This window comes from Bacillota bacterium (assembly GCA_013178125.1).
Taxonomy (GTDB): domain Bacteria; phylum Bacillota; class SHA-98; order Ch115; family JABLXJ01; genus JABLXL01.
The window spans coordinates 230,685-288,355 of sequence record JABLXJ010000001.1 but is presented as its reverse complement, the minus strand read 5'-3'; the positions used below and the strand labels follow the sequence as shown (position 1 = coordinate 288,355).

55 protein-coding genes and 1 other annotated feature (2 of these 56 cut by a window edge) are annotated in these 57,671 nt (G+C 56.9%); of the genes, 14 read left to right on the top strand and 41 right to left on the bottom strand.

The annotated features are described in order from the left end of the window. The 6 genes in view from HPY71_01435 to HPY71_01410 are tightly spaced (at most 49 nt apart) and all read left to right on the top strand, a layout consistent with a single transcriptional unit that may run on beyond the window. A protein-coding gene (locus tag HPY71_01435) for a site-specific DNA-methyltransferase (protein NPV52167.1) crosses the window boundary here: on the top strand, positions 1–732 show its 3' end. It extends 2,340 nt beyond the left edge of the window; the window shows 732 of its 3,072 coding nt (coding positions 2,341–3,072); its start codon lies off the left edge, out of view; the stop codon is at positions 730–732. A 2-nt stretch (positions 733–734) separates the two neighbouring features. Beyond that, positions 735–3,857 carry a DEAD/DEAH box helicase family protein gene (locus HPY71_01430; protein NPV52166.1) on the top strand — a complete coding sequence of 1,041 codons (3,123 nt, stop codon included), beginning with the start codon at positions 735–737 and terminating at the stop codon, positions 3,855–3,857. Continuing rightward, the gene (locus HPY71_01425) at positions 3,854–4,042 is read left to right on the top strand and encodes a M48 family metallopeptidase (GenBank protein NPV52165.1); all 189 of its coding nucleotides are present in this window, start codon (positions 3,854–3,856) and stop codon (positions 4,040–4,042) included. Before HPY71_01430 ends, HPY71_01425 begins: the two co-directional genes overlap by 4 nt. A gap of 49 nt (positions 4,043–4,091) precedes the next feature. Then, positions 4,092–4,940 (top strand): hypothetical protein, encoded by an 849-nt coding sequence (locus HPY71_01420; protein NPV52164.1) that lies wholly within the window; start codon positions 4,092–4,094, stop codon positions 4,938–4,940. Between the two features lie 25 nt (positions 4,941–4,965). Continuing rightward, positions 4,966–6,633, top strand: coding sequence for a recombinase family protein (locus HPY71_01415; protein NPV52163.1), 1,668 nt, complete (start codon positions 4,966–4,968; stop codon positions 6,631–6,633). Next, a complete protein-coding gene (locus HPY71_01410) occupies positions 6,630–7,055 on the top strand; it encodes an ATP-binding protein (protein ID NPV52162.1) in 426 nt (141 codons plus the stop codon). The genes HPY71_01415 and HPY71_01410 overlap by 4 nt, the downstream gene beginning before the upstream one ends. Here HPY71_01410 and HPY71_01405 read toward each other — a convergent pair. The 25 genes from HPY71_01405 to HPY71_01285 all read right to left on the bottom strand — a co-directional run bounded on the left by HPY71_01405 (position 7,015) and on the right by HPY71_01285 (position 29,586). Next, complete coding sequence (locus HPY71_01405) at positions 7,015–7,707, bottom strand: ribonuclease HII (protein ID NPV52161.1); 693 nt, start codon at positions 7,705–7,707, stop codon at positions 7,015–7,017. The genes HPY71_01410 and HPY71_01405 overlap by 41 nt on opposite strands. After that, positions 7,697–8,569: a ribosome biogenesis GTPase YlqF gene (ylqF, locus tag HPY71_01400; protein ID NPV52160.1), complete on the bottom strand. Its 873-nt coding sequence runs from the start codon at positions 8,567–8,569 to the stop codon at positions 7,697–7,699. The genes HPY71_01405 and ylqF overlap by 11 nt, the downstream gene beginning before the upstream one ends. A 1-nt stretch (position 8,570) precedes the next feature. Continuing rightward, complete coding sequence (gene lepB / locus HPY71_01395; GenBank protein NPV52159.1) at positions 8,571–9,245, bottom strand: signal peptidase I; 675 nt, start codon at positions 9,243–9,245, stop codon at positions 8,571–8,573. A gap of 93 nt (positions 9,246–9,338) precedes the next feature. Beyond that, on the bottom strand, positions 9,339–9,686 hold the full coding sequence (rplS, locus tag HPY71_01390) for a 50S ribosomal protein L19 (protein ID NPV52158.1): 348 nt from the start codon (positions 9,684–9,686) through the stop codon (positions 9,339–9,341). A gap of 27 nt (positions 9,687–9,713) precedes the next feature. Continuing rightward, on the bottom strand, positions 9,714–10,484 hold the full coding sequence (gene trmD, locus HPY71_01385) for a tRNA (guanosine(37)-N1)-methyltransferase TrmD (protein ID NPV52157.1): 771 nt from the start codon (positions 10,482–10,484) through the stop codon (positions 9,714–9,716). 94 nt (positions 10,485–10,578) lie between these two features. After that, entirely contained in the window at positions 10,579–11,103 is a 525-nt protein-coding gene (gene rimM / locus HPY71_01380) for a 16S rRNA processing protein RimM (protein ID NPV52156.1), read from the bottom strand. Positions 11,104–11,130: 27 nt separating this feature from the next. Beyond that, entirely contained in the window at positions 11,131–11,358 is a 228-nt protein-coding gene (locus HPY71_01375; protein ID NPV52155.1) for a KH domain-containing protein, read from the bottom strand. A gap of 38 nt (positions 11,359–11,396) precedes the next feature. Beyond that, positions 11,397–11,666, bottom strand: a complete 270-nt coding sequence (gene rpsP, locus HPY71_01370) for a 30S ribosomal protein S16 (GenBank protein NPV52154.1) — start codon at positions 11,664–11,666, stop codon at positions 11,397–11,399. Positions 11,667–11,756: 90 nt separating this feature from the next. After that, positions 11,757–13,097 carry a signal recognition particle protein gene (ffh, locus tag HPY71_01365; protein ID NPV52153.1) on the bottom strand — a complete coding sequence of 447 codons (1,341 nt, stop codon included), beginning with the start codon at positions 13,095–13,097 and terminating at the stop codon, positions 11,757–11,759. A 212-nt stretch (positions 13,098–13,309) separates the two neighbouring features. Beyond that, positions 13,310–14,245, bottom strand: coding sequence for a signal recognition particle-docking protein FtsY (ftsY, locus tag HPY71_01360; protein ID NPV52152.1), 936 nt, complete (start codon positions 14,243–14,245; stop codon positions 13,310–13,312). Between the two features lie 17 nt (positions 14,246–14,262). Beyond that, complete coding sequence (smc, locus tag HPY71_01355; protein NPV52151.1) at positions 14,263–17,829, bottom strand: chromosome segregation protein SMC; 3,567 nt, start codon at positions 17,827–17,829, stop codon at positions 14,263–14,265. A gap of 115 nt (positions 17,830–17,944) precedes the next feature. Then, complete coding sequence (locus HPY71_01350) at positions 17,945–18,634, bottom strand: sigma-70 family RNA polymerase sigma factor (GenBank protein ID NPV52150.1); 690 nt, start codon at positions 18,632–18,634, stop codon at positions 17,945–17,947. 281 nt (positions 18,635–18,915) lie between these two features. Continuing rightward, on the bottom strand, positions 18,916–19,176 hold the full coding sequence (locus HPY71_01345) for a stage V sporulation protein S (GenBank protein NPV52149.1): 261 nt from the start codon (positions 19,174–19,176) through the stop codon (positions 18,916–18,918). A gap of 193 nt (positions 19,177–19,369) precedes the next feature. Then, positions 19,370–20,059 carry a hypothetical protein gene (locus tag HPY71_01340; GenBank protein ID NPV52148.1) on the bottom strand — a complete coding sequence of 230 codons (690 nt, stop codon included), beginning with the start codon at positions 20,057–20,059 and terminating at the stop codon, positions 19,370–19,372. A 136-nt stretch (positions 20,060–20,195) separates the two neighbouring features. Next, positions 20,196–21,437 (bottom strand): beta-ketoacyl-ACP synthase II, encoded by a 1,242-nt coding sequence (gene fabF, locus HPY71_01335; GenBank protein ID NPV52147.1) that lies wholly within the window; start codon positions 21,435–21,437, stop codon positions 20,196–20,198. A 136-nt stretch (positions 21,438–21,573) separates the two neighbouring features. After that, entirely contained in the window at positions 21,574–21,822 is a 249-nt protein-coding gene (locus tag HPY71_01330; GenBank protein ID NPV52146.1) for an acyl carrier protein, read from the bottom strand. A 118-nt stretch (positions 21,823–21,940) separates the two neighbouring features. Further along, positions 21,941–22,693 carry a 3-oxoacyl-[acyl-carrier-protein] reductase gene (fabG, locus tag HPY71_01325; protein ID NPV52145.1) on the bottom strand — a complete coding sequence of 251 codons (753 nt, stop codon included), beginning with the start codon at positions 22,691–22,693 and terminating at the stop codon, positions 21,941–21,943. A gap of 1 nt (position 22,694) precedes the next feature. Beyond that, positions 22,695–23,684 carry an ACP S-malonyltransferase gene (fabD, locus tag HPY71_01320; GenBank protein ID NPV52144.1) on the bottom strand — a complete coding sequence of 330 codons (990 nt, stop codon included), beginning with the start codon at positions 23,682–23,684 and terminating at the stop codon, positions 22,695–22,697. Positions 23,685–23,701: 17 nt separating this feature from the next. Then, the gene (locus HPY71_01315) at positions 23,702–24,787 is read right to left on the bottom strand and encodes a ketoacyl-ACP synthase III (protein ID NPV52143.1); all 1,086 of its coding nucleotides are present in this window, start codon (positions 24,785–24,787) and stop codon (positions 23,702–23,704) included. A gap of 32 nt (positions 24,788–24,819) precedes the next feature. Next, positions 24,820–25,845: a phosphate acyltransferase PlsX gene (gene plsX / locus HPY71_01310; GenBank protein NPV52142.1), complete on the bottom strand. Its 1,026-nt coding sequence runs from the start codon at positions 25,843–25,845 to the stop codon at positions 24,820–24,822. Further along, complete coding sequence (fapR, locus tag HPY71_01305) at positions 25,842–26,405, bottom strand: transcription factor FapR (protein NPV52141.1); 564 nt, start codon at positions 26,403–26,405, stop codon at positions 25,842–25,844. Before fapR ends, plsX begins: the two co-directional genes overlap by 4 nt. Positions 26,406–26,777: 372 nt before the next feature. Next, on the bottom strand, positions 26,778–26,963 hold the full coding sequence (rpmF, locus tag HPY71_01300) for a 50S ribosomal protein L32 (protein NPV52140.1): 186 nt from the start codon (positions 26,961–26,963) through the stop codon (positions 26,778–26,780). Between the two features lie 2 nt (positions 26,964–26,965). Beyond that, positions 26,966–27,514, bottom strand: coding sequence for a DUF177 domain-containing protein (locus tag HPY71_01295; GenBank protein ID NPV52139.1), 549 nt, complete (start codon positions 27,512–27,514; stop codon positions 26,966–26,968). Positions 27,515–27,591: 77 nt separating this feature from the next. Beyond that, entirely contained in the window at positions 27,592–28,503 is a 912-nt protein-coding gene (locus HPY71_01290; GenBank protein ID NPV52138.1) for a LysM peptidoglycan-binding domain-containing protein, read from the bottom strand. A 60-nt stretch (positions 28,504–28,563) separates the two neighbouring features. Continuing rightward, a complete protein-coding gene (locus HPY71_01285; protein NPV52137.1) occupies positions 28,564–29,586 on the bottom strand; it encodes a PDZ domain-containing protein in 1,023 nt (340 codons plus the stop codon). 422 nt (positions 29,587–30,008) lie between these two features. Here HPY71_01285 and HPY71_01280 point away from each other — a divergent pair, with 422 nt between their 5' ends. Beyond that, positions 30,009–30,584 (top strand): flavin reductase family protein, encoded by a 576-nt coding sequence (locus HPY71_01280; protein ID NPV52136.1) that lies wholly within the window; start codon positions 30,009–30,011, stop codon positions 30,582–30,584. A 1-nt stretch (position 30,585) separates the two neighbouring features. Here the strand turns inward: HPY71_01280 and murJ are convergent, their stop codons facing one another. Next, on the bottom strand, positions 30,586–32,277 hold the full coding sequence (gene murJ, locus HPY71_01275; protein ID NPV52135.1) for a murein biosynthesis integral membrane protein MurJ: 1,692 nt from the start codon (positions 32,275–32,277) through the stop codon (positions 30,586–30,588). A gap of 460 nt (positions 32,278–32,737) precedes the next feature. Between murJ and HPY71_01270 the strand changes: the two genes are divergently transcribed. The 5 genes from HPY71_01270 (at position 32,738) to ylbJ (ending at position 38,228) form a co-directional block, all read left to right on the top strand. Further along, entirely contained in the window at positions 32,738–33,529 is a 792-nt protein-coding gene (locus tag HPY71_01270) for an NAD+ synthase (protein NPV52134.1), read from the top strand. Positions 33,530–33,589: 60 nt separating this feature from the next. Further along, positions 33,590–34,597, top strand: coding sequence for an ATP-grasp domain-containing protein (locus HPY71_01265; GenBank protein NPV52133.1), 1,008 nt, complete (start codon positions 33,590–33,592; stop codon positions 34,595–34,597). Positions 34,598–34,710: 113 nt separating this feature from the next. Beyond that, the gene (locus HPY71_01260; protein ID NPV52132.1) at positions 34,711–36,231 is read left to right on the top strand and encodes a threonine synthase; all 1,521 of its coding nucleotides are present in this window, start codon (positions 34,711–34,713) and stop codon (positions 36,229–36,231) included. 341 nt (positions 36,232–36,572) lie between these two features. Then, on the top strand, positions 36,573–36,776 hold the full coding sequence (locus tag HPY71_01255) for an aspartyl-phosphate phosphatase Spo0E family protein (protein ID NPV52131.1): 204 nt from the start codon (positions 36,573–36,575) through the stop codon (positions 36,774–36,776). Between the two features lie 186 nt (positions 36,777–36,962). After that, positions 36,963–38,228, top strand: coding sequence for a sporulation integral membrane protein YlbJ (ylbJ, locus tag HPY71_01250; protein ID NPV52130.1), 1,266 nt, complete (start codon positions 36,963–36,965; stop codon positions 38,226–38,228). A gap of 4 nt (positions 38,229–38,232) precedes the next feature. Here ylbJ and HPY71_01245 read toward each other — a convergent pair whose 3' ends face one another. The 5 genes from HPY71_01245 to HPY71_01225 all read right to left on the bottom strand — a co-directional run bounded on the left by HPY71_01245 (position 38,233) and on the right by HPY71_01225 (position 42,133). After that, entirely contained in the window at positions 38,233–38,685 is a 453-nt protein-coding gene (locus tag HPY71_01245; protein NPV52129.1) for an ATPase, read from the bottom strand. Beyond that, positions 38,663–39,178: a pantetheine-phosphate adenylyltransferase gene (coaD, locus tag HPY71_01240; protein ID NPV52128.1), complete on the bottom strand. Its 516-nt coding sequence runs from the start codon at positions 39,176–39,178 to the stop codon at positions 38,663–38,665. The genes HPY71_01245 and coaD overlap by 23 nt, the downstream gene beginning before the upstream one ends. Next, positions 39,147–39,737 (bottom strand): 16S rRNA (guanine(966)-N(2))-methyltransferase RsmD, encoded by a 591-nt coding sequence (gene rsmD, locus HPY71_01235; protein ID NPV52127.1) that lies wholly within the window; start codon positions 39,735–39,737, stop codon positions 39,147–39,149. Before rsmD ends, coaD begins: the two co-directional genes overlap by 32 nt. A 293-nt stretch (positions 39,738–40,030) precedes the next feature. Further along, complete coding sequence (locus HPY71_01230) at positions 40,031–41,737, bottom strand: DAK2 domain-containing protein (protein NPV52126.1); 1,707 nt, start codon at positions 41,735–41,737, stop codon at positions 40,031–40,033. Between the two features lie 15 nt (positions 41,738–41,752). Next, positions 41,753–42,133: an Asp23/Gls24 family envelope stress response protein gene (locus tag HPY71_01225; protein NPV52125.1), complete on the bottom strand. Its 381-nt coding sequence runs from the start codon at positions 42,131–42,133 to the stop codon at positions 41,753–41,755. A 279-nt stretch (positions 42,134–42,412) separates the two neighbouring features. Between HPY71_01225 and HPY71_01220 the strand changes: the two genes are divergently transcribed. Next, the gene (locus HPY71_01220; protein NPV52124.1) at positions 42,413–42,604 is read left to right on the top strand and encodes a 50S ribosomal protein L28; all 192 of its coding nucleotides are present in this window, start codon (positions 42,413–42,415) and stop codon (positions 42,602–42,604) included. Positions 42,605–42,696: 92 nt separating this feature from the next. Here HPY71_01220 and HPY71_01215 read toward each other — a convergent pair whose 3' ends face one another. From HPY71_01215 to HPY71_01195, 5 genes are all read right to left on the bottom strand, one after another. Further along, entirely contained in the window at positions 42,697–43,023 is a 327-nt protein-coding gene (locus HPY71_01215) for a hypothetical protein (GenBank protein ID NPV52123.1), read from the bottom strand. Continuing rightward, positions 43,020–44,354: an MFS transporter gene (locus tag HPY71_01210; GenBank protein NPV52122.1), complete on the bottom strand. Its 1,335-nt coding sequence runs from the start codon at positions 44,352–44,354 to the stop codon at positions 43,020–43,022. Before HPY71_01210 ends, HPY71_01215 begins: the two co-directional genes overlap by 4 nt. Before the next feature lie 66 nt (positions 44,355–44,420). Further along, positions 44,421–45,428 carry an Ig-like domain-containing protein gene (locus HPY71_01205; protein ID NPV52121.1) on the bottom strand — a complete coding sequence of 336 codons (1,008 nt, stop codon included), beginning with the start codon at positions 45,426–45,428 and terminating at the stop codon, positions 44,421–44,423. Between the two features lie 168 nt (positions 45,429–45,596). Beyond that, complete coding sequence (locus HPY71_01200; GenBank protein ID NPV52120.1) at positions 45,597–46,058, bottom strand: NUDIX hydrolase; 462 nt, start codon at positions 46,056–46,058, stop codon at positions 45,597–45,599. A 59-nt stretch (positions 46,059–46,117) separates the two neighbouring features. Further along, positions 46,118–49,405, bottom strand: coding sequence for an isoleucine--tRNA ligase (locus HPY71_01195; protein ID NPV52119.1), 3,288 nt, complete (start codon positions 49,403–49,405; stop codon positions 46,118–46,120). A 201-nt stretch (positions 49,406–49,606) separates the two neighbouring features. After that, positions 49,607–49,870 (bottom strand) — a binding site (T-box leader). A 695-nt stretch (positions 49,871–50,565) separates the two neighbouring features. On the opposite strand from HPY71_01195, the gene HPY71_01190 reads away from it, so the two are divergent. Continuing rightward, positions 50,566–50,775 carry a hypothetical protein gene (locus tag HPY71_01190; GenBank protein ID NPV52118.1) on the top strand — a complete coding sequence of 70 codons (210 nt, stop codon included), beginning with the start codon at positions 50,566–50,568 and terminating at the stop codon, positions 50,773–50,775. On the opposite strand, the gene HPY71_01185 is transcribed toward HPY71_01190, so the two are convergent. The 5 genes from HPY71_01185 to nuoE form a co-directional block, all read right to left on the bottom strand. After that, positions 50,772–51,632 carry a hypothetical protein gene (locus HPY71_01185; protein NPV52117.1) on the bottom strand — a complete coding sequence of 287 codons (861 nt, stop codon included), beginning with the start codon at positions 51,630–51,632 and terminating at the stop codon, positions 50,772–50,774. The two genes, HPY71_01190 and HPY71_01185, sit on opposite strands and share 4 nt — an antisense overlap. Before the next feature lie 224 nt (positions 51,633–51,856). After that, a complete protein-coding gene (locus HPY71_01180) occupies positions 51,857–53,587 on the bottom strand; it encodes a 2Fe-2S iron-sulfur cluster binding domain-containing protein (GenBank protein ID NPV52116.1) in 1,731 nt (576 codons plus the stop codon). Positions 53,588–53,619: 32 nt separating this feature from the next. Next, positions 53,620–56,667, bottom strand: coding sequence for an NADH-quinone oxidoreductase subunit NuoF (gene nuoF / locus HPY71_01175; GenBank protein ID NPV52115.1), 3,048 nt, complete (start codon positions 56,665–56,667; stop codon positions 53,620–53,622). A 42-nt stretch (positions 56,668–56,709) separates the two neighbouring features. Then, entirely contained in the window at positions 56,710–57,192 is a 483-nt protein-coding gene (locus tag HPY71_01170) for a (2Fe-2S) ferredoxin domain-containing protein (protein NPV52114.1), read from the bottom strand. Positions 57,193–57,364: 172 nt separating this feature from the next. Next, a protein-coding gene (gene nuoE / locus HPY71_01165) for an NADH-quinone oxidoreductase subunit NuoE (protein NPV52113.1) crosses the window boundary here: on the bottom strand, positions 57,365–57,671 show its 3' portion. Its footprint extends 188 nt past the window's final position; the window shows 307 of its 495 coding nt (coding positions 189–495); its start codon lies off the right edge, out of view — the gene reads right to left on this strand; it ends in the stop codon at positions 57,365–57,367.

Genomic DNA, 57,671 nt, shown 5'->3' with positions numbered 1-57,671 from the left:
GAAGACGGTGGACGGCGCAGGTTCATCCTGGTGGAGATGGCCGACTACTTCGACACTGTGCTCTTACCGCGCATCGTAAAAGTGATGTACACGCCGGAGTGGAAAGAAGGTAAGCCTAAGCGGGAGGCCACACACGAAGAAGCCAAGCGTACTCCACGGCTGATCAAAATCCTGCGTCTGGAGTCCTACGAAGACGCACTACACAACCTAGCCGCACCGTCCATTCTGGAACGATCCGAAAAGCGTGAAAAGGCGGTCAAGCCTTTGGCCGGCGAGGACGCTTACCGCCTGCGCTACTGGATAGAGATTCCCCTGCAAGAGGCTGAAACCTGCCTGCGCACACTAGACCTTTGCCACCCCTTCCACTACAGCCTGGAAGTGCTCACAGACGAGGGCCCTGTGCGCAAGCCGGTCGACGTGGTAGAGACATTCAACTACCTCTATGGCCTACGGGTGCGCCGATACGAGACCTGGGAGCACAATGGCCGCGCTTATCGCGTAGTCAAAGCTAGGGACCGGGAGGGCAAGCGCCACATCTTGGTTATCTGGCGCGATATGGACAGCCTAAACATAGAGGCCGAACGCGCTTTCCTTGAAGGCAAGATAGCCAAAATGGCGGCAGACGGCGAAATATGGGATGAAATTTTAATCAACGGTGACACACCTGTGCCAGGTGTACGGTCCTTGGATCCACTTTTCAAGAGCCTAATGATGCAAGGGGAGGAAGGCTGACCATGCCCCGCTTGGAATCTCATCTTGTCCTCAACCGTTATATACACCACTTACTGGGTGCGGAAGACTTCGAAACACTCAAGAATCTGCTTCGCCCACTTCCGGAAGGTCCGGACGGCAGCGGCCAGAGCTATTTCTTTAGCCGTTTGGTCACCCAGCCGGGGCTAAAACTCAAACGCGAGGAACTGGAAGCCTATGACTGTCGGGTAATGGGCTACGAGGCCCGCCTGCGCAAGGCCCGGCACGATTTTCAGGGCTTCCCCTACTTTCAGTACCTGGCCTTGCTCTATACCGAGATCTTTTTAGACAAGTTGACCAAGGATCCTAGTAGCTGCCTGGACGAGCTGAGCCAATTTGTCGCCGACTTACGCCAGAGGGAGACCGAATTAAAGGATTTCCCAGACTTCACTCCAAACGGTCTACGCCGCCTAGCTTTCTTCATGGCCACCGGTAGCGGCAAAACGCTCATCATGCATGTAAACATATGGCAAGTATTGTACTATCTAAAGCATGGCCGCCATCCCGAGACACTAGTAACCCGCCCGGATGGCCGTGTAGAGTTTAATAACATTCTACTCATAACAACAGGAGAGTGGCATTCTGCCCAGCATCTGAACGATCTGCGGCAAAGTGGCTTTGATGCAACCTTATTCATCAAAGATCTACACGGCAACAGTAGCCTTTTTGGCCCCAGAGTCAAGGTCATTGAAATTCACAAACTGGCTGAAGAACACCCCCGGGACGGTGTAAGCGTGGTGCTAGACGAAATTGGTCCTTACAACCTAGTAATCGTAGACGAGGGGCACAAGGGCACCAGTAGTGACGAGCAGACCTGGAAAAACCGCCAGAAACGCCTGAGCGAATTCGGATTCCTACTGGAATACAGCGCCACCTTCGCTCAGGCCATCGGTGCGGCATCCTCCAGCGTCCAGAAAGACCTACTCCGGGAATATGGACAGGCAATACTGTTCGACTACTCTTACGCCCACTTCTACAGCGACGGCTACGGTAAGGACTTCCACGTACTGAACCTGACCGAGGCCAGCCCCGAACAGGCTCACGAACTTCTGGTCGGTGGTCTCCTGGCCTACTACCACCAGCTCTGGCTCTTCCGGCAGCATGTCGATGAGTACCGGCCCTACAACATGGAAAAGCCCCTCTGGGTGCTCCTGGGGAGCAGCGTCAACGCCATGTACATCCGCAACAGAGAGCGGCGCAGTGATGTAGCCGAAGTAGTGGCCTTTTTACGACGGTTTCTGGAAGAACCGGAGTGGGCTATCAGCGTGATGAAGAATATCCTGAATGACAACAGCGGCTTTCAGGACGCAGAAAGTGGCCTTGACCTCTTTACGCCGCATATCAAATACCTATGCGGTCAGGACCCTCGCGAGGTATACGAGCACATCCGCGCCGAGGTATTTCATGGTAGCGGCGGACTGGAAGTTTGGGAACTCAAACAAGCCAGCGAGGAACTGGGATTACGCCTATCCACAACCGAAAGCGATAAACCCTATTTCGGTATCATCAATATCGGGGATGTGTCTTCTTTCAAAAACTACCTCCGTGACCACCTAAATCTTACTGTGCAGGAAGACAATCTCACTCCATCTCTCTTCGCGCGAGTCAATGACCCCGAATCACCCATCCATCTGCTCATCGGGGCCAAGAAATTCATCGAAGGCTGGTCATCCTGGCGCGTTTCTTCTATGGGGTTGCTCAACATTGGTAGGGGGGAAGGTTCACAGGTAATCCAGCTTTTTGGGCGCGGCGTACGGCTCAAAGGGAAGGGTATGAGCTTGAAGCGCAGCGCGGCGCTGGGAGAGGATTCCCATCCGGAAGGCATTCGTTTCCTGGAGACCCTAGCCATCTTCGGGTGGAACGCCGACTACATCCAGACTTTCCGACAAATTCTAACGAACGAAGGTATCGGCAAGGAATTTATTCTAACAGTGACACGCCTGAAGCCCTGGCCGGAACAAAGATTGCCTGTACCCCAGAAGAGGCCTGATTTTGATTCCTCCAAGCTTACCTGGATGCTAGACGACAGCGGCCCAGATATAAAACTTGAGCTGACCCCAAAACTGGTAATGCTGACCTCTCACAGAGCAGGCCAAACGATTGCTGGTCAAATAGCAGACAGTATGACCATTGATTTTGGAGATGCACCTTACCTGCAGGCATTGAACCTGGAGCATCTTTATCTGGATTTGATAGAACACAAAGCGGCGCGCGGCTATATCAACTTGAGTATTAACCCGCAGGTCATTCCTGGCATTTTACGTCGACGCTGTAGCATCAGGCTGCCCGCCACGGAAGCCCGTAATCCGGAACACTTGCAGACGGCGGCGTCCCAGGTCCTCAAGACCTACATGGACCGCTTCATCCGCATGAAAGAGCGCGAAGCAGAGAGCCAAAACGTGGAAGTGGCATACTTACCCGCCTATGACAAGCGAATCTTGAGCGAATACCGCATCCGCGTGCGTCCGGGGGAGTTCCTGGAGCAAATTGAGGACCTGCTCAAAAACGGCTTGCCTGCTCATGATGATGGCGAGCCGCTCCCACGCCTATACATAGATCGTAGCCTGTTCAATCCCATCTTGACCGAAGGCGGGCGTGCCTGGAAGCAGGCCGTCTCGATAACGCCGCCCGCACTCAACAAAGACGAAGCCCACTTTGTGCACGACCTGCGCGAGTACTGGACGCTGCACCATAACGACCCCGAACTACAAGAGTGCGAGCTCTATCTACTGCGTAACCTGGCAAATAGTGGGATTGGGCTATTTCATCGCAGCGGATTCTATCCGGACTTTATTCTGTGGCTACACGACAAACGGAATGGAAGAACTCATGTCTGCTTTGTCGACCCACATGGATTACACCATGACGGTCTGAGCGGCAGCGCCGATAAATTTGCCGCTCTGAAGTCCTTGGGTGTCTTGACCCAGCGTCCAGAATTTCAAGCCAAACAGATTCGCCTGAGCGGATTTATTCTTACCACTACACCACTTAACCAGATCAGGGATGCCATAGGTAAGTCAAAAGACGATTTAGAGAAAGAGTACCCGCTGGTTTTTCAAGAAGGTGACTATGTGAGAAAAATAATGTCAACTCTATGTATCACATGAAACACAAGTGGGCTAGCTGCTCCTCGTCAGGGCGCCTCAGTTTTAGTACCGATCTCCTTCACGAGCCTGCCGACTTCCGGGCAGAGGTCATCGTCCATGAGCTACTCCACCTCAAGGTGCCTAACCACGGACCGCTCTTCCGATCATTGGTATGCGCATATTTGGCCCAAAGAAAGGTGAACTAGAGCTTCGCCAACGAATAGGCCGATACGCAGGCGGGAGAGGTGATACCAGATGAAGAATGATTCGTACCTGGCCGGCAACCTCTTAAAGTTCGATTCTTTCTTTCAGCGTATTTGTACCGAAGGCTGTGATATGATCAAGGGATTTCTGAATCATGAGTGGTACCTCCAAGCCCGTGCGGCTGCTGAAAGAGTCTGGAGCTGCAAACAAACGCGGTTTGACATCATATGCTTTCCATACCTATGGCTTTGCGAAGATGATATGTGGGACTTAGTCAACAGTGGCTTGGCACGCGTCGTGAAAGTAACACATAAACCAGAGGTCCTGAGAGATAAATTAAAGTCTTTAGTATACGGAAAAACATGGAATGAGGCTCAGAACTCTGCTTTTGAATTGGAGGTTATATGCACCTTCGCACGTGCCAGCGTACTGAGTGACATTGCCTGTAAAATAAAGGCTAAATCAGGCAGCAATGTGGATGCACTAATTCGACTAAACCAACGTGATATATATGTTGAGGCTACACGTATAAACCGTAATCTGGTCGATCCTGATGTCCGCAGCGGTTCCATGTCCGTAGATGATATGATATGGCAGGTAACAAGAAAATTATTGGGCAAGACAAAAAATGGCTTTCAACTTGGTTTGGTCGAGGGCCCCTCATTGCTTGCCATAGCGCTTCCTGAACGAGGGGCAACTCAGACCACGGCCCGTTGGTGCATGGAGGAAAATCTAGAATCCTTTTCAAACGTAAGCGCAGTATCTATTTCTACCAAAGGTAGGTTCATTGGTTCAAAATGGTACGTGAACCCTGCTAGTAGGTGGCCACTCACCCTGACTGAAATGGAAGTCCTAGCAAGAATACTAGGATCATGTCCCCAGACTATAGATATAGACTAAGGTTCATCACAGGTGAGGGATTATTGTGGAACACGTTGCTGTCTACGCCCGCGTTTCCTCAGAAGACCAACAGGAGCGCGGGACGATTGAGAACCAAGTAGAATTCGCGACCAAATACTGTGACCTTCACCAGTTAAACATAGTGGCTTGGTATAAGGATGATGGAGTCACTGGCACCATTCCGCTTGAGCAGCGGCCTGAAGGTGCCCGGCTCCTGGAGGACGCGAAGGCCGGGAAGTTTGACCTGCTACTCATCTACCGGCTAGACCGCCTGGGCCGTTCGGCCCGTATCATCCTAAACGCCGTCTACGAATTGGAGCAACACGGCGTCAAAATCCGCTCCATGACCGAGCCATTTGATACGGGTGATCCCAACGGGCGATTCCTCCTCACCATCCTTGCTGGCGTCGCCGACCTGGAACGAGAAACTATCCTCGAACGTATGTGGTACGGAGCCAACCGCGCCGCCAGGGCCGGAAAATGGCTGGGAGGGATCGTTCCATACGGATACCGGGTCAACGATGAAGGCTATCTCGAGATATGCGAAGACCCTCTTCCAGGGCTGGATATGAGTGAGGCTGATGTCATACGCCTCATCTATCGCCTTACTGCCGACCAGGGCTACTCAACCATAAAGGTAGCCGACTATCTAAACGCCCTTGGCGTCCCTCCCGCTTACATCAAAGACAGGCGACAAGTAAGGCGCGGCAAGAGAAAAGAGAATACCGCCGGTGTGTGGAGACCATCCCGAATACGAGGCATTATGACCAACACCACTTATAAGGGCATCCATTACTACGGCAAACGGACACGAAAGAAGAGAGACATCATCCCTCGAGAAGTGCCCGCCATTGTAAGTGAAGAGCTCTGGGAGAAGGCTCAGCATGTCCTGCATAATAATCAGCTCGAGGCTCCGAGGAATTCAAGGCGCGAATACCTCCTCCGAGGCTTGATCAAGTGCGGTGTATGCGGCCTGACTTACTGCGGGACAGCTTATCTCGGACCCAAGGGTGAACTCAAAGGTTACTATGTGTGCGGAGGGAAGGTGGCCTATCGGGGCCCATTCATTGGAAGATGTCCCTCCAAAAACGTGCCTCAAAAGTGGATCGAAGACCTGGTCTGGAATGACTGTGTCACCTTCATCCAACACCCTGGTGAGGCCCTGCAGGAACTTGCCGCCAGCATGAAGGTCAGAGAGTCACAGGAAGAATCGCTGCGGGCAGAACAGGAGGCCATAAGCGGAAAAATCCGAGACAAGGAAAACGAAAAGCAGCGCATCCTCGAATTGTACCGGAAGAGGCTCATTACCGCTCTTGACGTGGAACAGCAACTACAGAACATCCAGCAGGAGAAGAAGTCCCTCGAACATCGCCTTAAAGACCTTGATAGGCAAATATCTGAGGAACATGATCTGTTCTCCCAGTTTAAGACAGCAGAAGATCTGCTGGACGATTTGAGGGAAAAGCTCAAGGGAAACCCATCCTTCAAAGTGAGACGGGAAATCGTCAGGACCTTAGTCCACCATATAACGGTGAATTCTGTCTCCCAAGGCAATAATAGACGGCCTAAGGTCTCAGTCACAATACACTACACCTTTTCCAATGGTGTTGTCTGCACGGATGCCCGTGCGGGTTCTTCGGGGACTCATCAAGACCCTGTAGTTGCAGCCCCCAGGCGGTCAGGCGCTATATGAGCAGGATATCCGGCCCCCTCCTGGATAGGATAGACATGCACATCGAGGTGCCGCGCCTTCCCCATGAGGAGCTTGTCAGGGCCAGCGGGTGCGAGCCATCATCCTCCATACGCGAGCGAGTGGGACGGGCCCGGTCCATCCAGGCCGGGAGATTCAGAGGAACCGGAGACAGGGCCAGGTCCTTCATGTGTAACGCTGAAATGAGGACCCAGGATATAAAGGAATTCTGCACAATTACAGGGGATGGGCAGCTCCTCTTCGAGAACGCCATCACCAGGCTTGGGCTCAGCGGGAGGGCCTATTTCAGAATACTGAGGGTAGCCCGGACGATAGCCGACCTCGCGGCATCCGTTGTGATAAGAGCTGAACATGTGGCAGAGGCTATACAATATCGCGTGTTAGATCGAAAATGGTGGGACTAGAATGCTTTCGAACAAGGGAAAAGGACATCCGGTGGAAAGGGCATGGTCCATGGGTCCGCAACGCATCTATATGCTCTCTGGTGCCATATCCCTTGTGTTTCGCAAAGCCATATTGAGGGTAGTGTTTATCCAGGTCGATCATTATCCTGTCCCTGGTTACCTTTGCAATGATGGAAGCTGCCGCAATGCAGGAGCACCTGCCGTCCCCGCCGACGACGCCCTTCTGCGGCAGGATGGACTGTGGTATATCGCGCCCGTCCACCAGGATATAATCAGGCCGCACGCTCAGCTTGCTTATAGCCTCCTGCATAGCGAGAAACGTGGCCTGGAGGATATTGATCCTATCTATGATATCGTGGGATACCACGCCCACACTGACAGCGACAGCACACCCCTTTATTATCTCGTAGAGCGCTTCGCGCCTTCCCGGGGAGAGCTTTTTGGAATCATTGAGATATGGGATCTCAACCCCGCGGGGAAGGATCACCGCAGCAGCCACGACCGGCCCGGCAAGCGGCCCCCGGCCGGCTTCGTCCACGCCTGCAACGTTAACGTAGCCGCCCTGGAAGAGCTCCTCCTCGAGCTCGTCCATATGTTGAAGCCTCTCCAGCTCATCGCGGTCCAGATGCTCCCGGGCTTCATCAGGCGTCATGGCCTTGAGACGAAGGGGATTCAAGGGTAACCCTCCCAAGCTTGCCCTCGCGGAAGTCACGGATGGCGAGGCGAGCTGCCCTGGAAATATCGGGGACGCCGCCCGGGCCCAGACAACCCCGCGCCCTTGCAATGGAATGAAGGATATCAGGTTCATCGATTCCTTCACAGCTTGTGCCATCTCTACTATCGATCTGGATCCCATAGCGAGATTCCAGGGTGCCGGGAGCGGACGCGCTGAGCAGGGACAGAAGCCTCGAAGCGACAGGTTCGGGATCGAACCCCTCATCGGGCACGCACCCTATCGCGCAGAGCCAGGGCCAGGCGTAATCCCTTATACCAGCGTCGTCTTCATCTATTATCTTCATTATACCCGGGGTATCCAGGAGCTCAAGGCCTTTTCCAGCCACAATCCACTGGCGTCCCCGGGTGATCCCCGGCCTGTTCCCTGTGCGGGCCCTTTTACGTCCTGCTACCCGGTTGACCAGAGACGACTTGCCCACATTGGGGAAACCAATCACAACCGCCCGGATGGCCCTTCGCCTTCGATGGCGGGCCTCCAGCTTATGGGCAATGCTCGACGCCAGAGCCTCGGCGTGCCTGATGAGATCTGACACCCCCAGGCCAGTCCGGGCATTGAGGGGGACGCACACCGCTCCCTGCCCCTCGAAAAAGCCCTTCCACATCCTGGTCTTTACAGGATCTGCTAGATCGATCTTGTTCAAAACCAATATGATCTCCCTGCCCCCGGCGACCTCTGCAATCCTGGGGCTGCTGGTGCTCATCGGGGCTCTGGCATCAAGAACCTCTATGACCATATCCATTTCCCGAAGGACCCTTCGGATGGCTTCAACGCCAGACATTTCAACCACCTGGTTGAGTCGTAGCACCCGCACCTGGTCGACTCGCGGCGCCCGGCTGAATCGCGGCGCGGTGAACCAGCCCGATCCTGTTAAGCGGCCAGTAGATCAAGAATGCATGCCCGACCACGTTGCTCAGGGGCACGAAGCCTACGTCGGCAAACCTGGAATCCTCGCTGTTATTGCGGTTATCTCCCAGGACAAATACCCGGCCCTCTGGGACGACCTCGGGCCCGTAAGTTCCATAGGTCAAGTCAAGAGTGTAGGGCTCATCCAGCTTTGAACCGTTCAAGAAGACCGAGCCATCCCGTATCTCCATCCTGTCTCCTGGCACCCCGATAACCCTCTTGATGAACTTGCGTCGGGGATCAAATGGGTACCTGAAGACGACGATCTCGCCCCTGGCAGGCTCCCTGAAGCGGTAAATGAATTTATTTACTAGGAGCCGCTCCCCATTATGCAGTGTGGGTTCCATCGAACTGCCCTGAACTACAAAGGATTGAGCGATAAATGTGATTATGAATGCGGCCAGGACGACCGCTATCACAAACGCCTGCAGATACTCCATAACCTCGGCCCTGACCTTCACTGAGACCGCCGGAGCCCCAGAGGATGGTGGCTGGTCGGCATGCTTCCTCTTCGTCGCAGGTCTATCATTATTGTGGGTCAATTCGGCCATTCTCGTTCCCCCTTGTCTGTTCCCCCTTGTCTGTGCCAAACTGAAATGGGGCTTTTCTCAGGCCCTATAAAACCTATAATAAGATCAGCCCAATTAACCGCGACGCTCTTCCTTCACACGAGCCGCCTTGCCGACGCGACCCCTCAGGTAATAAAGCTTGGCACGCCTAACGCGCCCCTCCCGCACAACCTCAATCTTATCGATCTTGGGTGAATGAAGGGGGAAACACCTCTCAACGCCGATACCCTGGGAAACCTTCCTTACGGTGAACGTCTCGCCCACGCCTCCGCCCCGCCGGCTTATGACCGTCCCCTCAAACACCTGGATGCGCTCGCGGCCGCCTTCAACTACCTTTACATAGACCCGCACCACGTCGCCAGGCTTAAAAGAAGGGATCTCCTGTTTCGTGTAATCCTTTTCCAGCGCATTGATAATACTCATCGAATGATCTCCTCCTGATAAGCGAGATTATATCACATTCGAAGGCCCTATACAATTCTCCTCCTCGATCTCCTTGAGCAGCTTGAGATCAGCAGGATCGAGGTCGGCCCTGCGCAAGAGATCAGGCCGCCTTAAGAGGGTGCGACGCAAAGCCTCCTTTCGCCTCCACAGGCGAACCTTCTCATGGTCGCCGCTCAAGAGCACCTCGGGCACTTTCATGCCCCTGAAATCCCGCGGGCGCGTATACTGGGGAAAGTCGAGGAGGTAGTTGTAGAAGGAGTCTTCCACAGCGGATTCCTCCTCCTTAAGAACCCCCGGGATCATGCGGGCTACGGCATCGATGACGACCATGGCGGGCAGCTCCCCACCTGTGAGGACATAATCCCCTATCGATATCTCATCATCCACGAGATGCTCCCTGACCCGCTCATCAACGCCCTCATAGTGGCCGCAGACGAAGAGCAGGGCAGGCCTGGCAGCCAGCTCCCTGGCTATATCCTGGTCAAATGTCCGGCCCTGCGGGCACATGAGGATAACATGGGGTTCCTCAAGCCCAAAGGCAGATACCTCTTGCTTTACATGCTCTACCCCCTTGAACAAGGGTTCCGGCTTCATCAACATGCCGACGCCGCCGCCAAAGGGATAATCGTCCGTGACCCTGTGCTTATCCTCCGCAAAGTCCCGTATATTATGCAGGTGTATTGCGATGATCCCCTTCTCCTGCGCCCGCTTTAGAATGCTCTCCGAGAGAGGCCCTTTAAACATCTCGGGGAAGATTGTCAAGACGTCGATCCTCATCGCATTTTACCTCTGCATCATATCTGCTCTGACTCTATTCGCACCATACCGCTCACTCGGCACTATATCCCTGTTCCTCTCCCCTATACGAGTCCTATATGAGCCCCTTGCGGGGCTCTATGATCATCCTCTTTGCATCGATGTTGATTTCTCTTACAATATCCCGGATAGCAGGGATCAAAATCTCCCGCTCGCGCCCGGGTTCCCCGTCTGCCTGCACAACATATACATCGTTGGCCTTCCCCATCATCACGTCTACAACGCGGCCGATATGCTCCCCATATATGGAAATAACATCCAGGCCGATGACGTCGTGAACGAAATACCGGCCTGGTGGGAGACTGACAGCCTGCTCCTCCGGGACATATACAACCAGGCCGCGAAGACGGTCAGCCTCATCAACGCTTGATATCCCGGCGAATTTGACCAGGATAAGCTTCTTGTGAGGCCTTGTGCTCTCAACCCCCAGCTCGCTCGCGCTTTCCGGGTCTCGCCCAACCCACACGCGATCCAGCCCCATAAAGCGCTCCGGGAAGTCGGTGGAGGGCATGACGCGCACCTCACCCTTGATCCCCTGGGGGGCCGTGATCCGGCCTATCTCTATAAACCCGCGGGCCACCAACTTCGCCTCCCCGGGGTAGACACGTCAGACGATCTCTACCGTCACCCGTTTTCCTTCTCTTGTTGCAGCCGCTTTTGCCAAAGTACGGATAGCCTTGGCGGTCCTGCCCTGCTTTCCGATAACCTTGCCCATATCGGCGGGGGCTACCCGCAACTCCAGGACGGTCCCGCCTTCGCCGTCTACCTCGTCGACCCTTACCTGGGAAGGATCGTCAACAAGCGCCTTGGCAATGAATTCAACTAATTCCTTCACAATAGCACCCCCGCGCTCGAACGACACAGGTTGCTTCCTCACTTCCCCACGTTCGCCTGGAACTTCTCCATCACGCCCGCCCTTGTCAGCAGGTATTTCACCGTATCGGAGGGTCGAGCGCCTTGCCTGAGCCATTTTAGCGCCTTTTCTTCATCGATCTTGAGATCCACAGGCTCTCTGGTTGGGTTGTAGTACCCTATGATTTCAATATGGCGCCCGTCCCTGGGGTACCTGGAATCCGCCACTACAACTCTATATGATGGCTGCTTCTTCGCCCCTGTCCTCGTTAACCTGATCGTGGTTGCCACAGCGTCACCTCCTCTCGTATGCCCTCACGCTCTCACCTGGTCCCGCCTCTGCGGGGTGCCCGGTAGTCCATAGCCCATCAGCCGCCCATCTTATCTGAAGAACGGCAACGATAGACCCCCCCGCCTGGCGCTCCTCTCAATGGCTCCTGCCTGCTTCATCAGCTTTCTCACCTGCTCGAACTGCTTGAGGAGCGCATTCACATCCTGGATTTTCGTGCCGCTTCCTCTTGCGATCCGTCGCCTGCGGCTCCCGTCTATGATGGAAGGGTTCCGCCGCTCTTTGGGGGTCATCGAATTGATGATGGCTTCGATGCGCGTAAATTCCTTCTCATCAACCTTCAACCCCTTCAGAGCCTTCGAGTCCCCGAGGCCCGGTATCATGGACAGGAGCTCATCCAGTGGCCCCATCTTGCGAACCTGGCGCAGCTGGACGATGAAGTCCTCAAAATTGAAATCCGCTGCCCCGAGCCTCTCCTGGAGCTTCTTCGCCTCGCGCTCATCCATGGCGGCCTCGGCCTTCTCGATGAGGCTGAGGATATCGCCCATGCCGAGGATGCGCGAAGCCATCCGGTCGGGGTGGAACGGCTCTAAAGCCGACGCCTTTTCTCCAACCCCCACAAACTTGATGGGCCTCCCCGTTACCGCCTTGACTGAGAGCGCTGCGCCGCCGCGCGCATCACCGTCGAGTTTCGTAAGGATGATGCCGTCAAGACCCAGTCGCTGGTCAAAGCTGGAGGCGACATTTACAGCGTCCTGACCCGTCATGGCGTCGACGACGAGCAATATCTCGTGTGGGTTCACCGCCGACTTTATATCAGCCAGCTCCGCCATGAGCTCCTCGTCAATGTGGAGGCGCCCTGCGGTATCTATTATTACAACATCGCATCCCCTGGACGAGGCGCCAGGCACAGCCGCCCTGGCTATCTTGACCGGCGACTCCCTCTCTCCCATTGCAAATACTGGGACACCGATGCCCTCGCCCAGGACCTGGAGCTGTTTAACCGCGGCCGGCCTCTGCGTATCCGCAGCCACGAGGAGGGGCTTACGGCCCTGGCTCTTAAGATAGTTCGCCAGCTTCGAAGCGGTGGTCGTCTTCCCTGAGCCCTGGAGCCCGACGAGCATTATCACTGTAGGGGGGTGGGGAGCGAACTCGATCTTCGCCTGGCTACCGCCCATGAGGCTTATGAGCTCGTTATGAACGATCTTGATGACGAGCTGGCCGGGCGTCAGGCTGGATAAGACCTCCTGGCCTATAGCCTTCTCCTTGACGCCGGTTATGAAGTTCTTTACAACCTTGAAATTTACATCGGCCTCGAGAAGCGCCAGCTTGACCTCGCGGAGCGCTTCATCGACGTCCTTCTCTGTAAGCTTCCCCTTGCCCCTGAGCCGCTTGAAGGTTTCCTGGAGCTTGGAGGTCAGGCTTTCAAACATCTCACCCTCCCCCGCTTCCCTCGTCTCAAACCTTTCCTCTCTCAAACATTGCTAGTATACAACGAGACGCAGCATCATGTCAATCCTGGCTCTGCATTCCTGCATTCTGGCATTCTGGCATCGTGGCTCTGGCATTGGGCCATTGACCGTCTGGCCATCCGGCCATCTCTGATCATCTGGCTATGACCCTGGCCTGACCCTTCACTCACTCTTCACCCCGCCCCTTCGCCGACTCCGGCGAAGAGGGCCTCGACGAACTCCCGCGGGGCGAAATCTCGCAGGTCATCAGGGCTCTCACCTATTCCAATAAGCTTGACGGGGACGCCGAGCTCGTTCCTAATGGAGATGATAACCCCGCCCCTGGCGGTCCCGTCCAGCTTTGTCAAAGCGATCCCGGTCACGCCGACGGCTTCCGTAAATATCCTGGCCTGTGCGATGGCGTTTTGACCGGATGTTGCATCGAGGGTCAAAAGCACCTCATGGGGGGCGCCCGGGATTTCCCTGTCTATAACCCTCCGGACCTTCTTAAGCTCCTCCATGAGATTGGATTTCGTATGAAGCCTCCCCGCTGTATCTATTATCAAGACATCAGCCCCCCGGGATTTCGCAGCCTGGATAGCATCATATGCAACTGCGGCGGGGTCGGAACCCTCCTGGTGCCTGATGACCTCCGCGCCCGCGCGATTCCCCCATATCTCAAGCTGCTCTATTGCGGCCGCCCTAAAGGTATCGGCAGCCCCCAGGATGACGCACTTCCCCTCCTGCCTAAATCTATAGGCGAGCTTGCCCGCTGTTGTGGTCTTGCCCGTCCCGTTTACCCCGACAACCATTATCACGGTGGTCGCCCCCGGGGCGGGGGCCAGGCCTCCAGGCTCCTCCTGGCCCAGCTCCGTAGCCAGCTCATTTTTGAGGAGCTCGATCAGGGTATCCGGTGAAACCGCCCTCATCTCGCGGGCGCTCTCGCGCAACCTTTCAAGGATCCTACCCGTTGTCTTAACTCCGACATCAGCCTCGATCAATACCTCTTCAAGCTCGGAAATCAAGGCATCATCTACCTTATCTTTTCCTCGCACTATGGTCTGTATTCGACCGACCAGCCCGTCACGTGTCTTTGATAAGCCCTGTTTCAATCGGGAAAAGAGATTCAAATTTAAATTCAAGCCCTTCAACTTGCCTTATCCTCCAGACTAAGCGATATAAGCTTGGAGATGCCTGATTTCTCCATCGTAACTCCATATAGAGTGGTAGCGACCTCCATGGTGCCTCTCCTGTGCGTCACCACTATAAACTGGGAATCCCTCGCAAGTCTACGGAGCAAATCGGCAAACCTGCCGATATTGACCTCGTCGAGAGCAGCATCGATCTCGTCCAGGACGCAGAACGGGCTCGGTCTCACCTTGAGAATCGCGAAGACAACCGCTATTGCCGTGAGCGCCTTCTCGCCGCCGGAGAGAAGGGATATGCTCTGGAGCCGCTTGCCTGGAGGCTGGGCCACCACATCTATCCCGCTCTCCAGCGGGTTAGCCGCATCCTGCATAACGAGATCCGCATACCCCCCCCCAAACAGCTCCGAGAAGATGGTGGTAAATTCGGCCCTTATCGCCCCAAAGACCTCCAGGAACTGCCGGCCGGCTGCTTCCTCAACCCTCTCTATAAGCTTATCCACCTTGTCCCTCGCCGCAACGAGGTCATCATACTGCGCCCGGAGGGACGCATATCGTGAATTCACTGCGGCATACTCATCTATGGCGTCGAGGCTCACGGGTCCCAGTCCCTCTATAGCGGCCCTCAGGTAACAGAGCCTCTCCCGGACGGCATCTCGCTCCCCCGGCTCAAGCCTTACCACAGGGATAGCGTCCCCACTGAGGCCATAATCCATGCGCAGCCTCTCCTCGAGCTGTTCCATCGCCACCGATAACCTTGCCTCATCGACCTCGATCCTATGAAGCTCCTCTATCACCCGGGCCAGGCTGTCCTGGGCGGATTGCATCCCGGCCTGGAGGCTGCTCGCCTCTGCAGCCATCTCACGCCGCTCGTGCTTCAGGCCATCCAGGGCCTTCTCGAGCTCACCCCGCCTGGCCTCGAGATCCCTGATGACTCCGGCATTCTTCCTTAGAATCTCATTGAGCTCTCCCTCCCTGGCTTGAAGGCGCGAGACCTCCTGGTTCTTCGCGCTGATGACCTCCGCCAGGTCAGACGCGTCGCGCTCAAGCCTCGAGCGCGATTCCATGAGGGAGCTCTCCTCCTGGCGAAGCGCTGCCAGCTCAACCTTGATATTCATTATCTCCGCGGTCAGCGCCTCACGCCGGGCCTCGAGTTTGTGCTGCTGTTCGTTCATTTCCGAAACCGCCCGCTCAAGGTCGCTGTTCTCCACGGTCAACTTAGCAAGTCGCGCCTCGAGCTCAGCCCTGAGACCGGCGTGATCTCTCATCGAGGCTTCGAGCTCGCGGCGATCAGCGAGAGCCACCTCAAGCTGGCGCTCGATTTTCACCCTATCGCCCGCCAGCTGGCGCAGCTCAGCTTCACCGGCGGAAAGCCCTATCTCCTTGTGCTTGAGCTCCGCATCCAATCCTGCCAGCTCCCTGTCCAGCGAATCGCGAGCCCTGCTCGCCTGCGCCAGGGCGTCATTGACGCGGCTGAGCTCGAGCCTGATGCCATCCACCTCCCGGCGAAGGCCGTCGATCTCGGCGTGCCTCGCAACCAGGCCAGATAGCGTCTTCTCGACCTGGCTCCCTCCTGTTATGGCCCCGCCAGGGTGGATTACATCCCCATCCAGGGTGACGATCTTGATGGCGGACGCCATGGCACGTGACAGGCGCGTCCCGGCCTTGAGGCTGGTCGTGACCACTATCCTGCCAAGCAGGTACTCGATGGCCTTCCTGTAAACAGGGTCGTAGCTTATAAGATCGGATGCCAGCCCGAGGACCCCCTCGACCTTGAGGAGATCGCTCCGGAGGTCGTTCAACCTCGGCGGCCGCAGCATATCGAGGGGCAGGAACGTCGCCCTGCCTGACCCGGTCCTCTTCAAGAATTCGACCGCCGCCTCTGCATCCTTATGTGACCGCGTTATGATATTCTCGGCGCCCCGCCCCAACGCGGCTTCTATGGCTGTAACATAGCGCCCGGGAACTTCTATGACGGACGCAACGACGCCGAGCATCCCGAAGATGAGCCCCTTGCCGGCGGCATCCAGGACAGCCCTGGTGCCCCGGCCGTAGCCGGCGTGCGAACTCTCCAGGTCGGACAGGGCCTTTAGCTGAGAATTTTTTGCGTGCAACGACTCAGTAAGCTTGTCGCGCTCTTGAGCCAGCCGCCTGGCCTCGCCTGAGGATCGTTCCAGGCTTGCCCTCAGGGAGGCAATCGCCTCCGATATTGATGCGATGTTGGCACGGTGCTCCGCAACCAGGGCCTCCCTCGCCTCGATATCATCTACGACCCGTTTCAACTCGGCCCCAAGCTGCTCCGCCTCAAGGTCCAGGCGAGCCAGGCGCCTCGAATTCGCATCGTCCAGTGACGTTATCGCAGCAAGACGGTTCTTCGTATCCGCTATACCGCTCAGGAGCTCAATTACATCGGCCTTCGCGCGCTCCTCGGCCTCCCTGTCGCCGCGGGTCCTCTCCCGTATCTCCTCCTCCTCCTCCTCTTTCTGCGAGAGCACCCGCGCGAGCTCGTCCCTGCGTTGCCGCAAAGCATCGAGCCTCTTCTGTATATTCAAGAGCTCATCATGAAGGCCATCCAGCCGCCTGCGATCAGATTCAATCGAGGCCGCCACCTGCCCGGACTGCTCCCTGCCGCTCTCCAGCCTCTGGCGGGCTAGGTCGGTTTCGGCCCTGCACCTCTCGATTTGACTTAAGACCCCCGAAAGGGCTTCTTCATAAATATCCCTTTTTAAATTGCACTCCGCCAGCCCGGCGTTGAGCTTATCCAGCCTGCGCGCCAGCTCCTGCCTCTGGACCCGCAGTTTCTCGACCTCCAGGGCGTGATCTTCCCTGAATCTCCTCAACCTTTCGCGCTCATCCCGGTTTAAAACGAAGTCGCTCGAATAGAGCTTAACCTCCAGGTCCCTCAGCTCTGCCGTATAAACCTTGTATCTCTCGGCGTTTCGAGCCTTTTCGGCCAAGGGCCCCAGCTGGTTATGGAGCTCGTTGAGGATATCCTGAACCCGCAGGAGGCTTCCCCTCGCGTTCTCGAGTCGCTTCAGGGCCTCCTGCTTGCGGAGCTTGTACTTGCTTATCCCCGAGGCCTCCTCGAAAATGGCGCGCCTGTCCTCAGCCCTCAGGCTGAGAATGGAGTCAATGCGCCCCTGTTCTACAATTGAATACCCTTCCCTGCCTACACCGGTCCCGGCGAATAATTCAACAATATCCTTGAGCCGGCACGGCACCTTATTGACAAAATACTCACCCTCGCCGGACCGGAATACACGCCGCGATACAGCCAATTCATGAAGATCAAAGGGAAGGGCCCCATCGGAATTATCGAGCGTGAGCGTGACCTCCGCCATCCCGAGGGGGCGCCTCCCATCGCTCCCGACAAATATCACATCCTCCATCCTGGAGCCCCGGAGCAACCTGGCGCTCTGCTCGCCGAGGACCCAGCGGATTGCATCGGATATGTTGCTCTTGCCACTGCCGTTTGGACCTACTATCGCCGTGATGCCGGGTCCGAATTCGAGCTCCGCCTTGTCGGCGAATGATTTGAACCCCGAGAGCTCTATCCGTTTAAGGTACAACTGCCACCCTCCCCGGCCTCCATCTTTCCTTCACGTCACCTTCTTCGACGCAGCGTGATGAAAATCCTTCTCTTCCCGGCTTATCCCCGCCGATTTCCCCTCTCACAGTCCCCTCCTAGCCCCCCATATTCACCTCGAGATAAAGGTCCTTGCGCTTGCGCACCTTTTGCGGTATAGACGGGTTAACCAGCGAGCCATACTGCCGCAATATGCGCTCCAGCTTGAACCGAACACGAGTCCTGGCGTTATCTACAGACTTTGCATCCACCCCTATCTTCCGCTCGATCTCGCCCAGCGTGTAGCCTCTGACGAGAAGCACCACGACCGCGTATTCCAAGAGCGAGAGGTGGTTTTTGAGCACCCGGAGAAGCTGCTCTCGAACCCACTGCTCCTCAACAACATCCTCGGGGTTGACCGACTCATTTGATATAATATCGAGGATCGTCCGGGTCTCATCCTGGTCTATATATGAATGGAGGGATATCGGCCCCAGGAGGGGCTTGTGCTTGCTGTTGTTCTGGCGCCTTATCCAGTTATATATCTTCCGGATTATGCATATATAAGCGAAAGAGCTGAACTTCACGCCCTGCTGGTCGATGTCATACTCCCTGATCGCGTCGAGGAGACCTATCATCCCCTCCTGGATCATGTCCTCCTGATCCTCGGTATTATAGGGACAGGTGGTTCTCACTATGTGCCTTACCATGGGTATGTACTTCCTGACCAAGTCCTCGGTTGCAGCCTCATCGCCGGACCGCGCGCAATTCAGCAGGTACAGATCCCGCTTCTGGTTGTTCAGAGCCATGACCCATCACCCTCCCTGAGCCCCACCGGGTGGCCAAGCTTTTTGTCCGATAAATGTATATTGCATCTCAGGAGAGAATATTCTTATCGATACGTCCTGCTTGTTCACCTCAGCGCGGTGAGGACGAGCGCGGATAACAAAAAACCTGTCCATCCAGGCTCCCGGAGGAACAGGCAGCGCGATACAGCCAGACGAGCTGACGAGCCAGCAATTTCTGGGGAATCACCAGGAATCATTGCAGTCAACTGCATCAACCGCCGGTGCGATTACCGGCTGATCCATCACCTCGGCTCAACGATAAACTTGATTGCCGTTCTCTCTTCGCCATCGATCTGGATCTCTGCAAACGCCGGGATTGCGACCAAATCGATACCGTTAGGGGCAACAAATCCTCTCGTAATCGCAATCGCCTTCACTGCCTGGTTTACAGCCCCTGCCCCCACCGCCTGCACTTCAGCCGATCCCTTCTCCCTAAGCACGGCAGCAAGAGCGCCCGCAACTGACTTTGGCTTTGATTGTGCTGATACCTTTAGTACCTCCACGCGTGGATTCCTCCCCTTGACGATGTAAAAGCGGCTAAAAATACATAGTATAGCGGAACGCATTCTTGCAAATAAGTATATTCAACACTTTGCCAAAAAATCCTTCACTATGCAGAATTTCTCGTTATTTCGAACAATCCTCAATAGTTGCCCCCAACGACCATGCCGGACCATCCCGGCGGCCACTCCGCCATCATGCTGAGCTCTTGAACATCGCCATTCTCCTGTTTAAGGAATCCATTGTAGCCCTGGCTATCGCCTCCGGTTCGGCCCCATCCACCAGGGCGCTCCCAACCAGCGTCTCTTCACCAACAGGGGAGAGGGCCGCGATAGATACAATCACAACCTTTCGCCCCGAGATTGTGGTGACGGTGAGTTCATCGAGGACGAGAGAAATCCTTGAACGCAAGAAAGCCTCCACAGCCCCGAGGGTGGCCATCGCTACGAGCCTGCGGTTATTGCCGGACGAGGCCCCGCCTGCCGCCCTACCAAGATAGACCTTGCCTCCAAGCTCGAGCTCGACCTCAGCCTCGGAGGCCAATCCTGTCACTGAGAGATCCACCTTCTTGATCTTGAGCCTCTTCTCGAAGAGGGCCCGCCTCTCCTGTTCGGGCTCGTCCTGGACCTGGGCAATCCCTATCTTCTTGTGATCCACCCGGATCCCCCAGCCCGCCATCAAGGAGCTCTCTATATCCCTGATGATCTGTTTCGGAGCCCTCGAGGAGTTTGCCAGCCCATGTATCTCGGTTATCCTCCTGTCCACATCTGTGACGATGCGGACCGACTCTATGCCGGGAAGCTGAGAAAGCATATCCTCAATATCCCGAACTACTACGTTTTCAGGGATAACACCCAGCCCATCGGGCGCTACCTTCGTCAGCACCCTGCCTCACCATCCTTCCCAATCGATATAAGAGACCCTGACGCCCGACCTCCTTCAACGCCGCCCTGGCAGCCGACCTCATAATTTCCCCTGCCGCGATCCGCCATGGCCCCCCTGCCCTGCCAGGGTCGAGACGTCACTCCTCAAACCTCTTAAAGACTATGACAGCATTGTGCCCGCCGAATCCGAAGGAGTTAGATATAGCCGCACGCACCTCTCGCCTGCGCGGGGTATTTGGAACATAGTCGAGGTCGCACTCGGGGTCCGGCGTCGTGTAGTTTATGGTCGGCGGCACGATGCCCTCCACTATGGCGAAAATGCAGGCTATGGCCTCAACACCGCCGGCGGCTCCGAGGAGGTGACCCGTCATCGACTTCGTCGAACTAACTACCAGGGAACGGGCGTGATCCCCAAATACCTTCCGGATTGCAGCAGTCTCATACTTGTCGTTGAGAATAGTGGAAGTGCCATGGGCGTTGATATAATCAATGTCCCCCGGCGCAAGGCCGGCATCCCTCACTGCCATCGCCATGGCGTATGCGGCTCCATCCCCGCCAGGGGCAGGCTCGACTATGTGATAGGCATCAGCGCTCAGGCCGTAGCCTGCAAGTTCGGCATATATTCGAGCCCCGCGGTCCAGCGCGTTCTCCAGGGTCTCGAGGATTATAACTCCGCTTCCCTCGCCCATCACAAAGCCATCCCGGTCCTTATCAAACGGCCTCATTGCAGATTTGGGGTCATCGTTGCGCCTGGACATCGCCCTGAGGGCGCAGAACCCCGCGAACGACATCGGCGTGACGGCGGCCTCGGTGCCGCCCGCTATTATGACATCAGCGTCGCCGCAGCGGAGCGTCCTGAGCGCCTCGCCAATAGCATGAGTAGCGGCGGCGCAGGCCGTAGTGAGGGTGGCATTTGGCCCTTTCGCACCTGTGGCGATGGAAATCTGGCCGGAAGCCATATTTGCGATCATCATGGGAACGAAGAAGGGGCTTACCCTTCGCGGACCCTCCTCGAGCATCACGCGGACCTGATCCTCAAAGGTCCTCATACCGCCGATACCGCAACCCATCATGACGCCTACCCTTGCCGCGTTTGCGTCATTTACCTCGAGCCCGGCATCTGAGAGGGCCATCTTGGCGGCAGCCACTCCAAACTGGGCGAACCTGTCCATGCGATATGCCTCTCGCGGCGTCATGTAGACCTCCGGGTCAAACTCCCTTACCTCGCCCGCCATCTGGGTTCTGAACTGGGATGCATCAAAGCTCGAGACCCTATCTATCCCGTTCCTCGCAGACCTGAGCCCATCAAAAAAGCCTTCCTTACTGTTTCCTATGGGAGTAACAGCTCCGATACCCGTAACTACCACGCGATGGGCCAATATCCCTCACCCCACTACTACCATGTTGCGCTGGCTCTTCTCGTGACGCCTACTTCGTTGCGATCAACTTCCTCGTTGCAGTCAACTTCCTTACTCTTCCTTCCTCCCGTCCCGGTCAAAAACCCAACCTGAGCATCTACTCCTCGATCTGGTCGAGGATGAATTCGACTATATCGCCCACCGTCGTATCCTCGGCAAGGTCGACGTCAAGGGTCCCGAGATCAAACTCCCTGTCGAGCTCGTCTGCGATGCTCATCCTGGTTGCTGAATCAGCATAGAGGTCGTTCATCGTGGCATCGAGTGTCACGAGGGATTCATCGACCTTAGCCTCCCTCACGATGATCGATTTCACCTTTTCAAAGATTTCCTCAGTCCTGGCATCCATTTCCTCCATCTCCATACTTGTACACCCCCAGAAATTTGATCTCATATTCTTAGGACTTTATTTCTCCGGACTTTATTATCCCAAATCCACAGGAATCCGTATTATATTTATAAAGAGCCTATAAAGATCCTATCGCCATGCCGCCATCAACCCGCAGGACCACGCCGGTTATGTAAGACGCATCATCCGACGCCAGGAACGTTACGGCCTTCGCCACATCCTCCGGCTTCCCCATCCGCCCGAGCGGGATGGCCTTCAGCATGGCATCGCGCGCGCTCTCCGGTATCGCGCCAGTCATCCTGGTCTCGATAAAGCCGGGCGCGATGGCATTCACCGTGATGCCCCGCATGGCCAGCTCCCTCGCGGCCGTCCTGGTAAGACCGACGAGACCTGCCTTTGCGCTTGAATAATTGGCCTGTCCCGGGTTCCCGGTGAGGCCCACCACCGAGGTGATAATAATTATCCTGCCCGATCTCTGGCGAAACATGACCTTGCCCACAGCGCGTATACAATTGAATGCCCCGCGCAGGTTTACGTCGATGACTTCCTCCCACTCCTCATCCTTCATCCTGATAAGGAAGTTATCGCGTGTAATGCCGGCATTGTTGACGAATATGTCAATGGTTCCAAACCTCTCCAAGACCACCTCCACCATGCTTTGCACTTCAGATTGGTCTGTCACGTCGGTCTTCAGCGCGAAGGCTTCCCCTCCCTGACGCACGATCTCACCCGCGACGGCCTCCGCTCCGGAGAGATCGGTGTTTCCGAGGACGGCAACCTTGGCCCCCTTCGTGGCGAGGGCAAGACAGGTAGCCCTACCTATACCCTTTGACCCGCCGGTGACTACGGCAACCCTTCCCGCTAACTCCATATTATAGAACCCCCTTCAGGAATTCAAGCGCCTTTTGCAGGGGCTTACCCGGCTCTATGCTGATTATCTCCGCCCCAGGTGCAATCTTTCTTACGAGTCCGCTCAGAACCTGCCCAGGCCCGATCTCTATAAACCTTCTTATCCCGGCGCGCTCCCACAGCCTGGAGATGGACTCCCACCACCTGACCGGGCTTGAAACCTGCTTCCTGAGTAGGTCCCTTATCTGACCCGGGTCGGAGGTGAAATCCGCCGTCACATTAGCTACAAAGGGGACAGCGGGTTGTTGGATTTCAACCGCCTCAAGGTATGGAGCGAGTCTGTCGCCTGCATCCTTCATGAGGCTCGAGTGGAAAGGACCGCTCACAGACAGAAAAACGGCCCGTTTCGCACCCCTCGATAAGGCCAGCCCTGCGGCCTTCTCCACGGCCTCCCTTGCCCCGGAGATGACAACCTGGCCCGGGCAGTTGAAATTGGCGGGCTCGACCACCCCGCATCCGCTCCCGCTGCTCTCCGCGCACGCCGCCACAACCTGGGACGCATCAAGCCCCAGGATCGCGGCCATGGCCCCGGCCCCGGAGGGAAAGGCCTCCGACATGATTATGCCCCGCCTGCGCACGAGCCTCACGGCATCCTGGAACTTCATGGCCCCTGCTGCTACGAGTGCAGAGTACTCGCCCAGGCTATGGCCGCAGACCGCATTCGCCCTCATATCCGGGACCCGCGCCAGGATGCACCTGTACAGGGCATAAGTAACCGTGAGGATTGCCGGCTGGGTATTTGGGGTGGAGTTCAAACGATCGGCGGGGCCATTGAAGCACAGCTCGGCCACGTCAAACCCCAGCGCAGAGCTGGCCTCCTCAAATACCTGAATAGCCTCGGGGCACTCATCTACAAGGTTTTTCCCCATCCCGACGTACTGCGAACCCTGGCCGGGAAAGACCAGGGCGGTTTTCGGGGCGGTTCCCCTGGACTCCTCACCGCGATTGACCATCCTCACCAGCCGTCCTTTCAGTCGCCTCTCGCAGGCTCCGGGCATCCCCTCGATTGCGCGCGGAAGTAGCCCTTGCACCAGCGTATGATGCTTGCAGCCCATGTAAGCCCCGCTCCGAATCCCACAAGCATAATGAGATCTCCGTCCGAGATCTTCCCGGACCGGGCAGCCTCGTCCAGGGCGATCGGAATGGACGCCGCCGAGGTGTTGCCATATTTCTCGACATTAGAATAAAACCTGTCGGCGACCCCCAGGCGCTCCGCCGCGATGTCGATTAACCGCCGGTTAGCCTGGTGCGGGATGAAATAATCGATATCGCTCTCCGAGAGCCCGGCAGCCTCCAGGGTCCACCTGCACGCATCAACGAGGATATTCACCGCAAACCTGTATACCTTGTTCCCTTCCATGTGAATATAATGCAGTCTCTGGTCCACAGTCTCATGAGAGGCTGGGAGCCGCGACCCCCCCGCCGGAACTGTCAGGAGGTCACCTCGCCTCCCGTCGGCTCCCAGGAGCGTCTTGACTATCCCCTCACCCTGCTCCATCGCTTTCAAAACGCACGCGCCGGCTCCATCGCCGAAGAGCACACATGTATTCCTGTTTGTAAAGTCGGTTATCTTCGACAGGGTCTCGGCCCCGATCACAAGAACTGTATCGTAGGTGCCGCTGGCGATAAACTGGGCGCCCGTCCACACCCCATATATAAAGCCGGAGCATCCAGCCGAGATGTCAAATGCCGCCGCCCGGGTTGCCCCTATCCTGGCCTGCACGAGGCACGCCGTCGAAGGGAAGATCATATCCGGTGTCACGGTCGCCACGATGATCAGGTCGACATCGCCGGGGCTCACCCCCGCGTCCTCCAGCGCGCGGCTTGCGGCGAGCGCGGCGAGGTCCGAGGTTGCTTCACTGGCACCGGCGATCCGCCTCTCGCGTATGCCGGTCCGCTCGACAATCCACGCGTCACTCGTGTCGACCATCTTTTCCAGGTCGAAGTTGCTCAAGATCCCTTCCGGCACAGCGCTGCCAGTGCCCGCTATGCCTGCTCCTCTTTTACCCGTTACTCCAGTTTTACCTATTGCTCCAGTCGTTACTTCACCCGACATTCCTTCACCCTCTATGATTTGGTAACAGTCGATCACCCGCGGTGGGAGGCGCGGGTGTGCCTGGCAAGGCTACTGCGGATCGCCCCGACGATATCGTTTGCCACGGCATCCCGCGCAGCCCTGATGGAATTCCTGATCGCCTTCGCATTTGATCTCCCGTGGGCGATTATCGCCACGCCGTTTACGCCGAGCAAGGGCGCCCCACCATATTCGGCATAATCCATCTTCTTCTTCAGGTTGAACAGTACCGGCCGCATGAGGAGAGCGCCGATCTTCGCCGCAAGATTTGCCTCCACCCCGGCCTTGAGCATGGAGAATATCGCCTGGCCGAGCCCCTCCGAGAGCTTCAATACCACATTCCCGACGAACCCATCGGCCACCACGACATCCGCGGATCCGAGCGGGATGTCCTTGCCCTCGATATTGCCAATGAAATTTACATTGCTCTCCTTTAATAGCCGGTGGGCTGCAAAAACCAGCTCGTCACCCTTCCCTTCCTCCTCGCCTATGCTTAAGAGGGCCACTCGCGGTTCCTCCACCCCAAGCACCTTTTCGGCATAAGCGCTCCCCATCACGGCGAAACACAGGATGTGGTGGGGCCTGCAATCGACATTTGCCCCGGCATCTATGAGAAAGGTGCTCCCGGTTACTGTCGGGTAAACCGTGCCTATGGCGGGGCGCTCCACGCCCTCTATCCTCTTGAGCCGCAAAAGCCCGGCCGCCATAGCCGCCCCCGTGTTTCCGGCTGAGACCACCGCATCAGCCTCTCCCCTCGCCACGAGTTCGGTCGCGAGGAGCACAGAGGAATCGCGATACTTGCGGAGGGCGTCGGCCGGCCTGTGCTCATCCATGGGAACAACCTGGGGGGCATGAACCACGCTCAAGCCGGGCGGCACCCGCCTGCCCTCGCCTCTAGCTCTCTCAAGTTCGCGTTCTATCCTGTCTTTATCGCCCACAAGCGCCGCTTCCACCCCAAGCGCCTCAACCGCCTCGATGGCGCCATTGACGGTCTCGGCAGGGGCGTAATCCCCACCCATTGCATCCAGCGCTATCTTCACTCCATGGTCCCTCCATCCTCCGGGATAGCATGAACCACGAATTTGCCGGAGAACACCTCATCATCCCCGACGCGAGTGGACACCATAACCTCGTGCCGTGCCCCGGAACCACCTAAAACCCTGGCCTTGGCGACGAGCCTCTGGCCCGCATATACAGGCCTGCGGAACTTCACGCTAGCGCTGCCCGTCAACACGACCGAGGCGTCGATAATCGCAACAGCAAGGGAATTGGCCTGCGCGAAGATATGATGTCCCCTTACAATCCTCGTTTTCCTGAATGCCATGTCCGGTGTGGCCTCGAGAATGGAAATGCCCGATTCCCCCAGGGAGATATCGACCAGTTCACCAATTATCTCCCCCACAAGAATGGACCTGACTTTCGCGTAGGCCTGCTCGGCCACACGTCTCGTCCGCTCGCGCACCTCCGGGATCCCGAGCTTGAGCCTATCCAACCTTATTGTCTGGACGCTCACACCAAACTCCCTGGCAAGCTCCCTGTCAGTTATGAAAGGATCTTCCTCAATCCTCTCCCGGATAAGTTCCTGGCGCCTTTCGCTCAAAGGGTTCCTTCCCACGCCGAATCCCCCTCGGCCCTGCCCGCGCCGCGATCCCGCGGCCACCGCGAGCCAGCTAAGCCAGTATACATTGGGTGATACGCAATCCAGTGACCGGTGACTGGTGACCGGTGACCTTTGTTACCTGGTGATAATAGTAGATATTAAGAAAAACATAAACAAAACAGCTTGCAACCGCAAGCAGACTAGGACCAAGACTGAGGCCAAGGGATAAGGTTATCAAGCACCAGGCTGCGCGCCTCTTTCCCACGGGAGGCACTTGATTCCCTTGATTCCCGCGCCCGCCAGGCGGAACGAAAGCGCGCAACCCTACCAGCGTGTAATGCTTGCTACCTGCTCAAATCCAACCCTTACCTGCTACTTGGCCTCGGCCTTTTTGACAATCTCCCGGCCGTCATAGTACCCGCACTCGGGGCATACCCGGTGGGGCAACTTGCTAGCATGGCACTGAGGGCACTCGCCGAGCCCCGGCGCAGTTATCTTCCAATTTGCCCGTCTTTTTCTGGTTCTCGACTTCCCGAACTTGCCTTTAGGGTTAGCCACTTCTATTTCTCCTTCCTCAAGAGCTCCGCCAGAGGAGCCAGCCTGAAGTCGGGCTCCTTTTCACAGCCGCACGGGCCCAGATTCAGGTTGCGACCACACTCTGGACACAAGCCTTTACAGTCCTCCCTGCACAACACCTTTATCGGTATGGCCAGGGATATGCTCTCCTCTACGGCGGGACGGAGATTTATCGCATCGCCATGATATATCTCCGCTGCATCCTCGCCTCCTGCAACTCGCGCAACGCCGTCACCGCCCCTGACCTGGTAGGCCTGGCGGTATTCCCGCTCAAAAGCGGTGGCCACGTTGAGGGCAAAAGGCTCCATGCAACGATTGCAGGTGAGCCCGATGGTGGCGGCGACCTCTCCCGAAACCAATATTCGCGAACCGGTGTTCGTCGCCACGACCCGCGCCGAGACAGGCTTGTTGATGTTCACCTTTTCCCCGCCCGCGACGATGGGCCCGACCCTCCCTGAAAGCTCGGCCTCAACGCTCGCGCCTTTCACATCGCGTATCCCAGAGATATCCAACTCCAGGCCATTCACCGTCATCGTCCCACCTTAACGCCCACGAAGTTGATTATACAGAACAGCTCAACGCGTTGTCAATATCCGGGGAACACACGCTGTCACTGGCCTGCAGCGAATCTGATCGCTGCCTGGTGCTGGGGATCAACCCTGCTTGAACCATGGGTCTTGCTGCCCAGGAAATGTATGCAGAAGTGGCCATCAAAGTCATTTCCATTGATCACATCACCCCCATGAGGCATGCCATTCATTGACGCCGCGAGCCTCCTACCCCTGACCTCCAGGATTATCGGGCGCCTTTCCCAGCTCCATTTGCCACCGTAAATCCTTTTCATTATGGCCGTGTCCTGTGTTGTTAGCGGCTCAGAATCGGCATGGTTATAGCCTCCCCGTCTCCTCACCCTGAAAGAGAGGCCTGTCCTCACATCGATGACGGTAGCCGTCGATGTATAGATTGTACGGGCGATGCTCCATGGCAGGAGCTCAACCCCGCCGCTGCCCCTCGACAGGGCACCCTGACCGGGTATCTCCAGCTTCTGGCCGGCCTCGAGATGCGCCGGGTTGGATATACCGTTCAACTTGGCAAGAGAAGAGACGCTCACATTAAACCTGCGGGCCAGTTGAAACAGGGTGTCGCCAGGTTTCACCACATATATCTTTGAGCTTCGCCTGGCGAGCGCTGCCTGTAGGAGCGCCCGGGTCTTCGGCCCGGCTACGCCATCGACCGGGAGCCCGTGCGTACGCTGAAAGGACCTCACGGCCTGTTCAGTCTTCGGCCCGAAATACCCATCGGCCTTTTCATTGACCAGGCCCAGGGCCCTCAGCGTCTCTTGAAGCTTGGCCACGTCATCCCCTCTGCAACCCCTCCTGAGCACCCCCTTCGGGCCCCCGGGGGATGCCGGATCCACCTTCCCCGCGGCTGAGCTCCTGCACGCAAGGGTCATAAGCAGAGCCACAAGCACCAATCCGAAAGACAAATTCCGGGCCAGGGCGAGTTGGCCCCTGCAACCCAAACCTCACACCCCCTTCTAGGCTAGGCTAGTTTAGCATTTAATGTTCTTATATTTTATTCATTAATATTCGCCAGGAGGTCGACTTTCCCTCCGAGGTAGGGACATAATATACTTGAGAACCTCGTCTATATTCTTAACCGCAACTACCCTGGCCGACCTGGCGGCCTTCCTTGCAGCATCCGCATTCTCCTCAGGCGCAAAGAATATCTCGGCGCCCTCCCGTTCCGCTGCAACCACCTTCTGCTCTACGCCCGCGATAGGCCCTATATTTCCATCAATGTTTATTGTTCCCGTCCCAGCTATTATATACCCGCGCGTAAGATCCTCCCTCTTCATCTGGTCGAGAATCTCCAGGACAAACATGGAGCCTGCAGAGGAGCCCTTTATTTCCCCGGCCTTTATATCGATCTTCACAGGAAACTCGTAGTCGACGTAGGGGGCTATGATCACACCTATCGCGGCCTTTTCCCTGTTCTCCTGGTGCCTTATCGTGGGGACGGTGAGCTCGAACTCGCGACCTTCCCTGTAGATCGTGAGCGTAACGGGCTCCCCGACCCTCCTCTTTTGTATCATCTCTATGGTCTCCTGGGCTGTCCTTATGGGTTTATGATCAACAGCGGTTATCCTGTCGCCTATCCTGATCTTTCCACGTGTGGGGCTTTCCCTCAGGACCTCCTCCACCTTAACATCCGTCTTTATGCTAAAATCATATCCCATCTTCTTCAATGCCACTGCCTTTGCAATCATCTGGCTCTCGAGCATCATGCTTTCCATGATGTGGAGGTACTTCTGCATATCAACACCTCGCGGTATTTCCTGCTCGATGGGGACGATATCTATATAGGGCTTCACAAGCGCCTCCACGGGGGATAGGATGCTAGCCTTCCCGCTTGATACAGCAGTAAGGAGAAAGGCCCCTGTCGAGCCCTTCTGCCCTCCGTCAACGGTTACCATGTATCTCAGATTCTCAGCTATACCGGGGCTTATTGTGATGTAATTGCGGGAGATATATAGTTGAGCCGCGCCAAGCATTAGTACAGCCAGCACCAGACATGAGAAAAGCCTCCTCCTCGAAGCATTCACCTTCACCTACCCCTCCTCTGCAGCCCTCTGAGACCGCCCCTTCACTTAGGATTTTTAAAACACCAGTGTTGGCCAGCCCACGCGCACTCCCGGCGCCAAGCGCGAGGCCCGCCCTGGGGTGCATATCATGTCTGCAACTCATAAAGACCACCGAAATGTCGGCTCAGAAATTATCGTATTGTAATCTGCCATCAAGTATACCTGGATTCAAACTTTTATAGATTTAACGGGGATGCCGCCATGCTAAGCTCAAGTAGCCAAAGCCTTGCAAATTTCATAAAATCGTATATTATGGAGATAACTGAAACGAGAGCCCTGCCTGCATGCCAGCGCGTGCCAGCGGGCCGTAATTTGCATACAATTCACATACAATCAGTTCACATATAATTCGCCTACAATTCGCGTATGAGGAGGTACTGTTCATGCCTAAACAGCTCTGGAAGCCCTCCACTCTACTCTACCCCGTTCCTGCGGTACTGGTAAGCAGTAAGGGCACGGAGGGACCGCCCAACGTGCTTACAGTGGCCTGGACGGGCACGGTATGCTCCGAGCCGCCCATGCTCTCAATATCTGTTAGACCTGAGCGCTACTCCCATACCCTGATCACCCAGAGCGGTGAATTCGTGGTTAACCTCCCGAGCAAGAGGCTCATTCGCGCCGTGGACCTCTGCGGCGTGAAATCCGGAAAGGATATGGATAAATTCGCGGCCGCTGGCCTGACACCAGTTCCAGCCTCGGTCGTCGAGGCTCCCATCATCGAAGAGTGCCCCATCAACATTGAATGCCGCCTGAGACAGACCATCTCTCTGGGCTCCCACGATATGTTCGTCGGTGAAATCGTGGCTATCCACGTCGACGAGAACCTGGTGGATAAGAAGGGACATCTCGACCTCGCCAAGGCAAACCTCATAGCCTGGGTGCATGGGCATTATGCCGAGATCGGGAAGATGAAAGGGTATTTTGGATTCTCCGTGAGGAAGCCGCGGCGCAGGGCTTAAGTTATGCATGCCTCAAGAGTATCCGCGAAAAAACCCCTCGTGCACGCAGGAATATACGACCCACAACCTCGGTGAAGAGCTTGATGTCTTCGATCTTCAAGGCAATGGCCGCAGCCAGGTAGGTCACCGCGCCAAGCCCGGCATCAGCGAGAAGCAACGCAGCGACAATAACTGTTCCACCGGAATTCACCCTGGGCACCGCGACCTGCTGCCAGAACACCGCGACGGTCGCGGCCATCGCAGCGGTGGCTGCCGCGCTCTTACTCACCTCCCGCCAGAAGGCCCGGTCAAGCACCCGGGCTGCACGCGCGCCCGCCTGTTGCACCGGCTGTCGCACCAACGGTGCCTGCGATGCCCGGAGCGGTAGTGCCTGAGTGCCCTCCCGGTCGGCCCGCGCCAGCTTACCCTCGAGAAGCCACGCCAGCGACAGAGCCCCAACCCAGCTGGCAACAGCTGTAGCGAGGGCGAGACCCCTCGACCCCATGATGCCCACGAGTGCGAGATTGAGCCCTATATTCACGCCTACAGCCAAAACACCGGTCCACAAGGGGGTCAAGGTATCGTGCAACGCGTAAAACGCACGGCCTGCTATATCCCGCCAGCTTATCGCCACCACCCCAATGCTGTACATGGCCATGACGCTGGCCGTGAGGCTCGTCGCCCGCGGGTCGAACACGCCACGCTCATAAACGAGCTTGGTGATCGGCCCGCTCAATATTATCAACCCCGCGCTCATCGGCAACAGCCCAAAGGCAGCCAGCCTCAGGCCGCGGCGGATGCTATCCGCGATCCTGCCCCATTCACTGGCCGCAGCGAACTCCGTCATGGTGGGGTATAAGACGGTGCCCAGGGCTGTCCCCCAGAGGACCATCGGGAGCGTATAGACGCGCATGGCATAATTCATCGCCGCCACATTCCCCTCGGGGAGCCCCGACGCAAGCATTCTGTCGACGAGCGCATTGATGGTTCCTATCCCAGTCCCGACCAGAACCGGCATCGTCAAGAGCAGTATTTCGCGAAGCTCGGGCATGCGCCAGTCTATGCGCAGGCCCGGGTGAAAACCGCGGCGTGCGAGCACGGGCCAGATCATGAAAAGCTGCGCACCCATGCCCAGGAGCGTGCCTGCGGCCAGGCCCCTGATGCCAAATATGTGCCCGAAAGTCAGCACTATGGCGATTATAATGATGTTTTGAACAGGGTCCGCAAAGGCCGGCACCGTAAAGTGCTGGAGGGAGTTAAGCATCCCCCGGGCGAGGAGGCCGACGCCCGTGAAGAAGGCTGCCGGCATTAGGATCCGGCCAAGAATGACCGTTTCATTGAAAACCGCTCCCCTGAAACCCGGAGCGACCAGGCGCACGAGCCAGGGCATAGCGACTTCCCCAAATATGATGAGGATGATCGCGCCGAGTGCCACCACATTCCAGATGGTGCCGGCCATCCGGAATGCGCAGTCCTCCCCTTCCTTGACGCGCTTTGAAGTAAAGAGAGGTATCACTACTGTCCCAAGCGCTCCCCCGATGGCCGCAAACAGGAGACCCGGAAGTCCCTGGGCTATGACATATGCGTCAACGTGGGCTGTCGCCCCGAACCTCGCAGCTATGACCATTTCCCTTACGAACCCCAGGACCTTGCTGAGGATGGCCCCAGCGCTGACTGCAAGAGATGCCCTGATAAGCAACGTTTTCCTTGTCACGTGGCTCCAAACCTCCACAACCTGCAACTATCCGCACCGCCCGGTTTCCCTGTACCGGTCGGCATCCAGTCGCAATGACTCGAACATACATACTATAGAAATATCTCGCCTAAATACCCCGCCTGAGGCTATTCTCGATTCGTGGTCCGAATACCTGCATGTTCAGAGTCATTGCACGCAGTTTTTTGCCACCCATACCCGCCGGCTATACCCGCCCCATCCATATCCGCCAGCTATATCCGCCGGCTATGAGGGTCCGGCGATTATGCAACCGGGCTCAGGTGGTGTCTCCATCCCACCTCCCGGCTGCCTGCCCGTCTGCCGCCCGGCCCGGGTTTGACATATGCGAAATATTATGATATGGTAACCAGTAACCAGGAGCCTTCCCACTGGCAAGGGCCTGAATCGAGGAATACCAGGCCTGTTGGGGGTAAAGGCTGAGTACATTGGAGGGATCTTCATGCAAAATTCACCTACCTGCTACCAGGATCTACGCCGCGACCTCGTCGATTTCATCGCAGCGGCAATCAAGCAGACTCCTTATGACAAAACCGTAATAGGCCTATCCGGGGGCATAGACTCCACTGTCGCCGCCTATCTCGCCGTGGAGGCCCTCGGCAGGGAGAGGGTGCTGGGGGTATCGCTCCCGAGCGGCACGGCCAGCACTGATCTGGCCAGGGATGCCCGCGCCGTCGCAGAGAACCTCGGGATAAATCTTCTCGAGATCGATATCTCGCCGCTCATGGAGGTCTACAGGAGCCTGGTGCCCGACGACGACCCCCGGCGAATCGGGAGCAAGATGGTGCGCGAGCGAATGTCGATCCTCTACCATGTCGCAGCCATGAATAACGCCGCTGTCCTTGGCACCGGCAACAGGTCGGAGCATCTCCTCGGCTACTTCTCGGTCTTTGGTGACGTGGCGTGCGATATAAACCCACTCGCCTGGGTATATAAGACCGAGGTGAAGAAGCTCGGCGAGCTTCTCGGTGTGCCGCAAACCATAATCGATCGCCCGCCGACAGCCGGCTTCTGGGTGGGCCAAACGGACGAGAGGGAATTCGGGTTCTCCTATGAAGATGCCGATCCCATACTGCGCCTCGCCTTCGACAAGGGCTATACAAAGGATCAGCTCCAGGCAGCAGGCCTGGACGGCGATCTCGTGGAATGCGTCCTCGCCAGGGCTCGCAATACAGAATTCAAGCGAAACGTCCCCATAGTACCGCCATGCCCCTCAGGTCGGGTATACCGGTGATAGAGTAACACCCGCAATTCAGCAACACAGCAACATCATCTAAAGGAAGGGGGTTCGATCATGGGCTTTCGGGTCGCCATAGTCTTCAACCGGAGAATGACGGAAGCCGCGGAAGCGAAGATATACAAAGACAGGCCTCAATATAAAGGACAGACAATAGCCAGGGTGCAAAGCGCCCTCAACAGCGCAGGGCATCAAACGGTGCTCTATGATGCAACGCGATATCTCATGGGCGCGCTCGAGGACTTCACGCCGGACATAGTTTTCAACCTCGCTACAGGGATCGAGGGCAAGGCCAGCCAGTCGTATGTCCCCGCCCTTCTCGAAGTGATGAATATACCGTATACAGGCTCAGGGCCCCTGGCCCACGGCATAGCCCTCGATAAGGGAATAACAAAGAAGATCCTCGCGCACGATGGGGTGAGGACGCCCGAATTCATATTGGTCAGGAAAGATCCGGCGGAGATGACAGGATCGCTGTCGGAGTCCCTGCCCCTGCGTTTCCCCGTGATTGTAAAACCGGCTCGCGAGGGGTCGAGCCGAGGCATAACGAGTGAGTCCATCGTCAACACAGTGGATGAGCTCGTTAGCCGGATCCGTCGAGTTCTCCACGAATTGCAGCAGCCAGTTATAGTTGAGGAGTTTATCGCCGGCCGCGAATTTACGGTAGGGGTTATGGGCAACGAAAAGCCTTACACCCTTCCCATCCTGGAGATCGGCCTCGAGCTGCCCCATGACGGGAGAGAATCCGCCTACACCTACGATGTGAAGGCCAAGTTTGGCTATACCCGAGGGTGCAAATGCCCTGCTGACCTCAGTGAGGCCGAGGCGTCAGCGATCCGCAACGCGGCCCTCAAGACCTATGCGGCGCTCGGCTGCAGGGATTATGCAAGGGTGGACATCATCCTGGGAGCTGATGGTCTACCCTATGTGCTCGAGCTGAACTCCCTGCCGGGGCTATTCGTAGAGTATAGCGCCTTTCCCGTCATGTCGAAGGCTGTGGGAATGACGTTTGAGGGCCTGGCGCTCAAAATCCTGGACTACGCCGCTGAAAGATACAATTTATGACGTTATGACGCTTGCGGCCGTGCCCGGCAAAATGTATACTACATGTATAAATACACTGTATTAGTGATCATTAGCTCGTTTAATTACTGTAAGCTCTTTCGGGGAGGATTCACATGCTTTACATCAGCTCACGCAATCCAGGCCTCGCTGCAACTCCGGCCGAAGCCATTAAACTTGGCATCGCCCCCGACGGCGGGCTCTTCACCCCCGAGCGCGTGCCGGAGCTCGGAATGAGTGGGGCCTGCACCATTGACGATATGGTCGGAATGAGCTACCTCGAGAGGGCAAAGGTCATCCTCGGGGCATTCTTAACGGATTTTACGGATGAAGAGCTCGCAGCCTGCATCAGGGCCGCATACGGGCGCGGCGCCTTCGATGTCAAGGGTGTTGCACCCGTGAGGCCTCTTGCAGGACCAGGATCCCAACTTTATATCCTCGAACTCTGGCACGGCCCCACCTGCGCCTTTAAGGATGTCGCGCTCCAGATATTGCCGCACCTCCTGACCCTCGCCTCGATGAAGACCTCCGAGGAGAAGGAGATCGTCATCCTGGTGGCCACCTCCGGGGACACAGGCAAGGCTGCCCTTGAGGGATTCAAGGATGTCCCCGGCACTAGGATAATCGTGTTCTACCCGCATGCAGGCGTGAGCGAGGTGCAGGAGCGCCAGATGGTGACCCAGGAAGGCCGGAATGTTGCGGTAGTAGGCATTTTGGGGAACTTCGACGAAGCCCAGACGGGAGTGAAACGCATATTCGGTGATAAAGGCTTCAACGCTCTCCTCTCCGAGATGGGATTCAGGCTATCTTCCGCCAACTCCATCAACTGGGGAAGGCTCGTCCCACAGATCGTCTATTACATATCTGCCTACTGCGACCTTGTGACCATGGGCGAGCTCGCGCCGGGCGAGGAGGTCAACATCGCCGTTCCCACGGGCAACTTCGGCAACATCCTCGCGGCTTACTACGCCAGGCGGATGGGATTGCCTGTACACAAGCTCATCTGCGCATCCAACGAGAATAACGTCCTTGTGGATTTTATGAGGACCGGCGTATATACCAGAAAACGCAGGTTTGTGCAAACCATCTCCCCATCCATGGATATCCTGGTTTCAAGCAACCTGGAGCGCCTCCTTTTTGAACTGACGGGTCATAATGGGAAGCTCGTCAGGCAATGGATGCATGATCTCGCAGGGACCGGCACGTATGAGGTGGACAGCGATGTCAAGGGTGCGCTCACGGAGCTGTTCTGGGCGGATTACGCGACCGAGGCCGAGACCATCGCTACAATCAAGGCGGTATATGACAGCTACCACTATGTCCTGGATACCCATACCGCTGTCGGCAAGAATGTGCATGACAAGTATGTGGCCGCCACCCAGGATAGGCGCAAAACTATTCTTGCATCGACGGCGAGCCCGTTTAAATTTGCTGGGAGCGTGGTCAAGGCGATAGCTGGAGAGGAACAGATCCAGGGACAGAGCGAGTTCGATCTCCTACGGGTTCTCGCTGATATCGGCAATATGCCCATACCTGAAGGCCTGAGAGACCTTGAATTCAAGTCCCCCAGGCATACGATCGAGTGCGCCCCTGCCGAGATGCGTAACGTGGTGATGCAGCTGCTTAGCCCCAACTAGGCACCCGAGTCCCGGACCGCGCCGGGCATGGGCATGGTACCGAGCATGGATCCTGGGACTTAGGCACCTGGGGATGCTTTGATGATTTTTAGAGAAACTCTCAACCTTGTCCCGAAATCCCCCGCAGTTTATCTATTTTCCAGCCATGATTACACCCTGGCACCCGCCCGCGAGACTTGGAAAAATGCTGCGCGTCTGCTATAGTATGTCTGTTGCATTGGGGTCCGATGAGTTGCTATAACATTACGTTACCCCCCATGAATCGCCATGGTGGATGTACTGGTCATGCAATTCCTCATCGCTCCTAGATTTCCAATAGTTCTCAGGAGGATACTAAAATCTTGATGAAAATGATAAAGATTTTGAATGCAGAGACACGCGAACTCAATGAACGAATAGAGATGCTTAGAGCGAAACTCCATAAAACCGCGGAAGAACGGGGATTCATCCTAACGTCGGATGAGGTGCAAAGAGCTAGCCAGGAGCTGGATGAATTGATCGTCGAATTCACCCGCTTAAATCTCCTGAAAACGGTTAATAGATAGAGCTTTACCGGCAACCAGCGCTTTCGCTTTCCTCCCTCTTGATAAGCCCTGTGCCCAAAATGCGGCCACAGGGAACCTCCACTGGAGCGTCATGCCTTGAGCTGGGCCGGTTATCTTCTCCCTCAACTAGAATAATCTAGTCCCATCCCTAATATAGATATAGCGTACCGGAGGGAGGAGAGACCGATGAGAAAGCAGAGTGCCATCAGCAAACGCTCGGCCTATCTCATAGCCTTCATCGCGCTTCTCGTGACAACTGCCGTAATCGCCTACCCCGAGGAGTCATTCAAGGCGTCCCTGGAAGGGGTGCGGGTCTGGTGGGAGATAGTATTCCCGGCGCTCCTCCCCTTCTTTATTGCAGCGGAGGTCTTGATGGGGCTGGGAGTCGTCCACTTCCTCGGGGCTCTCCTCGAGCCGCTGATGAGGCCCCTCTTCGACGTGCCCGGCGTCGGGGCGTTCGCTGTCGCCATGGGCCTTGCATCAGGCTATCCGATGGGGGCGCGCATCACGGGCAGGCTCCGCAGGGAGAACCTCTGCACTCGAGTAGAGGCGGAGCGACTCCTCGCCTTTTCGAATACTGCTGATCCCCTTTTCATGGCTGGGGCTGTTGCCGTTGGAATGTTCGAGATGCCGTCGCTCGGGCCGGTCATTGTAGCAGCTCACTACATCTCCAGCATCCTCCTGGGATTTATCATGCGCCTTCACGGAAGGAACGGGGTTGAGCGCGAGAGAATCCCGCTGATGCGTCGCCCCAGAAAGGGAGAAAGCATATTAGCAAAGGCCGTCCGCGATCTTTACCGGGCCCGCAGGGATGACGGCAGGTCCTTTGGCCAGCTCTTCGGGGATTCGGTGAGGGATTCGGTGAATTCCCTCCTTCTCATTGGCGGCGTCATAATCATGTTCTCTGTGATAATCCGCGTGCTGACAATCGTGGGCGTAACGAAACTGATAGCATTGCCGCTGGGCTTCATAATGGAGCCATTTGGAATGAGTCAGGCACTTGCAACACCCTTCATCAGCGGCCTCTTCGAGATAACTATAGGAAGCGAGCTTGCAAGCAAGGCCGCATGCCCGCTTGTGCAGCGCGTCATGGCTGCAAGCGCAATAATCGCGTGGAGCGGCCTGTCAGTCTTCGCACAGGTTACAAGCATGACCGAGGGTACAGACATTAGAATCGGCCCCTATGTGATCGCCCGCATGATCCAGGCGGCCCTCGCGATGGCGATCACGTTCCTCCTCATGGGCCCTGCTGGAAAGGTGGTGGGGGGCGTCGTTGTCCCGACCTTCGTCACGAAGGCAGCCGCGCCCGGCGTGCCCCTGGCGACGCGCCTGTGGCTTCGCGGCGCCCACTTGTTGCTCATCACGGGCGTGTTGGTCGGAGCCTCGCTCATTATCCGCATGAGCCGGTCATTCAGCATCTTTGGCTTCAAGGTCGACCTCAGGAGGAAGTAGGGCCTCACTTCCTCCTCAACTCCTCCCTCCCCTTACGCACGACCTTCAATACGCGCTGGAGGTTTTCCTCCAGATTGGCGAGGGTCTCATCGACGTATTCATCCGCGCCGGATTTCATTGCCTCGACTTCATTCCGGCTCTCCACCAGGATCCTTTCAGCCTCTGCACGGGCAGCCCGGACGACCTCATTATTGTCTACGAGGCTCGCGATGTGGTCCTGGGCGGAACTAACCAGGCGTTCAGCCTCGGCCCTGGCTTCCGAAAGCAGCCTCTCCTTGTCCCTGAGAAGCAGCTCAGCGTCTTTGATCTCCTGGGGCAGGGCGATTCGGATCTGGTCGATGATCTCAAGGAGCTCGTATGAATCCACCATCGCCTTGCCGATGAGCGGGACGCGCCGCGCCGACTCAATCGCCACCTCAAGCCTGTCGAGAAGATCAATTACCTTTGTCTTGCCCAAAGTCGTTCCCTCCAGTTTCCCGAAACTTCCTGCGGATCCTCTTCTCAACCTCCTCAGGGACCAGGCCCCGAATGCAGCCCCCAAGGCTTGCTACCTCTTTGACCACGCTGGAACTAAGAAAGGCATATTCATTGCTAGTCATCATAAAGAGGGTTTCTATTGTGGGATCGAGCTTCCTATTAACCGAAGCCATCTGGAATTCATATTCAAAATCCGACACCGCCCTCAACCCCTTGATGATGGCTGTGGCCCCTTGCCGCCTTGCATAGTCCACGAGCAATCCGCCAAAGTGGTCAACGCGGATATTATTTAGATGGCAAACCGCGGATTGAAGCATGTCAACTCGCTCTTCTACAGTAAACAGTGGCTTCTTGCTTGGATTCCTCAGAACGGCGACGATCACAAGGTCAAACATCTTGCCTGCCCGCTCTATGATATCCAGGTGGCCACAGGTTACTGGGTCAAAGCTTCCCGGGTAAACTGCTATCGCCACCACCTGCATCCTCCCTTTTATAGAATGAAAGCATCGTGTCGCCAAACCTCTCTGCTCTTATTATTTTCAGCCCCGAGATTTCTATCGGGACCTCTTCATACCTGCTATGCTCGAGAACGGCCGTGCCGCAGACCTCCATCAGCCCAAGGCGCCCCACCGCGCCGATCACCTCGCCTCCCACCCTCATGGCGTAAGGCGGGTCGATGAAGATGATATCAAACCGGCACCCGCGGCGGCTCAATATCTCAAGGGCCTTGAAGGCATCATTCCTATACACCTCGGCCCTGTCCTCGAAACCCACAAGCTCGAGATTGTCCCTGATGACCGCGATCGCCTGCGGGTTATCGTCAATAAATACAGCATGTCTGGAACCCCGGCTCAGTGCCTCTATGCCGACGCCGCCGGTTCCCGCATAGAGATCGAGAATGGATGCGTCGATTACGCGAAAACCCAGGATGTCGAAGAGGGATTCCTTGACGCGGTCAGCAGTAGGGCGGGTGGCAAGCCCCCGCAACGATTTAAGCCTTCGCCCCCTGGCGATGCCGGAGATCACGCGCATTGACTGGTGAACCTTCCTCCATATTATTACACTGCAACCTTAAAGTTCTAAGAAAAATATCTGAATAAATCCCCCTTGTCCTTTGCATACTACATATCGAGAGAATCGAAGAGGAGGTGTAGTCCTGGACGGGACGTAAGCCCGGTCCCGTCAGGGGGGATTAACTAATCCAAGCGTCGGACACGAGGCAAGATTAGATCAGGGTTTAGAAACCCTCCCCCATAAGCTCTTCCTCCGGTTTCTCCTCTCCCACGAGATGACGGCCGAAAGGCCGTCATCTTAAATTTTATCTATCACTCGATAGAGATAATGTAGTAGTAGATCGGCTGCCCGCCATACTGGAGCTCAACCTCGGCATATGGGTACTGCTCCTGGATTCGCTCAGCTAGAACCCTGGCCTCGCTTAGCGACACTTCCTCGCCGTAATAGATCGTGATCAGCTCTGTAGCCTCGGTGACCATCTCGGCAATCAGATTGCTCGCGGTCTCCTCTCGCCCCTTCCCGGCGACCTTGAGCTCCCCGTCTGCGATCCCGATAAAATCCTTCTCTCCTATCTCCACGCCGTTATATTTCGAGTTCCGGACAGCAAAGGTGACTTCCCCCGTGCGCACCCTATCCTTGGCCTCATTCATGAGCCTGACGTTCTGGTCGAAATCCGAATCCGGCCTCATTGCGATGAGAGCCGCCAGGCCCTGTGGGATGCTGCTGGTTGGGATAACGGAAACCTCGCGGTCGAGAAGACCCCTGGCCTGCTCGGCCGTGAGGATTACATTTGAGTTATTTGGAAGTATAATGATTTTGGGTGTATCCAGGGATTCGGCGGCATTGACTATATCCTCGATGCTGGGGTTCATAGTCTGGCCACCCCTGACTATTACATCAGCCCCCAGGCTCCTAAGAATCTCCTCCAGCCCCTCCCCGGTCGCCACCGCTATGATGCCGGCCTCCTTGCCCTTCCGGGCGACCTGCTCACTTCCCCCCCCAGCGCTCCCGGCTCCGCCAGGCGCGGGGCCCTGCCCCTGCACCCGGGCCTGCCCCTGGGCAACGAACTCCTCATGCTGCAAAGCCATATTGTTTATCTGGATCTCACTGAGGTCGCCCAGGGCCACGCAGTATTCCAGGATGAAACCCGGATTATTGGTGTGAATGTGAACCTTTGCAACATCCGGGGTCCCGACCACCAGAAGGCAATCCCCGTAGCCCGCTAGCTCCTCTCTCATCTTGTCCAGCGGGAGCCCGGAGCCCCTGAGCAAGAACTCCGTGCAATATCTATATCTTAACGCCTCGCCTCCAGCTCCGGGTTCTCTAACGGCCTCGGGCGGCGCTGCAGGAGCCAGCATGGGCTCCTTCCTGCGCTTTACCTGCTCGCCCCGGAGGGCCGCAAGCGCGCCTCTCATAAAAATCACCAGCCCTTTGCCGCCGGCATCCACAACCCCCGCCTCTTTCAGGGTAGGAAGCATCTCGGGGGTGCGCTCGAGGGTGTCCTCGGCCGCCTGGAGCGCCGCGGCCAGGACATCTAGTAGATTTTTGCGGCTTCGCGCGGCAGCAAGGGCGGCCCTGGCAGCTTCCCTGGCCACAGTAAGCATCGTGCCCTCCACGGGCTTCATAACCGCCTTGTAGGCAATGTTAACGGCCTCCTGGAGGGCGTGCGCGAGCCCTGGCCCATCAAGGGTTGTCCTGTTTCCCAGGCCCATCGCAAACCCCCTGAAAAGCTGGGAGAATATTACACCGGAATTCCCGCGAGCGCCCATGAGGGACCCCATCGCGGCCGCTTCAGCGACCCTGGCAACTGGCGCATCTTTAAGCTTTTCCACCTCACGAAGGGCTGCGCTCAGGGTTAGAAACATATTGGTCCCTGTATCGCCGTCGGGAACCGGGAAGACATTCAGCGAGTCAACGATGCTCTTGTTCTCCTCCAGGAGCTGTGTGCCGCCTGCTATAGCCTTCATGAGAGCGGATCCATCCAGATAATCGAGCCTCAAAACCACTACCTCTCCCATTTTAAACCCCTATCCCTACTCTCCCCTGCTCTTTTTTGCGACCTGCCCAACTCTGACCCCCTGGACCACGACGTTGACGTTGGCCACCTTCAGGCCTGTCATCGTCTCCACCACATATCGGACCTTTTCCATGGCGTTATGGGCCACCTCGGTTATCTTCGTACCGTATTCGACGATGATGTAGAGGTCGACAACCACCTCTTCGCCCGAAAGCCTGACCTCCACGCCGCGGCTCAAATTGTCTCTCCCCAGGAGCTCAGCGATCCCGTCCTGGATGGTCCTGGATGCCATGCCAACCACACCGTAGCACTCTGTGGCTGCGGTTCCAGCTATAACCGCGATGACCTCATCGGCGATATTTATCTGCCCGAGCTCAGTGCTCATATCCCTTCCCACGACGCGCATCCCTCCAACCCTGTCGGCCTTGACTACAGGAGGCATCTCGTTTTTCTTAGCTTACTTCGCCGTATCCCCAAAAATTCCTCTATGATTCATCTTTATTCCTCTTATCGCCACCGATATTCGACATATGACGCATCCAAACGCCGCACCCAGGAGGAATATGACGTTGCGAGATGCTGCGAGATGTTGCCCTTGCAGAGAACACATCTTTATGATAGTATTATAGCCGTATAAAAGACAAGGGGTCCGCCATCCGGGAGGTGATTTGTTGTCATGGCAAATGAATGCGAGATTTGCGGGAAGCACAGCCACGTCGGCCACCTTGTGAGTCACTCTAACATCAAAACCAAAAAGCGGTGGTTCCCGAACATACGGAGGGTAAAAGCCATCGTCGATGGGACACCAAGGCGCATAAGGGTCTGCACCAAGTGCCTCAAGGCAGGAAAGGTAAAAAGAGCCATATAGGCTCTTTTTTATACACCGATTTGCTTCTATATTATTTCTTCTACAATTCAATTTAATTAGCCAATGGCAAAGGCATTAACCGACGGCATTCATCAAATATGGATAAACCGCTCCACCGGAGCGACAAATATGATCGCCCCACCGGTCTCCACGTCAAGGGGGACGGACGGCGGCACCATTTGAAGCTGGTCCGGTATGAACTGTGGCGCGGCCTTGGCCCTTCGCGGGCAGGTCTCCTCCACGAGATGGATCACCTCATCGGCCCTGTTGTCCTCGACCCCGATCAGCAGGGTGGTATTCCCTTCCCTCAGGAAACCCCCTGTCGAAGCGAGCCTCGTCGCCCCGATCCGCCGTTCCGCAAGCGCGTCGAGGAGGGCGAGACTATCGCTATCCTTCACAATGGCTATTATAAGCTTCAACCCCACCGCCTCCTTCCTACTAGAGAATGTCGCTCCCGTATCATAGCCGCGAGCGCCCTCACACCAGGCAATTCCCTGTCCATGATCTTCCACAAGAAGACCAGCCCTATGAGCCGCACTCCAAACCCGGCGTAAAAGGTCGATACTATACCGTAGGCGCTATACCACGCATTCCCCATAAAAGGCGCGATAAAGGTCGCCGCGTTCATCAGCATATTGAAAACAGCAGCGGCATTCGCCCTTTCCTCGGGCTTTGCATAATTCAGCAACAGGTTAAACACAGCGAGGTTCAAGCCGCCCATCATAACCCCGGAGAATACCTGGGCCCCAAACAGGAATATAAGCGACCTGCTTAGCATATACAGGGCCGGCATGGCAGCCAGGCCCGACATGCTCGTGAGCAGGACCAGCCGCTCGCCCTTGCGAACGGCAACCCTGCCCCAGGCGACGGAGCTCACAACCGTGGCCAACCCGTTGACAACGGTAAAAAGGCCGATTACCGAGTTAGAGAGGTTAAGCACCTGCACGTGGTATATCGCCCACATGGCTGCGGTGAAACCGAACCCGAACCACAGCATGAAGCAGCTCAGGGAGAAGTACCTGAAATTCCTCCCCAGGTCCCGGTCCTCGAACAGCGCCCTGAGCCTCTGCCCAAACGACCTCCGCTCCACGGGACGCCTCCTGACCCTGATTTCGGCCATCCTGTTCATGAAGTAAATCCCGAGAAGCGCGAAACCGCAGGCCGCCAGGAAAAGGTACATATAATTGAAGGGAAAGGCGACAAAGTCGAGGAAATAGCCGGCCGCCATGGTTCCCATCACGCCGGTCAAGCCGACGTACATATTTCGCAGGCCGAATATCTCGCCGCGCCTGTTCTCAGGGAACATATCCCCGACCATGGCCGTCCAGGCGGTAACCGAGACCGCAAACGGGACCGCGGCCAGGCTTACGAGCAGCACGAAGGCCTCCGGGCGAAACCACGGGAGAAAAGGGATGAAGCCCATCGGGAGGTAGAGCAACCTATGGGTCACACCCCATGTAACGGCTGTTGCGAGCTTGTTCTCGGGCCGTCTCTCCGTTATATCCGCTCCCAGCAGGTATGCGAAGACATTTGCGGCCGCGGGAAGCGCCGTCACGAGGCCGACGAGGAGGCTGTTGGCCCCCAGTGCAATAGCGTAAACAGGAAGGAAGGGGTTGACCATCCCGAAAGCTACGTTCGTCGACATCCCCTCAGCCGTCGTATAGAAGAAATTCCGGCGGACGAGCTTCTCGGATACCCTGCGTCCACGACGACCGGCGCCGCGTCCCGCGTCAGACCGGGAGTCCGACATACCCCCTGCAACCCCCTCCAGATGTGATAACACCTGTTTGCCAGGCGGCCGGCGTCTGCCCGGTTATTACCATGCTATTCTCACGTTATCAAATGAGGTGGACCATCCCCAGCCTGCGCACTCAAGAATTATCTTGACGATCCGCACGGGCCTCGGGATCAGGGTTGAAAGATTATATGACCTCGAGGTCCACCTGTTCAGCTCGACGAACTCAGCATAGCTATCCAGCCCGCCATCGACGGGTGGGTGATAATAGTAAGACCGGGTGAATTCATGCTCCTTCCCGTCCTGGCCTAGGTATTTCACGATGAGCTTCGCGGGGTAGGCATGGCGTTCAGTATATACCTTATTGGTATAGTCACCGAGCTTCAGGTCGAGGGAGACAAATACAAGGCCGGAAACAGGCACATCGACGTCGAGCTTTTGCTCGACGGATGCCCTGCCCATGTCAAAGGTCAAATCACGGGATATTTCGAGAACATGAGTCCTCTCGCCATCCTTAACAACCCTCCAGCTGGAGGGGGGCTCCCCGGGTCCACCTTCGTACGAGAAACTCCAGCCCGAAAGGTTGCCCGCATCGAAACCGCCATTCTTAGGAAGCTCCGACGGCAGCGCGGGCCTCTTTGCCGTCCTGAATGACCATGAATACTCGCTGCCCAGTTCACTCCCGTCCCTACCGGCGGCGCCCGCTCCGATGGTGACAACGTAGCGGGTGTCATACTGGAGAGCCTTGGCTGGCATGACGACCAACACAGTATCGTCATTCCACATTCTCCAGCTACCCGGGAAAACCAGCGTTGGTGAAGGAGACATCGAGAAGGCATTTATGGCCTTCTCGCGATCCATAGGCTTACTGAAGATAATATGAATTCCAGTGTCGACCGGCACGTCAGTCATGCCATCGGAAGGGTAAACCGCTACGACGCGCGGCGGCCCGGACCCCGGCTGGGATCCCGCGGCATAGCCCACGGCTCCGGGCATTGCGATCAAGGCTAACGAGCATGCTAGACAGGACAGGGTCAGAATAGAAGAAGAGAGCATCCGGTTCATGTAATGGTTTTGCACCTCCGGCATAGAAGCTAAGCTCCAGCGTGGAAGCTAAGCTAGCTAAATAGATAATCGCAAGCCAAGGGATCACCTTAAAGAATACCCTAGAATACTCTTCGCCGAATCCTCTCGTTTTCCTCCCCCTGTGCTGCTTCATATCGCCCATTTTACATCATTTTTGTCACCATATCCTGCTCACCTTGTCGCGTCCATATCCGCAATATGCTGCAGAGCCTTCCTGACGAGCTCACCGCCGAATGTGAGCCTATCAACAGCCATCTCAAACGGGACCCAGCCGCCCTCAGTGAACCCCTCCTCGTAATTAAGCTTGAAGTCATACCCTGACGGCCGCATGAGGTACCAGTGGACCGTCTTATCGACGGCCTCGCCCGTGATCTCAGAGATATAGACATACTTCGTTTCGCCGATCTTGCTCACGATGGCGGCCTCGATCCCTGTTTCCTCCCTCACCTCGCGCAGGGCTGCCTCCTCATGGGTCTCTCCGGGCTCGACCTTGCCCTTGGGCAGCACCCATTCGAGGCGATGATTCTTGAGTATAAATACCCTGCCATCCCATATCAACAGGCCGCCTGCGCTCACCTCTCGCCTCGAGGCCCCATTACCACCCTTCCCCGTCGTGCACGCGCCCATCACCATATCCGCATCCGCTCCTCCACTCCTCCACTCCTCTGATCCTCTGCTCCTCTACTGCCGGACTACGCCTCATGCGCGCCTGCCTTATCCCTCACCACGCTGATCGTCACATCCTCGCCGTTCACATTCCACCTCTTAGTGTAAGGGCTTCCAGCCGGGCGCTCCTCCGCGCACTCCGAGGTTGGGGCCACTTCAGTGCATTCTCCGCACCAGGCCATCTCCTGGGATAAGGTCTCATCCATTAGGTAAGCCCTATATGCCTCGACGACATCGCGAATTCGCTCGCTGCCCCATATACGCGTCTTGATGCGGTCCTCGATGTCGAAATCCGCCTCCTTGCGCATGGTCTGGATCTTGTTTACAAGCTCACGCGCAAAGCCCTCATTCACGAGCTCCGGGGTGGGGGTTATATTGAGGGCTACAGAGTAAGGCCCATCAGTGGCGACGCAGTAACCCTCCTTCTCGATGGCCTCAACAGCTATCTCCTCCTCGAGGAGCGTCACATGCGTTGTATCGCTCTTCCCACCGCCTGCGCTATCGCCATCACCACCGCCATCGCTTGCCGCGCCTGCCATGCCGTTGAGCTCTAATGTAACGTTCCCGGCCCTCCTCAAGGCTGCCACGACCCTGCCGGCGTCTGCAGCAGCGAGCGCCGAAGCGATTTTGGGCATAAGCTTGCCATACTTGGGACCCAACAGGTCGTACCTGGGCTTCACGCGATAGGAGACGAATTCCCCGATATCATCAGCAAAGGTCAGGGCCTTAACATTCAATTCGTCCTTGATGAGATCCTCAAGGCCCCGTATATCCTCCCTCTCCCCTTGCGATGCCGCAATGCAGGCCAGCTCCGGCAGCGGCTGCCTGTTCTTTATGTTAGCCTTGTTCCTCGCGGCCCGCCCCAGGTAGACCAGCCTGCGCGCCAGCTCCATCCGCTCCTCCAGCTTGGCGTCGACGAGCCCATCATCGCACTCCGGGTAGCTGCACAGGTGAACGCTCTCCGGGACATCCTGGCATTCCCCGCCACCGCGGGCGATATTCTGATATATAGCCTCGCTTACGAACGGCGTAAACGGTGCCAGCATCTTGGCAAGGGTGACGAGAGCCTCGTGCAGCGTGAGATAGGCAGAGACCTTGTCCTCGTTCATTTCCGGTCCCCAGTAACGCCGCCTGGACCTGCGCACATACCAGTTGCTCAGTTCATCTACGAATTCCTCGATCGCCCTGGCCCCATCGGTTACATCGTAGCCGTCGAGCGCCTCCCGGACCTTTCGCGCTAGCGAATTAACGCGCGAGATCAACCACCTGTCAAGGAGCGGCCTCTTTTGGGGCTCGATATGCCAGGCCCGCGGGTCAAACCCGTCAACATTGGCGTAGAGTACGTAAAAGGCATAAACGTTCCACAGGGTCCCCAGAAACTTACGTTGCGATTCGCTTATGGCCTCAATGTAGAATCTCGTAGGGTTCCATGGCGGGTTGACGGTATAAAGGTACCAGCGCATGGCGTCGGCGCCCTGGTTGTTGAATATCTGCCAGATGTCCACCACATTGCCCTTGTGTTTGCTCATCTTCTCCCCCTCGGCGTCCAGGACATGCCCGAGGACCACAACATTCTTGTAAGGCGTCTCGTCGAAAAGCAGCGTCGACACCACGAGTAAGGTATAGAACCAGCCCCGCGTCTGGTCGATGGCCTCGGAGATGAAATCCGCAGGGAAGTTCGCCTCGAAGACATCCTTGTTTTCAAATGGGTAGTGCCACTGGGCGAACGGCATGGAGCCCGAATCAAACCATGTATCGATGACCTCCGGGGTGCGCCTCATATCGCCGCCGCACTCCGGGCAGGCCAGGATCGCCCTGTCGATGTAAGGCCTGTGAAGCTCGAGCCTTTCGGGCAGGGATCTCGCCATGCGCCTGAGCTCCTCTATACTCCCCACGGGGTGCTCGTGGCCGCATTTGCTGCAGATCCAGATATTGAGCGGCGTTCCCCAGTAACGCTCGCGGCTTACAGCCCAATCGATGACGTTTTCGAGGAAGTTCCCGAAACGGCCCTCCTTGATGTGATTGGGGTACCAGTTTATCTTTGCATTATTCCTGAGGAGGGCATCCTTGACCGCGGTGGTCTGGATAAACCACGATGTCCTGGCGTAATAAAGGAGCGGTGTATCGCACCTCCAGCAGAATGGGTAGCTATGCCGGTAAGGCTCGGCCCGGTAGAGCTTGCCCGTCCGCTTCATATCCTCTATTATCAAGGGATCTGCTTCCTTGACGAACATCCCCTGCCAGGGGGTCACCTCCTCTGTGAACCGCCCCTGGGTATCGACGAGCTGCACCACTGGAAGATCATGAACCACCGCCATCCTCATATCATCCTCGCCGAACGCCGGGGCCATGTGGACTATCCCCGTGCCCTCGGTGAGGGTCACGAAATCAGCCGCGATCACGCGATAAGCAGGCTTCTCCTCACCAGCTTCGACGAAATCGAAGAGCGGCTGGTATCGCTTATTTAGAATGACCTCACCCTCGAATTCCTCCTTGATTCTGTATTCATCCTTCACCGCGGATTCGATGAGGTCCTTGGCCAGGATGAACCTCTCGCCCGTTGAGATGATTTCAATTGTCGCGTAGGTATAATCCGGTGAGACGGCGAGCGCCACGTTTGACGGCAGGGTCCACGGGGTTGTCGTCCACACCAGGAAGAATGTATTCTCCTCGCCCTCGACCTTGAATTTCACGTAGACGGAGGGGTCCTCCACCTCCTCGTAGCCCTGTGCGACCTCATGGCTCGAGAGGGCCGTCCCGCAGCGAGGGCAGTAAGGCACCACCTTATGACCCTTGTAGAGAAGGCCCTCCTCCCATATCGTCTTCAGGGCCCACCACACGGACTCGATATATTCATTGTGGTAGGTCACGTAGGGGTGCTCCAGGTCTATCCAGAAGCCGACGCGCTCCGTCATGCGCTCCCACTCGCGCCGGTACCTGAAGACGCTCTCCTTGCACTTCTCAATAAACTCCTCGACGCCGTAGCGTTCAATCTGGGGTTTACCGCTGATGCCCAGCTCCTTCTCGACCTCGAGCTCAACAGGGAGGCCATGGGTGTCCCACCCGCCCTTGCGGAAGACGTAGGAGCCAAGCATGGTCTTATACCTCGGTATAATGTCCTTCATAGCCCGCGTGAGCACATGTCCCGGGTGGGGAAGGCCGTTGGCAGTTGGAGGGCCTTCATAGAATACGAACTTCTGGCCGCCCCTGGTCTGCTCGAGGCTCTTTTTATATATCTGGCGTTCAGACCAGAAACGCAGGATCTCCTCCTCCATACGGGGGAAATCCATGTCAGTGCTTACCTTTTTGAACATATTACTCCGTTCGCTCCCTTCGCATATCCTCAAAGCAAGTCCTCAAATCAATGATCCTCGAATCAATCCCCAATCTTTATTCTACCCGGATCCCGCCCGGGTGCGGCATCTGCAGCATCTATCTAGCCCTCCCGCCAGGCCCGGGTGAGCGCGCTGGTGGCCTGATTCCCCGTAAACTAAAAAGCCTTTCGCCCCTTATGGATTAGGGACGAAAGGCAAATATCCCCGCGGTACCACCCTATTTGGCGCAAACCTTGCGACTTGCAACCCACTCAAACGGCACGGAATATGCAGTCCCATGCCTGTTCCCGATAACGAGGGACAACCGGCCCGGCCTACTCTCCAGGAGGATTTCGACCTGCAACTCGAAGGTGATTTTCAACACCCCTGAAGTGCCGAGCTCACACCATTCCCCGGCTCGCTTGACCATCGGCGATGCCTACTCTTCCCTCTCATCGTCTTTCCGAAAGTTCATGCCATCTATACTGCCACTAGTGTAGCACATCGCCTCAATCAAGTCAACCTTTCTTTGCCTGGCTCCGGTGCGGTACTATCCGTTTGATGAACGGTAGCTTAGGAGCGGAAGTCGTTGTCTTTGGTGCCTCTGCCAGCGTAGGGCCGAGGGATGCTCCGCATTTCTTGCAGACCTCCGCCGAAGTCAGGTTATAAGTACCGCAATCAGGGCATTTAATAGCCATAGCCTCCACCTCCTGTCATGTTATGTCGCGCATGCACCACGTGCGATCCCGTGACCCGCTTATTCACTCCATTCGTCATACATATTACGGCATACATCACGATAGGAGCGATAGGAATATATTACACCCCTGTTCAAAGCCACAAAGCCACCTGGGAAGCGAACAATGCAGTTATACCCCCCTACAATATACAATATATAAATTCGATGCTAGATGGTGAAAATCCTTCTCATATTTAATTATTTGATATTACCATAAATATCGATAATCATCGCCGATCCTTTCATGCCGGCCTCATTCCCTTGTTTTTATATTTCGCCCTGGCTCCACATATGCCTCCCCCTGCCCCAGCACGGCAAATCAATCAGAAAATTAATAAACTTTCTCCTTTATCAATTGAAGGAAAAACTATCTGTATGTAGAATAAATTACCTGCCAGGTCGAGGAAGGGGGATATTGGGTATGCGTATAACAGAGACAAAAGGCGTTCTCCTCATAACTCTCTCCCTAAATGATGGTGACTGCTCGGGCTCTGCCTCACCGCCGACGATCGGCCAGGTGATGGAACTGGCACGTGAAAAAGCGGGCGAGGTCGTAAATAAAGAATATATAAAAGACGTCCTCGTCTCAATCAATCCCAATAATACAGTGACCGTTGCAATAGTTGTTTAGTCTTTCTTCAGGGTGACCTGCACCATGGTTATAGCCTTATTATCCTGACCCTTGCCACTGACCGAAATCACCTCTGAGCTGTCGAATTTTAAAACTCTGCCATCCTGTATATAAAAGGAACCCTTGCCGAGGTAGGTGGATGACCCGTCAGACCTGCGGCCACTCCGGGAGATCGTGAAATCAATGCGGAAGCTGTCTATGCCATCGACATTCTCCATACCTTTATAGATATACTCGCGCCGCTCAAACCACGGCTTGCCGTCAGCGGTGCTGTAGGTTTCCTCGTTGATGGCCCACGAGTCCCCCGGCTTCACCGGGCCGTTATCCAGCATAACCTGGGTGAGCCAGATCGTCTCCATGAGGCGCGAATCCCAGGGGCGCAGGCCCTCAACCTGGAGAACCCTGCCATCCCGGCGGCTGATGATGCTGTACCTGATGGGCGAGAGCTGCCTCACGGAGGACCCATCAACTGTGGCGGTGCCTGTGCAGGATACCGTCTGTTTGAACTTGTCCTCGCCAAATGGGACGACCTCAATCCGCATAGCCTCGCGGTAGAGGGTCGTGGACCTCCTCCCATCACTATAAAGCGTTTCGCTTATCAACACGGTATAATCCAGGGTCTCGCCGGGCTTGGGCGCAAGTTTGAGAATGAAACCCGAGGACGCCTCAGCCCTATTCACATGCCTGTCTACATATGGAATAGCAGCAACCACCAGGGCTGACCGGGATGAAGGTAACTGAGGCAACTGAGTCAAATAAAGCCCTGATGACATGATCAACAGTAACAATGTGCAACAAAGAAAGGCAAGAACCGGGAACCCTGGCCGCTTCACCGCCACGCCCCCCAAGCTTTTCACCAGGCAGTTTCCTGGTGACTGTCTCGTTTAGATTGTAACTCTTCGGCGGGAAAAATGCAAAGGCAAAAATGCAGTGCAGGGTCTTTTGCTGGCGGGGGGAGGGGGGTGAGCAAGTAGGTCTGCTCGCTCACCCCCCTCCGCAGGATACTCCGCTGCTACTCTGCCACGTGATGTGTGTGGAGTGGGATAGAGGTGCACCGCCCAATGTGAGCTATAAAGACTAATCAGACTGCATACCTCGGGCGTGCCGTATATCGCGTGTGAAGCAGCTCATGTGACTTATGGCCAAGAGGCTTACCCAGGAACTCCCTGTAAAGCTCCTGGACCACGGGGTTCTCATGAGACTTCCGGAGCTTCATCCCCCGGTCCTCCCTGTAGATCGCGTCGATGCGCCTGGCCCGGATTTCGTCATTAGTCGGTATGGGCTGGCCTCCACCGCCGATGCAGCCGCCCGGGCAGCACATGATCTCAATGAAATGGTAGGGCGCCTCCCCTTTCTTCACCTTATCCAGAAGCTTACGCGCATTTCCAAGGCCATGCGCCACGGCCACCTTGGCGTTAAGCCCCGCCAGGTCAACAGAGGCTTCCTTGACGCCGGCGAGCCCCCTCACATCCTCAAAGTCAACATTGGCAAGCTCCTTACCAGTCACGACCTCGTAGACCGTCCGCAGGGCCGCTTCCATAACGCCGCCTGTCGCCCCGAAGATGACCCCAGCGCCGGTGGAGATGCCGAGCGGGAGGTCATAATCCTCAGGCTCTATCGCTCCAAGGTCTATGCCGGCCTCCCTGATCATCCGCCCCAGCTCGCGGCTGGTCAGAACCGCATCTACGTCGGGATACCCGCTCGAGGTCATCTCGGGCCGTTTAGCCTCGAATTTCTTTGCGGTACATGGCATAATCGAGACGACGAAGATATCCTTGGGATCGATGCCGCTCTTCTCGGCATAATAGGTCTTGGCCAGCGCCCCGAACATCTGCTGCGGTGATTTGCACGTAGAGAGGTGCGGCAACAGCTCTGGGTAGAAGTGCTCTATGAACTTTATCCAGCCCGGGCTGCACGATGTGATCATCGGCAGCCGGCCGCCGTGCTCGACCCGCTCTATCAGCTCGTGGCCCTCCTCCATGATCGTGAGGTCGGCCGTGAAGTCCGTATCAAAGACCCGGTCGAACCCCAGCCTGCGAAGGGCGGCCACGAGATTACCCGTGACGAGGGTCCCCGCCGGCAGGCCGCATTCCTCCCCGACGGTCGCGCGCACCGCTGGCGCGGTCTGGACCACCACGTGTTTCCTGGGATCAGCAAGGGCATCCCAAACCTCCCGGGTGGAATCCTTCTCGCTCAGCGCGCCCGTAGGGCACACCAGGACGCACTGCCCGCACTGAGCGCAGGCCACATTCGAGAGCTCATCGAAGAACGCCGGTGCGATCATGGAATTGAAGCCGCGTCCATTCGGAGCCAGCGCAAAAGCCGTCTGCACCTTGGAGCAAACGCTCATGCATCTCCTGCAGAGGATACACTTGTTGGGATCGCGCACGATGGCCGGCGTGGACTCATCCCTCGCGAAGGTCGCGCGCTCCCCGGTGTACCCCACATCCCGGATCCCGAAGCGGTTAGCGAGCGCCTGGAGCTCGCAGTTGCCGTTGCGCACGCAGGTCAGGCACTCAAACGGGTGGTTGGAGAGGATCAGCTCAAGCACTGTCCTCCGGGCCTCCCTGACGGCCGGCGTGTTGGTCCGCACGACCATTCCCTCGCCCACCGGGGTCACGCAGGACGCCTGCAGGGACTTGGCCCCCTCAACCTCAACAACGCACACGCGGCACGACCCGACGACATTTATATCCTTCAAGTAACAAAGGGTGGGTATATCAACTCCAGCAGCCCCGGCAGCCTCCAGTATCGTGGTGCCGCGGGGAACCTGGACTCTCTGCCCATCAATGGTCAAGGTCACCAAATCCATTGAATTTCACACTCCTGTCCTCAACTTCAACTTCAGTTCTGCTCCTTGAAATCGCATCTCAGGCACCGGCTGGCTTCCTCGACGGCCGCCGCCTCCGTCAACCCGAGCACCACTTCATCAAAATTGCAACACCGTTTCTCAATGGGAAGGACGCGCGGTACTCGTCTTGCCATTTCGTGTTCAATAAGCTCGCCGGCGAGCTCCCTTCCGAGATCCGGGTGAGTCTCGATAACACCGTCTCCCCCGAGGTACTTATCAATGGCTATTGCCGCCTTCCTCCCCGCCGCTATAGCCTGGATCACCGTATCCGGCCCTGTGACACAATCGCCGCCCGCGAAGATCCCGGGCGCGCCGGTCGCGAGCGTCTGGGGGTCAGCCACGACCGTCGACCACTTCGTGACATCGATACCTCCCGGGCCCTCCAGGCCCGCCAGGAAGGACAAGTCCGGGGCCTGGCTCACAGCGGGTATGACAGTATCCACATCTATTACGAACTTCGAGCCCTCTACAGGCACCGGCTTCCGCCTGCCGCTCCTATCAAACTCGCCGAGGGTCATACGGATGCATTCCATGCGCGCAACGCGCCCATCCTTGCCGATGATCTCAGAAGGAGCGAGGAGGTAATGAATCTTCACGCCCTCGCGCCCAGCCTCCTCGATCTCACCCTTCTCAGCGGGCATCTCCTCGCGCGTCCTCCTGTATATGATGTGAACCTCGCTGGCGCCAAGCCTCAATGCTGTCCGCGCGGCATCGATTGCGGCATTGCCCCCACCTATTACAGCAACCTTATCCCCGACCTCCACCTCCTGGCCGAGATTCACCTGGCGCAGGAACGTGAGGGCATTCATCACCCCTGCGAGGTCTTCGCCCGGCACGCCGAGCTCCTGGCCTTTGCTAGCTCCAACCGCTACAAATACGGCGCCGTAGCCCTGCCGCTTGATCTCGTCCAGGGTTATATCCCTGCCGACCTCCACGCCTGTCCTGATCTCCACCCCGAGCGCCTCTATGGCCCTGATCTCGGCGCGCAGGATATCCCTGGGAAGCCTGTATTCGGGTATCCCAACAGCCAGCATCCCGCCCGCCACAGGCAGGGCTTCAAAGATAGTAACGACGTAGCCGAGCTTCGCCAGGTAATACGCTGCGGACAAGCCTGCAGGCCCGGAACCTATGATTGCAACTTTGGCACCCTTCCGCTTCGTGGGAGCCTCGACAGGGAGCGGGTGTTCAAGCTCCCAATCAGCAGCGAACCGCTTGAGATCGCAAATCGCAACGGGGCTATCGAGCTGTCCCCTCCTGCACTTCGACTCGCACGGGTGATTGCAGACTCTGCCGCACACCGCAGGCAGCGGGTTCTTCTCCTTGATGAGCGCCACCGCCTCGCCGTATCTCCCCTGCCTGATCAGGCTGATATACCGCGGCACATCCACCTCCGCGGGGCATGCGTTTTGACAGGCCGATTCGAATAGGCTCGCGCACACCGAGGCAGGGCATTTCTTGTCGCGTATGTGCGCATCGTACTCGTCCCTGAAATAGCGGATCGTGGTCAGCACCGGATTCGGAGCGGTCTGGCCCAGCCCGCACAGGGCCGTCTCCTTGATCCATTGCCCGAGCTTGATAAGCCGCTCGACATCGCCTTCGCGGCCCTCACCGCGCGTTATCCGCGTGAGGATCTCGAGCATGCGCTTGGTCCCGATCCGGCACGGCGCGCACTTACCGCAGGACTCGTCCTGGGTAAATTCCAGGAAGAACTTGGCCAGGTCCACCATGCACGTATCCTCGTCCATAATGATGAGACCGCCCGACCCCATGATGGTTCCGAGCTCCTTGAGCGAATCATAATCCACCGGGACGTTCAAATACTCCTTGGGGATGCACCCGCCGGACGGGCCGCCGGTCTGGGCCGCCTTGAACTTCTTGCCCCCCGGGATGCCGCCGCCGATATCAAAGATGATTTCGCCGAGGGACATCCCCATGGGAACCTCCACGAGGCCGGTGTTATTGATCTTCCCGGCCAGGGCAAACACCTTGGTCCCCTTGCTCTTCTCAGTCCCAATGCTGGCGAACCACTCGGGCCCCTTCAGGATTATCACCGGGATATTGGCGTATGTCTCGACGTTATTGATCAGGGTCGGCTTGCCCCAGAGCCCCTCATTTGCGGGGAACGGCGGCCTCGGCCTCGGCTCACCCCTGCGCCCCTCGATCGAAGCCAGAAGCGCGGTCTCCTCGCCGCAGACGAAGGCGCCGGCGCCCACCCGGATCTCTACATCAAAATCGAAGCCCTTGCCGAAGATATCCTTCCCGAGCAGCCCGTAATCCCTCGCCTGCTTTATCGCGTGATCCAGGTGCTTTATCGCCAGGGGGTACTCAGCCCTGACGTAGATATAGCCCTGATTTGCGCCCACGGCATAGCCCGCTATCGCCATGGCCTCTATAATGCTGTGCGGGTCGCCCTCCAGGACGCTCCTGTCCATGAACGCCCCGGGGTCGCCCTCATCGGCGTTGCACACCACGTATTTCTGGTCCGAGCGCGCCTTCGCCGTGAACTCCCACTTGAGCCCGGTCGGGAATCCGCCGCCGCCGCGGCCCCTGAGGCCCGAACGTTTAACAACGTCGATGACCTCCTGTGGCGTCATCTCGGAGAGGACCCTGGCGAGCGCCGCGTAGCCGTCAAGCGCTATATACTCCTCGATGAGGAGGGGGTTGATCTTGCCGGTGTTGCGCAGCGCTATCCTCACCTGGCGGTTGAAAAAGCTCATCTCGTTGTAGGTTGGCACAACTTCACCGGTAGCCGGCTCCTCGTAGAGAAGCCTCTTGACCGTGCGGCCCTTGAGCAGGTGTTCCTCAACGATCTCCCTGGCGTCCGCCGGCCTGAGTTTCCGGTAAAGCACGCCCTCGGGATACACTATCGCCAGGGGCCCGAGGTCGCAGGGCCCCATACACCCTGTAGTTACGATCTTTATTTCCTTATCGAGGCCGTGTTCCTTCAACGCCTCAACAAAGGCCTCCTGAACGTCCCTGCACCCGGATGAGATGCATGCAGCCCCGCCGCAAACAAGAACGTGTGCTCTAAAGAAATCCATATAGGGCTCTCCTCCTTAGTCTACGCTAATTCCCATCATAGATCATTCCCCCGCGAGAGGGGTGTTTTGAACCAGCCATTCTGAAACAATTGAACCATTCACGATGTGCTGGGCGACTATGCGACGGGCCATATCGGGGGTCACATAGGCGTAGGTGGCCCTGGGGCAGCCGGGCCGCTCCACATCCACAAAGGGCTCCCCCTCGCATAGTCCGGGGCACCCCGTCTTCTTCACCGATACATCCCAGATACCCCTGCTATAGAGCTCTTTGACAATCGCCTTCAGCACCCTGTCTGCGCCCATCGCTATGCTGCACGAGCCGAGCCGGATTGTAACCCTGGTCCCGGCGCGACCCGGCCTGGCCGCCGGGGCGCCGCTGGTGCTGCTGGTGCCGCCATGGAGCGTCCTCTGTTCCGGCCCCACCACAGACGGCCAGCCCGCCACAACCCCCATTGACCTCCGGGCCTTTTCCTTGATGATCCTGAGCTCCTCGAGAGACTTGATACGCCGCACAGACCCTGACATGGATCACACCCCCAAATTGTTCTGTCTGGAGGATTGCTGCCTTATTCCTTGCCTTTTTCCTGCCTTAAAGGCACCAAACCGGCCCAGCTGAGCTGGCTCTCGTCAACGCTGGCTCTTCCTGCCCTGGCTCGTGTATCGCATCGCTGCCTATCGCCGCCCCGCTTTATGCCCCCTATTCGTATTTCTTGAGAATCTCCGGGACCTTATCCGGCTTCAACCTGGCATAGATATCATCATCCACCCTTATAACAGGCCCGAGGCCGCACGCCCCCATGCATCGTACAACTTCAATGGAGAACTTCCCGTCACTTGTCGTATCGCCCTCTTTAATGCCAAGCGTGTCTTCAAGCTTTTCAAGGATCCTGTCAGCACCCCGGACATAACACGCCGTCCCCTTGCAGACATTTAGCTGGTGGCGCCCCTTGGGCTTCAGGGAAAAAAGGGCGTAAAAGGTTGCAACACTGTAAACCTCGCTGAGG

What these genes read in the sequence shown, in the direction of transcription:
- HPY71_01410 (NPV52162.1), top strand. Translation starts at nt 6,630, where the DNA reads ATGAGCAGGATATCCGGCCCCCTCCTGGATAGGATAGACATGCACATC.
- HPY71_01430 (NPV52166.1), top strand. Translation starts at nt 735, where the DNA reads ATGCCCCGCTTGGAATCTCATCTTGTCCTCAACCGTTATATACACCAC.
- fabG (NPV52145.1), bottom strand. Translation starts at nt 22,693, where the DNA reads ATGGAGTTAGCGGGAAGGGTTGCCGTAGTCACCGGCGGGTCAAAGGGT.
- HPY71_01220 (NPV52124.1), top strand. Translation starts at nt 42,413, where the DNA reads ATGGCAAATGAATGCGAGATTTGCGGGAAGCACAGCCACGTCGGCCAC.
- lepB (NPV52159.1), bottom strand. Translation starts at nt 9,245, where the DNA reads ATGGCCGAATTGACCCACAATAATGATAGACCTGCGACGAAGAGGAAG.
- rsmD (NPV52127.1), bottom strand. Translation starts at nt 39,737, where the DNA reads ATGCGCGTGATCTCCGGCATCGCCAGGGGGCGAAGGCTTAAATCGTTG.
- HPY71_01210 (NPV52122.1), bottom strand. Translation starts at nt 44,354, where the DNA reads ATGTCGGACTCCCGGTCTGACGCGGGACGCGGCGCCGGTCGTCGTGGA.
- HPY71_01405 (NPV52161.1), bottom strand. Translation starts at nt 7,707, where the DNA reads ATGACGCCTGATGAAGCCCGGGAGCATCTGGACCGCGATGAGCTGGAG.
- HPY71_01265 (NPV52133.1), top strand. Translation starts at nt 33,590, where the DNA reads ATGGGCTTTCGGGTCGCCATAGTCTTCAACCGGAGAATGACGGAAGCC.
- HPY71_01350 (NPV52150.1), bottom strand. Translation starts at nt 18,634, where the DNA reads ATGGCTCTGAACAACCAGAAGCGGGATCTGTACCTGCTGAATTGCGCG.
- fabD (NPV52144.1), bottom strand. Translation starts at nt 23,684, where the DNA reads ATGGTCAATCGCGGTGAGGAGTCCAGGGGAACCGCCCCGAAAACCGCC.
- trmD (NPV52157.1), bottom strand. Translation starts at nt 10,484, where the DNA reads ATGAGGATCGACGTCTTGACAATCTTCCCCGAGATGTTTAAAGGGCCT.
- ylbJ (NPV52130.1), top strand. Translation starts at nt 36,963, where the DNA reads ATGAGAAAGCAGAGTGCCATCAGCAAACGCTCGGCCTATCTCATAGCC.
- HPY71_01180 (NPV52116.1), bottom strand. Translation starts at nt 53,587, where the DNA reads ATGGATTTGGTGACCTTGACCATTGATGGGCAGAGAGTCCAGGTTCCC.
- HPY71_01260 (NPV52132.1), top strand. Translation starts at nt 34,711, where the DNA reads ATGCTTTACATCAGCTCACGCAATCCAGGCCTCGCTGCAACTCCGGCC.
- HPY71_01295 (NPV52139.1), bottom strand. Translation starts at nt 27,514, where the DNA reads ATGACGGTGAATGGCCTGGAGTTGGATATCTCTGGGATACGCGATGTG.
- ffh (NPV52153.1), bottom strand. Translation starts at nt 13,097, where the DNA reads ATGTTTGAAAGCCTGACCTCCAAGCTCCAGGAAACCTTCAAGCGGCTC.
- HPY71_01205 (NPV52121.1), bottom strand. Translation starts at nt 45,428, where the DNA reads ATGCCGGAGGTGCAAAACCATTACATGAACCGGATGCTCTCTTCTTCT.
- HPY71_01425 (NPV52165.1), top strand. Translation starts at nt 3,854, where the DNA reads ATGAAACACAAGTGGGCTAGCTGCTCCTCGTCAGGGCGCCTCAGTTTT.
- rplS (NPV52158.1), bottom strand. Translation starts at nt 9,686, where the DNA reads ATGAGTATTATCAATGCGCTGGAAAAGGATTACACGAAACAGGAGATC.
- HPY71_01190 (NPV52118.1), top strand. Translation starts at nt 50,566, where the DNA reads ATGCGTATAACAGAGACAAAAGGCGTTCTCCTCATAACTCTCTCCCTA.
- HPY71_01170 (NPV52114.1), bottom strand. Translation starts at nt 57,192, where the DNA reads ATGTCAGGGTCTGTGCGGCGTATCAAGTCTCTCGAGGAGCTCAGGATC.
- HPY71_01270 (NPV52134.1), top strand. Translation starts at nt 32,738, where the DNA reads ATGCAAAATTCACCTACCTGCTACCAGGATCTACGCCGCGACCTCGTC.
- HPY71_01330 (NPV52146.1), bottom strand. Translation starts at nt 21,822, where the DNA reads ATGGATGCCAGGACTGAGGAAATCTTTGAAAAGGTGAAATCGATCATC.
- HPY71_01200 (NPV52120.1), bottom strand. Translation starts at nt 46,058, where the DNA reads ATGGTGATGGGCGCGTGCACGACGGGGAAGGGTGGTAATGGGGCCTCG.
- HPY71_01195 (NPV52119.1), bottom strand. Translation starts at nt 49,405, where the DNA reads ATGTTCAAAAAGGTAAGCACTGACATGGATTTCCCCCGTATGGAGGAG.
- HPY71_01280 (NPV52136.1), top strand. Translation starts at nt 30,009, where the DNA reads ATGCCTAAACAGCTCTGGAAGCCCTCCACTCTACTCTACCCCGTTCCT.
- ylqF (NPV52160.1), bottom strand. Translation starts at nt 8,569, where the DNA reads ATGTCTGGCGTTGAAGCCATCCGAAGGGTCCTTCGGGAAATGGATATG.
- HPY71_01230 (NPV52126.1), bottom strand. Translation starts at nt 41,737, where the DNA reads ATGGGAGAGGTAGTGGTTTTGAGGCTCGATTATCTGGATGGATCCGCT.
- HPY71_01420 (NPV52164.1), top strand. Translation starts at nt 4,092, where the DNA reads ATGAAGAATGATTCGTACCTGGCCGGCAACCTCTTAAAGTTCGATTCT.
- nuoF (NPV52115.1), bottom strand. Translation starts at nt 56,667, where the DNA reads ATGGATTTCTTTAGAGCACACGTTCTTGTTTGCGGCGGGGCTGCATGC.
- HPY71_01315 (NPV52143.1), bottom strand. Translation starts at nt 24,787, where the DNA reads ATGTCGGGTGAAGTAACGACTGGAGCAATAGGTAAAACTGGAGTAACG.